This is a genomic window from Bacillus sp. JJ675 (assembly GCF_036963165.1).
GTDB classification, from domain to species: Bacteria; Bacillota; Bacilli; order Bacillales; family Bacillaceae; genus Bacillus; species Bacillus glycinifermentans.
In genome coordinates this window covers 1-43,049 of record NZ_JBALMR010000072.1, presented here as the reverse complement: position 1 = coordinate 43,049, position 43,049 = coordinate 1, and the positions used below count along the sequence as shown (strand labels likewise).

75 protein-coding genes and 2 pseudogenes are annotated in these 43,049 nt (G+C 43.3%); 5 read left to right on the top strand and 72 right to left on the bottom strand.

Annotation, left to right across the window (positions count from 1 at the left end; genetic code table 11):
• Nucleotide 1 precedes the first annotated feature (1 nt).
• The 72 genes and pseudogenes from rpsI to V7126_RS18100 all read right to left on the bottom strand — a co-directional run.
• Nucleotides 2-67 (bottom strand): annotated as a pseudogene (gene rpsI, locus V7126_RS18450) (30S ribosomal protein S9); the annotation flags it as partial.
• A gap of 122 nt (nucleotides 68-189) precedes the next feature.
• Entirely contained in the window at nucleotides 190-1,071 is an 882-nt protein-coding gene (locus V7126_RS18445) for an N-acetylmuramoyl-L-alanine amidase (RefSeq protein WP_216899712.1), read from the bottom strand.
• Nucleotides 1,072-1,117: 46 nt separating this feature from the next.
• Entirely contained in the window at nucleotides 1,118-1,528 is a 411-nt protein-coding gene (locus V7126_RS18440) for a phage holin family protein (RefSeq protein WP_216899710.1), read from the bottom strand.
• Nucleotides 1,529-1,583: 55 nt separating this feature from the next.
• Nucleotides 1,584-1,850, bottom strand: a complete 267-nt coding sequence (locus V7126_RS18435; RefSeq protein ID WP_216899708.1) for a hypothetical protein — start codon at nucleotides 1,848-1,850, stop codon at nucleotides 1,584-1,586.
• 13 nt (nucleotides 1,851-1,863) lie between these two features.
• Nucleotides 1,864-2,034, bottom strand: a complete 171-nt coding sequence (locus V7126_RS18430) for an XkdX family protein (protein WP_216899706.1) — start codon at nucleotides 2,032-2,034, stop codon at nucleotides 1,864-1,866.
• 14 nt (nucleotides 2,035-2,048) lie between these two features.
• Complete coding sequence (locus tag V7126_RS18425; RefSeq protein ID WP_161797077.1) at nucleotides 2,049-2,195, bottom strand: hypothetical protein; 147 nt, start codon at nucleotides 2,193-2,195, stop codon at nucleotides 2,049-2,051.
• Nucleotides 2,176-2,565, bottom strand: a complete 390-nt coding sequence (locus tag V7126_RS18420) for a hypothetical protein (RefSeq protein ID WP_046131990.1) — start codon at nucleotides 2,563-2,565, stop codon at nucleotides 2,176-2,178. Before V7126_RS18420 ends, V7126_RS18425 begins: the two co-directional genes overlap by 20 nt.
• 15 nt (nucleotides 2,566-2,580) lie before the next feature.
• Nucleotides 2,581-5,985: a prophage endopeptidase tail family protein gene (locus V7126_RS18415; RefSeq protein ID WP_046131989.1), complete on the bottom strand. Its 3,405-nt coding sequence runs from the start codon at nucleotides 5,983-5,985 to the stop codon at nucleotides 2,581-2,583.
• Between the two features lie 12 nt (nucleotides 5,986-5,997).
• Nucleotides 5,998-6,762: a distal tail protein Dit gene (locus tag V7126_RS18410; protein WP_046131988.1), complete on the bottom strand. Its 765-nt coding sequence runs from the start codon at nucleotides 6,760-6,762 to the stop codon at nucleotides 5,998-6,000.
• Nucleotides 6,759-11,616 (bottom strand): annotated as a pseudogene (locus V7126_RS18405) (hypothetical protein). Before V7126_RS18405 ends, V7126_RS18410 begins: the two are co-directional and overlap by 4 nt.
• A gap of 15 nt (nucleotides 11,617-11,631) precedes the next feature.
• Nucleotides 11,632-11,880, bottom strand: coding sequence for a hypothetical protein (locus tag V7126_RS18400; RefSeq protein WP_231947375.1), 249 nt, complete (start codon nucleotides 11,878-11,880; stop codon nucleotides 11,632-11,634).
• A 95-nt stretch (nucleotides 11,881-11,975) separates the two neighbouring features.
• Nucleotides 11,976-12,488 carry a tail assembly chaperone gene (locus V7126_RS18395; protein WP_046131985.1) on the bottom strand — a complete coding sequence of 171 codons (513 nt, stop codon included), beginning with the start codon at nucleotides 12,486-12,488 and terminating at the stop codon, nucleotides 11,976-11,978.
• Nucleotides 12,489-12,571: 83 nt separating this feature from the next.
• A complete protein-coding gene (locus V7126_RS18390) occupies nucleotides 12,572-12,898 on the bottom strand; it encodes a fibronectin type III domain-containing protein (protein WP_082094145.1) in 327 nt (108 codons plus the stop codon).
• Nucleotides 12,828-13,346 carry a phage major tail protein, TP901-1 family gene (locus V7126_RS18385; protein ID WP_052948546.1) on the bottom strand — a complete coding sequence of 173 codons (519 nt, stop codon included), beginning with the start codon at nucleotides 13,344-13,346 and terminating at the stop codon, nucleotides 12,828-12,830. The genes V7126_RS18390 and V7126_RS18385 overlap by 71 nt, the downstream gene beginning before the upstream one ends.
• A 13-nt stretch (nucleotides 13,347-13,359) precedes the next feature.
• A complete protein-coding gene (locus tag V7126_RS18380) occupies nucleotides 13,360-13,758 on the bottom strand; it encodes a DUF3168 domain-containing protein (protein WP_046131983.1) in 399 nt (132 codons plus the stop codon).
• A 15-nt stretch (nucleotides 13,759-13,773) separates the two neighbouring features.
• Nucleotides 13,774-14,193: an HK97-gp10 family putative phage morphogenesis protein gene (locus V7126_RS18375; RefSeq protein WP_046131982.1), complete on the bottom strand. Its 420-nt coding sequence runs from the start codon at nucleotides 14,191-14,193 to the stop codon at nucleotides 13,774-13,776.
• Nucleotides 14,180-14,530 carry a phage head closure protein gene (locus V7126_RS18370; protein WP_046132133.1) on the bottom strand — a complete coding sequence of 117 codons (351 nt, stop codon included), beginning with the start codon at nucleotides 14,528-14,530 and terminating at the stop codon, nucleotides 14,180-14,182. Before V7126_RS18370 ends, V7126_RS18375 begins: the two co-directional genes overlap by 14 nt.
• Nucleotides 14,530-14,838, bottom strand: coding sequence for a phage head-tail connector protein (locus V7126_RS18365; RefSeq protein WP_046131981.1), 309 nt, complete (start codon nucleotides 14,836-14,838; stop codon nucleotides 14,530-14,532). Before V7126_RS18365 ends, V7126_RS18370 begins: the two co-directional genes overlap by 1 nt.
• A gap of 12 nt (nucleotides 14,839-14,850) precedes the next feature.
• The gene (locus V7126_RS18360; RefSeq protein ID WP_046131980.1) at nucleotides 14,851-15,120 is read right to left on the bottom strand and encodes a hypothetical protein; all 270 of its coding nucleotides are present in this window, start codon (nucleotides 15,118-15,120) and stop codon (nucleotides 14,851-14,853) included.
• A 1-nt stretch (nucleotide 15,121) separates the two neighbouring features.
• Nucleotides 15,122-15,460: a hypothetical protein gene (locus tag V7126_RS18355; RefSeq protein WP_046131979.1), complete on the bottom strand. Its 339-nt coding sequence runs from the start codon at nucleotides 15,458-15,460 to the stop codon at nucleotides 15,122-15,124.
• 3 nt (nucleotides 15,461-15,463) lie between these two features.
• Nucleotides 15,464-16,384 (bottom strand): phage major capsid protein, encoded by a 921-nt coding sequence (locus tag V7126_RS18350; protein WP_046131978.1) that lies wholly within the window; start codon nucleotides 16,382-16,384, stop codon nucleotides 15,464-15,466.
• A 15-nt stretch (nucleotides 16,385-16,399) separates the two neighbouring features.
• Nucleotides 16,400-16,981, bottom strand: a complete 582-nt coding sequence (locus tag V7126_RS18345; protein WP_046131977.1) for a DUF4355 domain-containing protein — start codon at nucleotides 16,979-16,981, stop codon at nucleotides 16,400-16,402.
• A gap of 110 nt (nucleotides 16,982-17,091) precedes the next feature.
• Nucleotides 17,092-17,250 (bottom strand): hypothetical protein, encoded by a 159-nt coding sequence (locus V7126_RS18340; protein ID WP_157759343.1) that lies wholly within the window; start codon nucleotides 17,248-17,250, stop codon nucleotides 17,092-17,094.
• 1 nt (nucleotide 17,251) lies between these two features.
• The gene (locus tag V7126_RS18335) at nucleotides 17,252-17,377 is read right to left on the bottom strand and encodes a hypothetical protein (protein ID WP_269082051.1); all 126 of its coding nucleotides are present in this window, start codon (nucleotides 17,375-17,377) and stop codon (nucleotides 17,252-17,254) included.
• A gap of 1 nt (nucleotide 17,378) precedes the next feature.
• Nucleotides 17,379-17,702, bottom strand: a complete 324-nt coding sequence (locus tag V7126_RS18330) for a hypothetical protein (RefSeq protein WP_046131976.1) — start codon at nucleotides 17,700-17,702, stop codon at nucleotides 17,379-17,381.
• The gene (locus tag V7126_RS18325; RefSeq protein WP_164918166.1) at nucleotides 17,695-17,850 is read right to left on the bottom strand and encodes a hypothetical protein; all 156 of its coding nucleotides are present in this window, start codon (nucleotides 17,848-17,850) and stop codon (nucleotides 17,695-17,697) included. Before V7126_RS18325 ends, V7126_RS18330 begins: the two co-directional genes overlap by 8 nt.
• Before the next feature lies 1 nt (nucleotide 17,851).
• A complete protein-coding gene (locus V7126_RS18320; protein WP_046131975.1) occupies nucleotides 17,852-18,775 on the bottom strand; it encodes a phage minor head protein in 924 nt (307 codons plus the stop codon).
• A complete protein-coding gene (locus tag V7126_RS18315; protein ID WP_335498154.1) occupies nucleotides 18,762-20,156 on the bottom strand; it encodes a phage portal protein in 1,395 nt (464 codons plus the stop codon). Before V7126_RS18315 ends, V7126_RS18320 begins: the two co-directional genes overlap by 14 nt.
• Nucleotides 20,153-21,427 carry a PBSX family phage terminase large subunit gene (locus tag V7126_RS18310; protein ID WP_335498153.1) on the bottom strand — a complete coding sequence of 425 codons (1,275 nt, stop codon included), beginning with the start codon at nucleotides 21,425-21,427 and terminating at the stop codon, nucleotides 20,153-20,155. The genes V7126_RS18315 and V7126_RS18310 overlap by 4 nt, the downstream gene beginning before the upstream one ends.
• Entirely contained in the window at nucleotides 21,427-22,242 is an 816-nt protein-coding gene (locus V7126_RS18305; RefSeq protein ID WP_335498152.1) for a terminase small subunit, read from the bottom strand. Before V7126_RS18305 ends, V7126_RS18310 begins: the two co-directional genes overlap by 1 nt.
• A 192-nt stretch (nucleotides 22,243-22,434) precedes the next feature.
• Nucleotides 22,435-22,665: a hypothetical protein gene (locus V7126_RS18300; RefSeq protein ID WP_145643940.1), complete on the bottom strand. Its 231-nt coding sequence runs from the start codon at nucleotides 22,663-22,665 to the stop codon at nucleotides 22,435-22,437.
• Between the two features lie 817 nt (nucleotides 22,666-23,482).
• A complete protein-coding gene (locus V7126_RS18295) occupies nucleotides 23,483-23,938 on the bottom strand; it encodes a sigma factor-like helix-turn-helix DNA-binding protein (RefSeq protein ID WP_216899431.1) in 456 nt (151 codons plus the stop codon).
• A 2-nt stretch (nucleotides 23,939-23,940) separates the two neighbouring features.
• Nucleotides 23,941-24,141 carry a hypothetical protein gene (locus V7126_RS18290; RefSeq protein ID WP_216899386.1) on the bottom strand — a complete coding sequence of 67 codons (201 nt, stop codon included), beginning with the start codon at nucleotides 24,139-24,141 and terminating at the stop codon, nucleotides 23,941-23,943.
• A 12-nt stretch (nucleotides 24,142-24,153) separates the two neighbouring features.
• Nucleotides 24,154-24,282, bottom strand: a complete 129-nt coding sequence (locus V7126_RS18285; protein ID WP_011197862.1) for a hypothetical protein — start codon at nucleotides 24,280-24,282, stop codon at nucleotides 24,154-24,156.
• A 169-nt stretch (nucleotides 24,283-24,451) separates the two neighbouring features.
• Entirely contained in the window at nucleotides 24,452-24,817 is a 366-nt protein-coding gene (locus V7126_RS18280) for a hypothetical protein (protein ID WP_216899385.1), read from the bottom strand.
• Nucleotides 24,814-25,020, bottom strand: a complete 207-nt coding sequence (locus V7126_RS18275; RefSeq protein WP_216899383.1) for a hypothetical protein — start codon at nucleotides 25,018-25,020, stop codon at nucleotides 24,814-24,816. The genes V7126_RS18280 and V7126_RS18275 overlap by 4 nt, the downstream gene beginning before the upstream one ends.
• Nucleotides 25,021-25,040: 20 nt before the next feature.
• Complete coding sequence (locus tag V7126_RS18270) at nucleotides 25,041-25,280, bottom strand: hypothetical protein (RefSeq protein ID WP_216899381.1); 240 nt, start codon at nucleotides 25,278-25,280, stop codon at nucleotides 25,041-25,043.
• A 28-nt stretch (nucleotides 25,281-25,308) separates the two neighbouring features.
• Complete coding sequence (locus V7126_RS18265) at nucleotides 25,309-25,584, bottom strand: hypothetical protein (RefSeq protein ID WP_175077379.1); 276 nt, start codon at nucleotides 25,582-25,584, stop codon at nucleotides 25,309-25,311.
• 36 nt (nucleotides 25,585-25,620) lie between these two features.
• Nucleotides 25,621-25,824, bottom strand: a complete 204-nt coding sequence (locus V7126_RS18260; RefSeq protein WP_145930129.1) for a hypothetical protein — start codon at nucleotides 25,822-25,824, stop codon at nucleotides 25,621-25,623.
• A gap of 13 nt (nucleotides 25,825-25,837) precedes the next feature.
• Nucleotides 25,838-26,152: a hypothetical protein gene (locus V7126_RS18255; RefSeq protein WP_216899379.1), complete on the bottom strand. Its 315-nt coding sequence runs from the start codon at nucleotides 26,150-26,152 to the stop codon at nucleotides 25,838-25,840.
• 15 nt (nucleotides 26,153-26,167) lie between these two features.
• Nucleotides 26,168-26,323: a hypothetical protein gene (locus tag V7126_RS18250; RefSeq protein WP_216899377.1), complete on the bottom strand. Its 156-nt coding sequence runs from the start codon at nucleotides 26,321-26,323 to the stop codon at nucleotides 26,168-26,170.
• On the bottom strand, nucleotides 26,320-26,589 hold the full coding sequence (locus tag V7126_RS18245) for a hypothetical protein (protein WP_216899375.1): 270 nt from the start codon (nucleotides 26,587-26,589) through the stop codon (nucleotides 26,320-26,322). The genes V7126_RS18250 and V7126_RS18245 overlap by 4 nt, the downstream gene beginning before the upstream one ends.
• A 51-nt stretch (nucleotides 26,590-26,640) precedes the next feature.
• Nucleotides 26,641-26,871, bottom strand: coding sequence for a hypothetical protein (locus V7126_RS18240; protein WP_216899373.1), 231 nt, complete (start codon nucleotides 26,869-26,871; stop codon nucleotides 26,641-26,643).
• A complete protein-coding gene (locus V7126_RS18235; RefSeq protein WP_216899371.1) occupies nucleotides 26,855-27,238 on the bottom strand; it encodes a septum formation initiator family protein in 384 nt (127 codons plus the stop codon). Before V7126_RS18235 ends, V7126_RS18240 begins: the two co-directional genes overlap by 17 nt.
• 30 nt (nucleotides 27,239-27,268) lie before the next feature.
• Entirely contained in the window at nucleotides 27,269-27,445 is a 177-nt protein-coding gene (locus tag V7126_RS18230; protein ID WP_216899370.1) for a hypothetical protein, read from the bottom strand.
• A 12-nt stretch (nucleotides 27,446-27,457) separates the two neighbouring features.
• On the bottom strand, nucleotides 27,458-27,937 hold the full coding sequence (gene ssb / locus V7126_RS18225) for a single-stranded DNA-binding protein (RefSeq protein WP_216899369.1): 480 nt from the start codon (nucleotides 27,935-27,937) through the stop codon (nucleotides 27,458-27,460).
• A gap of 372 nt (nucleotides 27,938-28,309) precedes the next feature.
• Entirely contained in the window at nucleotides 28,310-28,516 is a 207-nt protein-coding gene (locus tag V7126_RS18220) for a hypothetical protein (RefSeq protein ID WP_216899368.1), read from the bottom strand.
• A complete protein-coding gene (locus tag V7126_RS18215) occupies nucleotides 28,495-28,917 on the bottom strand; it encodes a RusA family crossover junction endodeoxyribonuclease (RefSeq protein WP_216899367.1) in 423 nt (140 codons plus the stop codon). Before V7126_RS18215 ends, V7126_RS18220 begins: the two co-directional genes overlap by 22 nt.
• On the bottom strand, nucleotides 28,914-29,054 hold the full coding sequence (locus tag V7126_RS18210; RefSeq protein ID WP_175077390.1) for a hypothetical protein: 141 nt from the start codon (nucleotides 29,052-29,054) through the stop codon (nucleotides 28,914-28,916). The genes V7126_RS18215 and V7126_RS18210 overlap by 4 nt, the downstream gene beginning before the upstream one ends.
• Nucleotides 29,054-29,239 (bottom strand): hypothetical protein, encoded by a 186-nt coding sequence (locus V7126_RS18205; RefSeq protein WP_175077391.1) that lies wholly within the window; start codon nucleotides 29,237-29,239, stop codon nucleotides 29,054-29,056. Before V7126_RS18205 ends, V7126_RS18210 begins: the two co-directional genes overlap by 1 nt.
• 29 nt (nucleotides 29,240-29,268) lie before the next feature.
• Nucleotides 29,269-29,520, bottom strand: coding sequence for a hypothetical protein (locus V7126_RS18200; RefSeq protein WP_175077392.1), 252 nt, complete (start codon nucleotides 29,518-29,520; stop codon nucleotides 29,269-29,271).
• Nucleotides 29,508-29,714 carry a hypothetical protein gene (locus tag V7126_RS18195; RefSeq protein ID WP_254416543.1) on the bottom strand — a complete coding sequence of 69 codons (207 nt, stop codon included), beginning with the start codon at nucleotides 29,712-29,714 and terminating at the stop codon, nucleotides 29,508-29,510. The genes V7126_RS18200 and V7126_RS18195 overlap by 13 nt, the downstream gene beginning before the upstream one ends.
• The gene (locus tag V7126_RS18190) at nucleotides 29,711-29,902 is read right to left on the bottom strand and encodes a hypothetical protein (RefSeq protein WP_006640540.1); all 192 of its coding nucleotides are present in this window, start codon (nucleotides 29,900-29,902) and stop codon (nucleotides 29,711-29,713) included. The genes V7126_RS18195 and V7126_RS18190 overlap by 4 nt, the downstream gene beginning before the upstream one ends.
• Entirely contained in the window at nucleotides 29,899-30,087 is a 189-nt protein-coding gene (locus V7126_RS18185; protein ID WP_009330082.1) for a hypothetical protein, read from the bottom strand. The genes V7126_RS18190 and V7126_RS18185 overlap by 4 nt, the downstream gene beginning before the upstream one ends.
• Nucleotides 30,087-30,554, bottom strand: coding sequence for a YopX family protein (locus V7126_RS18180; protein ID WP_216899366.1), 468 nt, complete (start codon nucleotides 30,552-30,554; stop codon nucleotides 30,087-30,089). Before V7126_RS18180 ends, V7126_RS18185 begins: the two co-directional genes overlap by 1 nt.
• Before the next feature lie 94 nt (nucleotides 30,555-30,648).
• Nucleotides 30,649-30,858 (bottom strand): hypothetical protein, encoded by a 210-nt coding sequence (locus V7126_RS18175; protein WP_175077394.1) that lies wholly within the window; start codon nucleotides 30,856-30,858, stop codon nucleotides 30,649-30,651.
• An 85-nt stretch (nucleotides 30,859-30,943) separates the two neighbouring features.
• The gene (locus V7126_RS18170; RefSeq protein WP_216899363.1) at nucleotides 30,944-31,837 is read right to left on the bottom strand and encodes a DNA cytosine methyltransferase; all 894 of its coding nucleotides are present in this window, start codon (nucleotides 31,835-31,837) and stop codon (nucleotides 30,944-30,946) included.
• Nucleotides 31,834-32,139 (bottom strand): IDEAL domain-containing protein, encoded by a 306-nt coding sequence (locus V7126_RS18165; protein ID WP_335498125.1) that lies wholly within the window; start codon nucleotides 32,137-32,139, stop codon nucleotides 31,834-31,836. The genes V7126_RS18170 and V7126_RS18165 overlap by 4 nt, the downstream gene beginning before the upstream one ends.
• Complete coding sequence (locus tag V7126_RS18160) at nucleotides 32,117-32,335, bottom strand: hypothetical protein (protein ID WP_216899359.1); 219 nt, start codon at nucleotides 32,333-32,335, stop codon at nucleotides 32,117-32,119. The genes V7126_RS18165 and V7126_RS18160 overlap by 23 nt, the downstream gene beginning before the upstream one ends.
• Nucleotides 32,335-32,502, bottom strand: a complete 168-nt coding sequence (locus V7126_RS18155; protein WP_216899357.1) for a hypothetical protein — start codon at nucleotides 32,500-32,502, stop codon at nucleotides 32,335-32,337. The genes V7126_RS18160 and V7126_RS18155 overlap by 1 nt, the downstream gene beginning before the upstream one ends.
• A gap of 29 nt (nucleotides 32,503-32,531) precedes the next feature.
• Nucleotides 32,532-32,738: an XtrA/YqaO family protein gene (locus tag V7126_RS18150; protein WP_216899355.1), complete on the bottom strand. Its 207-nt coding sequence runs from the start codon at nucleotides 32,736-32,738 to the stop codon at nucleotides 32,532-32,534.
• Nucleotides 32,739-32,816: 78 nt separating this feature from the next.
• On the bottom strand, nucleotides 32,817-33,599 hold the full coding sequence (locus tag V7126_RS18145; RefSeq protein ID WP_216899353.1) for an ATP-binding protein: 783 nt from the start codon (nucleotides 33,597-33,599) through the stop codon (nucleotides 32,817-32,819).
• On the bottom strand, nucleotides 33,589-34,584 hold the full coding sequence (locus V7126_RS18140) for a hypothetical protein (RefSeq protein ID WP_216899351.1): 996 nt from the start codon (nucleotides 34,582-34,584) through the stop codon (nucleotides 33,589-33,591). The genes V7126_RS18145 and V7126_RS18140 overlap by 11 nt, the downstream gene beginning before the upstream one ends.
• A 236-nt stretch (nucleotides 34,585-34,820) precedes the next feature.
• Complete coding sequence (locus V7126_RS18135; RefSeq protein ID WP_216899349.1) at nucleotides 34,821-35,021, bottom strand: hypothetical protein; 201 nt, start codon at nucleotides 35,019-35,021, stop codon at nucleotides 34,821-34,823.
• Between the two features lie 287 nt (nucleotides 35,022-35,308).
• Nucleotides 35,309-35,380, bottom strand: a complete 72-nt coding sequence (locus V7126_RS24135; protein WP_438823809.1) for a DUF7667 family protein — start codon at nucleotides 35,378-35,380, stop codon at nucleotides 35,309-35,311.
• A gap of 161 nt (nucleotides 35,381-35,541) precedes the next feature.
• Nucleotides 35,542-36,174 (bottom strand): ERF family protein, encoded by a 633-nt coding sequence (locus tag V7126_RS18130; RefSeq protein ID WP_216899347.1) that lies wholly within the window; start codon nucleotides 36,172-36,174, stop codon nucleotides 35,542-35,544.
• Nucleotides 36,171-36,755: a host-nuclease inhibitor Gam family protein gene (locus V7126_RS18125; protein ID WP_216899345.1), complete on the bottom strand. Its 585-nt coding sequence runs from the start codon at nucleotides 36,753-36,755 to the stop codon at nucleotides 36,171-36,173. The genes V7126_RS18130 and V7126_RS18125 overlap by 4 nt, the downstream gene beginning before the upstream one ends.
• A gap of 556 nt (nucleotides 36,756-37,311) precedes the next feature.
• Complete coding sequence (locus tag V7126_RS18120; protein WP_216899343.1) at nucleotides 37,312-37,578, bottom strand: YqaH family protein; 267 nt, start codon at nucleotides 37,576-37,578, stop codon at nucleotides 37,312-37,314.
• 1 nt (nucleotide 37,579) lies between these two features.
• Nucleotides 37,580-38,143 (bottom strand): helix-turn-helix domain-containing protein, encoded by a 564-nt coding sequence (locus V7126_RS18115; protein WP_216899340.1) that lies wholly within the window; start codon nucleotides 38,141-38,143, stop codon nucleotides 37,580-37,582.
• A gap of 79 nt (nucleotides 38,144-38,222) precedes the next feature.
• A complete protein-coding gene (locus V7126_RS18110; RefSeq protein ID WP_216899338.1) occupies nucleotides 38,223-38,993 on the bottom strand; it encodes a phage antirepressor in 771 nt (256 codons plus the stop codon).
• On the bottom strand, nucleotides 38,994-39,320 hold the full coding sequence (locus V7126_RS18105) for a hypothetical protein (protein WP_011197842.1): 327 nt from the start codon (nucleotides 39,318-39,320) through the stop codon (nucleotides 38,994-38,996).
• Between the two features lie 12 nt (nucleotides 39,321-39,332).
• Nucleotides 39,333-39,575 (bottom strand): helix-turn-helix transcriptional regulator, encoded by a 243-nt coding sequence (locus V7126_RS18100; protein WP_216899336.1) that lies wholly within the window; start codon nucleotides 39,573-39,575, stop codon nucleotides 39,333-39,335.
• A 163-nt stretch (nucleotides 39,576-39,738) separates the two neighbouring features.
• Between V7126_RS18100 and V7126_RS18095 the strand changes: the two genes are divergently transcribed.
• From V7126_RS18095 to V7126_RS18075, 5 genes are all read left to right on the top strand, one after another.
• Nucleotides 39,739-40,104, top strand: a complete 366-nt coding sequence (locus V7126_RS18095) for a helix-turn-helix domain-containing protein (protein WP_216899334.1) — start codon at nucleotides 39,739-39,741, stop codon at nucleotides 40,102-40,104.
• Between the two features lie 54 nt (nucleotides 40,105-40,158).
• Nucleotides 40,159-40,425: a hypothetical protein gene (locus tag V7126_RS18090; protein WP_216899332.1), complete on the top strand. Its 267-nt coding sequence runs from the start codon at nucleotides 40,159-40,161 to the stop codon at nucleotides 40,423-40,425.
• Nucleotides 40,426-40,519: 94 nt separating this feature from the next.
• Nucleotides 40,520-41,167: a DUF4352 domain-containing protein gene (locus tag V7126_RS18085; protein WP_309245930.1), complete on the top strand. Its 648-nt coding sequence runs from the start codon at nucleotides 40,520-40,522 to the stop codon at nucleotides 41,165-41,167.
• Between the two features lie 113 nt (nucleotides 41,168-41,280).
• Nucleotides 41,281-41,760 (top strand): ImmA/IrrE family metallo-endopeptidase, encoded by a 480-nt coding sequence (locus V7126_RS18080; RefSeq protein ID WP_216899330.1) that lies wholly within the window; start codon nucleotides 41,281-41,283, stop codon nucleotides 41,758-41,760.
• 30 nt (nucleotides 41,761-41,790) lie between these two features.
• Nucleotides 41,791-42,930: a tyrosine-type recombinase/integrase gene (locus V7126_RS18075; protein ID WP_216899328.1), complete on the top strand. Its 1,140-nt coding sequence runs from the start codon at nucleotides 41,791-41,793 to the stop codon at nucleotides 42,928-42,930.
• Nucleotides 42,931-43,049: the final 119 nt, after the last annotated feature.

Here is a 43,049-nt window from a genome sequence, read left to right as displayed (position 1 = left end):
ATTAACGTTTTGAGAACTGAGGTGCACGGCGTGCGCCTTTAAGTCCGTATTTTTTACGCTCTTTTATGTCCTTAAAATCCACCGAAATTCGTCATAATCTCATCCATCTTTATTTCTCGTTTCATTCGATGATAAAATCTCAGGCAATCAGAGAAGATACTATAAAGAAGGTCAAAAAGTGGTCAAAACTCAATTTAAGAGGTCATCAAGTTTTGCCCGTGTCTTCGGCCCGTAAATTCCATCAGCAGATAGCCCGTTCATCATCTGGAACCGTTTGACCGCGTTCGCTGTCTTTGGCCCGTAATATCCGTCGATGCCGTTATTCTTCGCTCCTTTGTCCGGATAGAAGTATAGGGCAGCGCATGCCTCTTGAATCTGCCGGACAGCCGTTCCTTTCATCAGTGGGCTTTTCACCTTATAGATGCCGGTCGGCAGCGTGTACTTTTTAGATGCAGGCTTTTTGCTCTCCTTTTTCGGTTGGGATTTCTTCGGGGCTGACGCTGCTGGTTTTTTGCTCGATCCGCCGGACAACCCGAGATATTTCGCGACGCCGCGCGCGTGTGCTTCCGCTACCGCTTTGACAAATCCGGTATCTTTGAGCCTGTCCGCATCCTCCCGGCGATCAATGAACAGGTTTTCAGTTAGGACAGCAGGCATATGGGTTTCGCGGACTACCGCAAGGTTAGCCTGTTTTAAACCTCTATCCACGATCTGGCCGTATACTTTCATAGTTGCAAGGATTTCAGTGTGCAGCGCCTGCTGTAAGTCGAGCGTGTCACCAGCAGTCCCAGGATAACGGAAAGTTTCGAACCCGGTGCCGCCGCCGGCATTAATATGGAAGGAAACGAATACATCGGCGCCCCATTTATTCGCCATATCTGCCCGCTCTGACAGTTCGTAAAAGACATCAGTCGAACGGGTTAGCTTAACCTCCACGCTATTATAATTAGACTCTAAATAAGATTTTGCATGCTTAACCATCTGCAACACTACATCTTTTTCTTTCAGGCCGTTTGCGGCTGCTCCGGAATCTTTACCGCCGTGCCCTGCATCAAACCATACTTTTTTCATTCTTAATCAATCCTTTCTTATTAGAAAAGGCTGCCGGGCGGCAACCTCATTCGGATTTATTCTGTTGTTTTAAAACCTCGATAGCCTTTGTGATAGGCTCAGGTACATAGACGCCTATTTTGCCCGCGTTTTCTGTAATAGAGATCAATTCATTGATGCAGTAGAAGACAATGGTTACAGTCATGACTAAAAAGCCCATTTCGATTTTATTTTCAATAAGAAGTAAATCGATCATATGGGCAACCGCGACCATTACAAAAATAAAGACTTTGCGAGCAATGCCAATCATACCGGTACGGCTTTTCACCTCTCCATTTATACCAGCTGCAAACAATCCGCTAAAATAATCAACAATCACCAATACCGATAAAATTGTCAAAAGAACGCTCCACCCTCCAAAAAGAAATCCGATTCCTCCGCCAGCAATGGCGATTAAGCTTTTATAGAATGTTTCCAATTTACTTCCTCCTTTTCAAAATAAAAAAGCCGCTGATTAGCCGCTTTAAATTTACTTATTTAGTTGCTGATGCGCCCTCTTGCTGTGTATCTTCCGCCTGCGAGTTGCCTATGCGTTCTTCCTTCAGCTCTTTTTTAAGCTGTTCGTTTTCCTGCTCGAGGTTCTGCCTTCTCTGCCTTTCGTACATGTATAGGCTTCGAGCCTCCGCCAATCTGTCATGCGTATGGTTCATTTCATCTTTGTAAGCCGCTGCCTTTAATGCCTGTCTTTCAAACTGAACTTTTAATTCCTCATGCTGCTTTTTCAATTCTTCAAATGTCATTTTGTTTTCCTCCTTATACTTCGTCCGGGAATGCTTTGCCCCGTGGATTTGCCATGATTTCCGTGCGCTCTTCATCAGTAATCAGACCATTTTCGACATGGATGTAAAGCTCTTTTGTGGTGATACTTCCATTCAGCCAACAGTAATAAAAATGCCCGTAGTAACGACTTTTACCTTCGAACACATCTACCGCCCCCATCACGATTTTGTCCCTTCGAGTCTCAGGATTAAGTCATTGGCAAGACGCTGAGTGTATACCAACTGCTCCCGCAACATCTCTTTTTCTGTTTTTTGGCCGACTTTCTCTTTTGCTTCGATGTTTTGCTCATTTGGTACTAATTTCATTGGTGGCCTCCCACTTGTGAAAATTGAATATTTCTCCGGTTCGGCTGCCGTCGGGGTCTACCGTTATACTTAAAAGTGTATGGATAAGCCGCTTGTCACCGCTGTATCCCGGATAATACCCGTCTGGATCTACGTATGACCGGTTCAAAATATATTTCATTTCGTTTGTTGAAACATCTAACTCGACAAAAAGATCATATGCGACTTTTAATTGATCATCGGGGATTAAATCGAATGAAACAGCTTCAAATGAATAAACATCGTCATTATGTTTAAGGACACAGGCGGTTATGTTTATGCCTGCTTCCGATTCTGTTATTTCCATGCCTTCAAAGTACCACGCGGCCGGAATGTCTCTTCTTTCGATCATTTTGATAACACCTCATTAAGATACTTCATAGAAAACTAATAATCTTATGGTCATACTTCGTCCTGCGACACCGGAGGTCACACCGGTTCCTCTCACATACATTTTGAATCCGCTTGATGATTGATTTTCGATACCGACTGTCACAGCGTTGGAATACGCTCCATATGCTTGAGCGAAAACTGCAAAACAGTTTTCAATTTTGTTGTTTTCACCGTCTCCGGGAAATGTATAGTTTATGCTGTTATATGCGGTAGCGCCCCCATTTGATGGTAAAAAAACCGAAGTTTCAAACACATAAGCTCCGAGATTGCACTGCAATCCTCCGTATGTGTCTGTAAGGCTTCTTGAAAGACTTCCAAAAACGGCCGGATAAGGAGTCCATGTGTTATTGCCTCCTATCATCTTCGTTTTATCTGGCAAAATTAAATTAGGAGTATCAATATAAACCTGTTTGCCGGCTTTCAAACGCATCCCGCCGGATGCTACGACATCGAAATTTACAGGTTTGAATCGGAACCATGATTTATCGCCGCTAATAAGGGCCGATTTAACACCGTTTGGATCAAACGTGTCGTACGGTGTACTTCCTAATTCATCATATAAATTACGATCGCCTGTTGTAATAGCCATGATTTCGGTGACGTCGTCATTTGAAAAAATATCTTGAGTCATTCTAAACCGCGAGACTTTTTCAAAATCTCCGAAAAATCTATCTGGATTGTTTTGGATTTTGTCTTCTGAATAAATTTCTATTTGTGGTACACCGCTAGTTTGGTCTTCAGAAGGGGTTCCTCGTATCGAGAATTTCCCGTTACCGATTTGGATTGTGCTGTAAACCTCATTCAGATCACTTCCTGAACTATAATATTCGCCTGTTTCTTGTTCAAACATCCCGGCCGTGATTGTTAGCTTGTTATATTTCTTATCGGAGTCCCTTGTCCATTGATAAAAGGTTCCGTCCTGTATCCATGATTCGAAATCCTTGCTTTGTCCGGCAGCCTCGAACCGGGCACCGCGAATCAATGAACCTTCAATCGTAATCCCCTTGATTGTCCCGGCGTTGATCTTGTCGGCCGACAAGTTGGCGATTTTTGCGTTTGTGATGGCCCCGTCCTCGATCTGAGCCGTTCCAATGATCGCCGTTTCCAGATGCGCCCTTTTGATGGCTGCGTTTTGGATAGCCGCCGAACCTACGGCCGCTTCTGCAATCTTGGCCGACGTGATGGCCGCATCCGCGATTTTCGCCGATACAATGGCAGCATCCTGAACGTATTGGCTTGTGATTACGCCGTCCGTTAACTGCGTATCGTAAGGACTGAAACCGAACTCTTTCCGGACGTCCCCCCGCCGAATTTGGAGCTTTCTTAAAACAAATTCCGCAGAATCTCCATTATTTACAGTTCTGCCGCCGATGCCGAGCCGTCCATCGCTGAAAGTAGCCGGCGCCGTAAATACAACATCAAAACGGACAAATTCATCCGTTGGATAGCTTGAAATATCAGAAAGGTTGTTCGAAATATCGTATGATGCGCCGCTTTCTGTCAGTAATCGAATATAGGAAAAGTTTTTTGTCGTCAACCTCTTCAATTCGAATGAAAGAGTATATACTTGGTCTTTTGTAAGTGCTAATGTCGGACGTCCCCTCGTCGTAATCCCAAAATAAGAGTATGATGTCGAGTTCTTCGTCACAGTAACTTCATTGAATCCGTTTACTGCATAGTTAACGGACCGTTTTGCATTTACAGTATAAATATCAGGCGCGTTAAGGATAGAACCCGGCAGAATATTTGCGTCCTCAAAATCTCGTGAAATCTTGTCAGCTTTGACGGCTAAATCTGCTAATAAGTCGGCCGTGATCGATCCGAAAAGGATGTCATCAGTTAGAATCCTCCGTGTAACCCCTGTAAACTCTGGGGTGAATTCGCTCGGCGTTTTGTGTGTATTGATCGCTCGCAACCGGTAATACCAGACCTGGTCAACGCCGGGCGAATGTTCGCACTTGCTTCCTTTCCCCCAAAATATCCGGTTTTCAGGTAACGGTGTAAAGCCCTTAACCGGGGACGCGTAAACCTCATAGGCTGCGATATATGAGCTCGGGTTATAATCCCACGAAATTGAAACGCCTTGGAATAATGACTCGATTTTCACATTTGAAGGAACAGGGGGGACGGTGTCAGGGAAGCTTCCGTCTGTCACTTCGCCGCCGCTATCCCATTTCCCACGGTTTCGGTCTATTGTGTCTTGTATCTTTTGGATCCGATCATCCTTTTGAAGAACCGATAAAAATTGACCGATTTCTACCACGCAAGTGTTGTCTGGATCAGTGATGTCATATTCCATCGATATGATCCGCTGTTTTGTCTCTATGGGAATAGCGAAATTTCGATCTATGGCAGTAGTCGTATCCCCTAATTCAACATGTTCATGCTCATATCCGGGCACATTTTGAAGCAGTTGGACTGATAGTTCATAATTGACTTCAATCTTCGACGCTTCGGTTATCAAGTGGTTATATGTCGCTTTTAAAAGCTCTTTTGGATCAGTTATATCCTCGTTGCTGAATTGTCCTTCTCTGTGGATTCTTTCGCCGTTTTTGAGACGGCCAAATCGCTTTAAAAGATCCGGATCACCAACCCATTCCTGACCTAAAGGCTTGTCGACGGGATCACCTTCTGACTTTTTCCACTCTACCTCGGAGAAGTCAATAAAACGTGTGTAGCCGCCTGTCTCTTCGCCGTTCTCGTCGGTTGAAGGTATAGAAGCCCCATACCCCCATAAAGCCGTCAGAGGGTAGCTGATGACTGTACGGCTGATCTTTTCGGTATCCTTATCTATTTCAAAGCGTTTCCCGCTGTCTTTTCCGCGACGGGAAAGAATTTTCAAAACCCGCCGGGTGATCTTATTGCCTTCAAACTCAATATAGTCCTGAAGCTCACCGCCCCAGAGGTTTAAAACCTCGGAAATACATTCAAGGGCTGATTTCTTATAAAACGTGGTTGAGTTTGTCCCCAGCGCTGCTGTGACCTCCGCCTCCCACCTTGAACGGGAAAGCACACGATCCAAAACATATTGTGCTGTTTTTTCCGTTGGCCGGAAGTCTTTCACAAAGGTTTCAGCCAGTTCCATCATTGCAGCTTCACACGTTACAAGCGTGTTAATCTCTGCGTTTTCGTCTGCATCGTCCAGCTCTTTGATCACAAAAAGCTTGAGAAGGCCATCCTTATCCTTAAAAATAACTTGATTTTCTTCAACCAAATAACGAGCATCAGGATGCGAGGCGTCGGCCACAAAAGAAAAAGAAGAGCCTTTATTCAGCTCTTCTTTGTATTTCGCATCCCAAAACTTGCATGCCTCTTGTCCGTCGCTGGACAGTACCGTGAGGACTTCCTCATCAGGTGACAGAATATACATGTCAGCCATAAACGGACCTCCTTACAAAAAAGCAACATCAAACTTGATGCTGCTCTTGTGACTAAATTTCAATTTTATCGGCCTTTGAGGTGGTATGTTGAACCAGTCTGACTGTACTTGCAGTGCGGCCATGATTAAATTTCCGTTGCACGTCACTTTCCTTTTGGCCGAATCAATAACGAGAGTATCGCCAGCGATAAAGTTGTAGACTACTTTAATTGTTTTATAAATAGATTCATCATCATTTAAAAAAGACACTTCATAAGAAGTGCCTGCCTCCGTAAAAACACATTCAATTTTCGGCTCAATATCTGCATAACCCGGGTTAGTGAATGATTGTATACCCGGATCAAATACATATTGTTTTGGTTCTCCGTATTTTTTAGGATCAGGACAAATGAATGTCAGTGTAGCCGACTGAATGCCTCCCTGCTCTTCGTTCTCCGAAATACTTTCAAAGACGGCGTAATAGGTTCTATCTGGCTCATCATGAAATACAAGGGGCTTCGGTTCGTCTGTGTGTAAAATGTATGTCAATTCCTCTTGCTTCTTTTTCAATTCTTCTTCGCTGCTGAAGGCGAAAAGCACTTCAATAGTTATGACCCTTACAGGGACTCGGACTCCACGGAGGAAGCCGCCGGGACGATTTCCGATGGTGGCTGTGTTGACCTCTCGCCCCATTACGCCCCGGCCGCTAGTCGATTTCACATAAAAGAAGGGTGAAATATCGACCCCATCAAATGTAATTTTCCACTGGTTAGGAAGTAAATCCTGATAGTTGATCAATTAAATCTCACCCTCCTTGCGTTTGATCTTCTTTGCGCGTCAGTTACGGGCTTTTCTACTCCCTGTCCGACTTTTTTGCTGTCCATCTCGATTACTATTGTTCTATCTGGTAATTCGAGGTTTTTGATTTCGGAGCTCAATTCGTTTGAAACAGTACCAATATCACCACTTGAAATGGATGTGTCGTATGCGAGATTCAGGTCCTCTTGCTGAATATTTATTGCATCGCTGACGACATTCATCGCTTTTTGAACTGCACCAATACCGCTCTGAATTCCAACAGCGATACCGGCCGGCACCATCATTCCGACTTGGTCCCTCATTACCCTTGATGGAGAATGGATTTTCAGCTTTTTCTTGATTGTTTTTTCAATTGTGGCCGCAATGGCTTTCGCTTCTTTCTCGAGTTCCCCGGACATGTTTTTCATCCCAGAGATAATTCCCGCCATTGTGTTTGAACCGATAACCTTGCCGCTCTTTTTAAGCGAACCCAACTGCTTGACATTAACCGAAAGCTCGCCGATTTTGCGGAGATAGTCGTTTTTCAACAAATCTAATTCCTTGTTGGCAGCAGATCGCAACTCTCGTATTTTCTTTGCCGTTTCCTCTTTAAGCCCTGACAATTCTTCCGCCGCCTGCGAGCTTGCAAGAGCGTGTTTTTCTTTCCAGAGGCTTATATAGTTGTTTAGCTCAGAACTGGACATGCGGGAAATCGCATTGATCTGGTCAGCAGATCCCACGCCCATTTGTCTTAATTCATCTACAAACTCCTTCGGCGCTCTGCTTGCAAGGCTTGTAATGTCAGAATTAAAGGATTTGATTTTGTCCAGTTGCTTTTTAAGGTTGTCGGTTAGTTTTGTACCGGAAACCTTCTCGCTTGAAACATCGTCAAATAGACCGATCGCACTGTATATTGCATTTGCTCGGTCTTGCAATTCTTTCTTATAGGCATCGTTGGCCGCCTTGATGTCTGCGGTTAACTTGTCATTGATGCTCTTGAATTTGGAAAGGTACGCGTTATTCGCTGACAAAATGCCTTTGTTGATCTTGTCGGCAGCCTTTTTCTCGGCTTCCTTCTGCTTTTTGACTTTGTCGGCCATTGCCTTTTGTGCTTGATAGATTTCCCGCTGGACTTTGATTTGTTGATCTGATGTCAGCTTGTTCTTTTTCTTGATTTTTTCCAGTGTTTTGATATAGGTATTGCCGCTGATTTTACCTGTATCATATTTGGCTTCTGCTCGCTTAATCTGATCGGAAACCTTCTTCGTGTAAGCAAGTTTCGCCTTCGCTTCCTTGCGCTGCCGTTCTTTCCAAAGCTTTTTTTGTTTATCTGAGGCGCTTTTCGTAGCTTGGTAGATTTCTCTTTGAATCTTTCGATTTTGTTCGGCCGTCAGCTTATACTGTCGCTGAATTTTCTTCAGAGTCTTAATATAAGCATCGGCACCCATTTTTTTGGTATCGAATTTAACCTCAGCATTCTTGATTTTGTTACTTACTTTAATCTCTGCCGCTTTTTGTGCTGCTTTCGCTGCTCGGGCAGCAGAGGCTTTCACTTTTGACTGCGACTTATCGATACCTGCAGCCATACCTGTGCCAATGTGATAACCGACTTGATCACGCATGACCCGGGATGGAGAGTGAATGCCCAGAAGCTTTTTGATTGTTTTTGGAATTGAGTTTGTCAGATTCGAGAATGTTCTCGTCACAGCGCCCCACATGCCAGTGACACCATTTATTAGACCCTGCATAATGTCCCGACCGACTGAACCGAGGTTTATACCTTTAAAGAAAGACATAACGCCGTTCCAGATACTTTTAATTCGGTCTTTCGTTGCATTCATGATGCCTGAAGCAGCGCCTTTTAAAGCATTAAAACTATTCTTCCCGGTTGACGTCATGCCTTTCCAGATCCCTGTTACGCCCGATTTTACAGCGTTCCAGCCGCTGGAAAATAAACTCTTTTGCCCGTTTAGCCAACCAGAGAAAAAGGATTTCAAGCCACCCCAAACACTTTTACCGACAGATACAATACCCTTCCAAACAGATGAAACGGCAGTCTTTATAGCATTCCAAGCAGTTTTAAATACATTTTTCCAGAAATTTAACAGCGTTGAGAAAAAGCTTTTCAGCCCGTTCCACACGCTTTTTCCTGTCGAAACTATACCTTTCCATACAGAAGAAAGAACCGTTTTGATTCCATTCCAGACCGTTGAAAAAATCTTCTTCTGAGCATTTAGCCAACCCGAAAAGAAGGATTTCAAACCGTTCCAGATCGATTTTCCAGTATTCACAATTCCGTTCCAAATTGACGAAGCAAAGCCTTTAATTGCATTCCAGACGGTCGTGAAAACTGTTTTGTATAGGTTGAACTGAGCTTTGAAGAAAGACGACAGGCCGCCCCAAATCGATTTTGCAGTCGATACAATCCCATTCCAAACGGTAGAGAAAAAGGACGTGATAGCATTCCATGTTGCTGTCGCGGCCGCCTTTATTCCTTCCCATGCTCCTTTTAGCCATTCAGAAATCACACCCCAAATTTGAAGGGTGAACTGTTTCACTTTGTCCCAGTTTGCAATGATAAGCGCAACTAACCCAACGACCGCCGTCGTGATCCAGCCAACAGGACCCATCGCCATAACCCAAGCCGCGGCCATTCTTGCAGCCTGAGCCAATGCTTGAGCCGCTAATACAACAAGCTGCTTCCCAAACAAGATCATTTGTTGGATGCCATTCATCAAAAAAGAAGTGAATGAACTGATCTTTGCCGCCGTCCAGGCCGCTGCCATCTGTGCAGCTTGCGTTAACGATTGAGCTGCCATGACAGTCATTTGAGTGATCCAAAGAGCCATTTGTCTAATGCCGGTTTGGAGCATGGTGATAAATGAAGAGATTTTCATAATGGTCCAAGCTGTGGCTGTACGTGTTGCTTGGGCGATTGATTGCGCCGCCATTAGTGCCATGTTTTTGATCCATAGCCCCATCTGGATAATGCCGTTTTTTAACGACGTTATCAGCGCTGAAATCTTCATTGCAGTCCAAGAGGCGGCCATTTTCACAGCATTTGCAGTAGACGACGCTGCCGCCGCCNNCCTCTATGGTTGCTCCTTTTAATTGAGTGATAAGCCCAGCTAACTTTATGCCTGCCGCAGTATTTCTGAAGTTTATCAGATAACTTGCTGCAACCTTGAAATCTTTCAATCCATTTGTCACAGCACTAACGGCGACCATTGCAGGAACAATAGCTCTTAACGCCCCCACTAATGAAATAGCAACCGCAATAAACTGTCCTATCGCTGGATTTGCTTGCATTGCCGCATTTGTAAACTTTAAAAACCCGTTTACAGTTTGCAGAATGGTTTGGCCTAAAGGAGCCATACCAACAAGCAGGTTGATAATAGTTTTTGATATTTCTCCCAATGTGCTCCATACTGTAGGTCCATTGGTTCTAATATAGTCAATGAATGCTTGGAATTCCTTTGTTTTGGTGACGCTTCCCGCCCACTCATTGAATCGTTTTGTCATTTCGACAAGGGATGTCATCATGTCCTGAGACATCGGCGCAAAGCCAGCGAAAAGCTTCGTCAAGCCTCCTGATAAGTTTCTGATAATCTGCAATAATTTAGGGCCGTTCGTTTTCGTATACTCCACAAATGATTGGAATTTCTTTGACGAACCTAAATTTGCTGACCATTTCACCCATGAAGCAGTCGCTTTTTCCATGCTTGCAGCCATATCATTACCCAGTGGACCAAAAGCCACGATTAAATTCATCACAGTACGCAGGACATTGCCGGCAATTTTGCCGAATGTAACAAAGGCTTGACCCGCGTTTTTATTCATGAAATCTATGAAACGCCTCATATCCGCATCTTTAAATGCGGCATTCATACTTTTCGCTAATTCAAGGCCGCCATTTGCCACGCTTTTAAACATGGGTCTTAAACTATTTAGAACGCCTTTGAACGTCGTCAGCGAGCTCGTGAAGGTCTTTAATATAGGCTTCTGAACAGAATTTGATATTTCCGTCCAGTTGGCCTTGAAATCTTCCAAAGTCGCAAGCGCCTTCTTCTCTTCTTTTCCTAAAGACTGCTGTATGACTTTGATCTTCTCCATAATTTTTGCGCGTTCTTTTGCGTCAGTTGTTTCGTCTAACTTCTGTTGAAGCTTATTTAAGTCATCTGAGGCCTTAAAAACACCTTTAAGAGAAGATACTGCCACAGCGCCAAAGGCAACCGCGCCGGTTCCTGCGGTCGAAAATGCGCTCGCAAGCCCCATAACCCCGCCTGACGCCGCGCCGAGCATCGGCCCCAGTGATCCAATAGCGCCAGTAATACTGGCAAGCGCCGGAGAAATCGCAGGCAATATGGATGTAAAAGCACCTGCGAGTGAATGGCTTATGACAGTTGAAACGGAGTTAGTGATTTTGGCCAGGCGATTCATGTTATTTTCAAAACGGTCAATTCTCGCTTCGATTTTGATCCATACTCTCTTAGGCAAAGATCTGGTTTCTGCTTGTGCACCAGCAACTGCCCGGGTTAAATCCGAAGTATCTCCGTTAATATTGGTGGTTACCCGGTTGGGCAATGATCCAAGCTCAGTCCTTGCCGTTGTAATGGCTCTATTTAAATTGTCAGAGTCAGCGTCTAAATCTACTCGGGTTCGTTCATGCCGATGGATAAAACGATCAATCTGCTGTTCCGCTTCCCTGACTCTTGCTTGAAAGCTTGCAATCTCTGCTTCAATCTCAACAGTTTGGTGGTCAGTCATACGGCGCATCATATCATTGACACGTTCCATGCTCCTGTTGAATTTTCTCGTCTCAGCCTCAATGATTGCAGTCAGCCTTTCGATCATACCCTCACCCCTTTTCTACAATTGTTTTCCAAAATGAGCGCGAATGGCATCGTTAAAACGCTGAACAGCTTTGGCTTTAGAACCCAGCTCATTAACGTTTGATGATCGCCAGTTGTTTGCGTCACCTGTGATGTCTCGCTCAAGCTCACGCTTTGCTTTTCTCGCATCAAACATTTTTGATTCTTTTGGGCGTTTTTCATTGAGCGCATAACGGTGAAACATTGCATTTCTCGCCATGCGCTCCCATTGATCGATTTCTTTCAATTTCGCCCCTTTTATGAGCAACTTGTATTCTTTGGGTGTCCAAGACATGATTAAGTCGATGTCATGGACATTTAGCCAACGAGCTGCATTGACAATTACTTGGTCGTAGTCGATCCCGTTTTCTCGTTGTATGCTTCTTTCATCATTTCGAGCATCTCCTTGTTGGCTTCGTCCTCTTCCAGACGTTTCGCTTCCATTTCTGGCGTCTCGTTCGGACTCACTTTCTTCGGTTGCGCCATCTTCTCGATCATCTTCCAGTGCTGACGGATCTTTCCTTTGAAAAAACCCGCGGAATCCAACGTCTTGAATGCTTCTTTGATCAATTCATCTGCTGCATTACCTGTTTCATCTTCATTGATAATCTTGGCGAGCGCTTCCTCGATTTGTTCAACAGAAGGCTTTCCTTTTTTGAGGTAAGCAAGTGCACAATCCCAAAATGCAGATAAGTAAGCCGCGTCATCATTTAATAGGCTTAGATAGATTGATAATGTTCCTCCAGACTTGTCACCGTTCTTGTCTTCTTTTGCATATTTTTCGTTTGCTGTTCTGTCAAAAGCAAAGTCACAACGTGCAGCATAATCTTTTCCGTCAATTGTTAAGTAAGCCATGTATAAAACCTCCAGATTGTTTTTAAATTCAAAAGAGCCCGGCTATTGCCCGGGCTCTCATGATCTTATTTTCAAAGTGAATATTAGGCCTCTACCGGTTTCGTCCTTGTTTCAATTTCAGTCATAGGCGATTCGCCGGCAGAATTAACAGCAGATACGTTAACAGTCAGTTTAGTATCTGGCGCAATTCCCGTAAGCGTGCATTTTGGTTCTGTCACTTCTTTGTAGAACACTTTTTCAGATCCCCTGTACACTTTGTATGAAGTCGCCCCATCTACCGCCGTCCAATCCACGGTCACGCTGTCAGTCGTAGCCGTGAACGATAGATTTTGGGGCGCATTAGGGTGTAGTTTTGCCTTCTTCCCCAAACTGCATGAATTTTTTTGCGCCCGCAGAAGATCTGATCTCATCAAGGAGACTTTGAGGTAATGGAGCTAATTCACCCTTGAACGTTTTTCCCAGAACAGGAAGAGTCGTTGAAACCTCAATAAAGCCGTCCTGCGGCGCGCTTTTCTCCAAGCTCTCAATAATCGCATGCCCATATTCAGATGTATGCTTTTGATTTTCATTCAAGTTTAGATTTACCTTCCAGACCTGAATTGCTTCCTCGTTATCATAAGCCTTTTCGATCGCGTCCTGTCCGGGGTCGGTAACGGCTGCATAATATGTCAGCTCAATGTTTTCCGATTTCGGACCATAGCCAACGATCCGGCCGGATTTTGTCGTCTCGTCGACTGTATCCTGCTCTTTCGTGTGGTTACCTTCCGTTTGGAAAGCGATGAAAAGCCCTTCTGTTCCAGTGGCATTCATCGGTTGGACAAAGTAAACCTCATCTTTACCATTCAATAAATCTGGCATATTTTTCATCCTTTCAGTTGTTTATTGTGTAGCGCATTCTGAGAATGCCGTGCTTTGTGTAGCCGTCTATGTCGGTGATCACCTGCATTCCGCTCATCTCAGAACGGCATAAAGAAAAGCCCTCTATTTCTAGGGGCTCTTTCGTTAATGCTTGCAGCATCAAATCAAGGATTTGCATAGCTTCTTTTTTGCCGTTGTAGTCGCTCCAGCAGTGTAAAACGACATTGATAATCTCGCCTTTTGACGTTTTTGTCTCAAACGGCGAAACGTCATCGTCGCCAGTTGTTACATATGGCTTTTTCTGATCTTTCGAGACTGCATCAAGCACACCAGTGACGCGTGCATTCAGCTCTTTATCAGTTGAAAGCCTTTTGAATATAGCTGTCTGCAACGGCCACATGGCTGACCGCATAATAACAGCCCCTTTCTATCGCATTTGACTTACAAAATAGCGCATACCTTCGTCAACTGCCGGGTTCCAGAATGGCTGCGCGCGCATCCCCCGGGTGAAAACCCACTGATTGAGCTTGGTATCGTAATACACCCACGGTGTTTTTCTGCCGTTCCCGTCTTCAGCATAGATGCCGGTTCCGTATTCGACATAAATCGCGTAACTCGCTCCGACAGATATTACCGCTGTCAGGCCGCCGTCTTTATAGTCGATCTCGATAGAGTTTTTCAGGTTACCGCCGTCTATCATAGCTGTCGGGGCGTTTAAAACAGCATGACTATAAATCAGCTCGGCTGTATCAGTAACAATCTGCTTAACGTCATCGATAACACGGTTTCTGAACTCATCTGTAGCCCTTCGCATCTGCCTAACCCATCTGCCGCTAACCTTCGCCATTGTCTTCAAGCACCCCCGAAACCTCGCATTTGAGGTTCATGATCTCGTGCATGCCGCCCTGATCGATCGGCGCCGACTTGAAAATGAGTATTTTATTTTCATAGATGATCCTCATTGTTTTATCAATATCGGTGCGATATGGGTAATACACATTGCAGTCAACAGGATTCTGCAACTGCTGCGCTTGGTAAAATTCCCGAGAGCTCACCCCGCAAACGAAACCGTTGATTGTGATGAAATCAACATACTTTTCCTCGTATCCACCCCCACCATCCGGCACTTTCTCAAGCTTCTGAACAGTGAACGTGTGTGGGAATTCATCATATTCGTAAATCATCATTTAACCCTCAAAATCCTATAGGGTTTCAAGTGACGCATAACGGTTTCCGGCAGCTCCGTCTGGAAAGAGTAAGACACATCACCCATGCTGCGACCACTTAAATTCGAGGGCGACATATTAAACTCGATCGCTTTTGCGACAAACAGCTTCACGCCCCCCGGCAGCTTTTCCTCGCCATTAACAAGAAACTTGTTGTTGCAGTAATCCCTCGCGAATTCAATAAAAAGGGGAATAACCTCTTTCAAATAAGCGTCATGCCTATCTGTGGTTATCCCCAACATGGTTTTGATAGTCTGGACATCCATAAAGAGGACCTCCTATTCTTCGCCTAAAACGACTTTGATCAGGTCTTCTTTTTTGGCGCTTGAATCAAATTCAAACCCCTGTTGCTCTAAAAAGGCTATAATGTCGCTTTTGTTGACTTTGTTCAGCTGTTCTTTGGTCATATCGAATAAATCAACAGGCACAGCCGCCTCCTGAACAGCTTCTCCGGTATCTTCGACCCTTTTAAAGCCAAAAGGCGCATAGACCACTCTATACGCCTTCTCTGTCACATCTATCGTTTTAGATCCGTTTGTGATCTTCAAATTAAGAACCTCCCGAGCCTTCCAGCGCTTTAAGACGGTTTTCAATGTCCATGAATTTGGCCGTTACATCATCACCCATTTTGTCCAATGTGACCGCCTTGGCTTGAATGTGATTATTCTGCACACTGCCGTTTCCGATGTTACGACTATTTACAGACCCATCACCGATATTTCGGTTCCTGACCTGCCCTTCCCCGATCATTTCAGACGTGATACTGTCGGGACCCGGCGCTGATCCGGGCAGACCAGATACTTTTGCGCCTGATTTGATTTCCAGTTCGCCACCGATAACCCACTTATCGCCGCCGCTTGTCTTGTAGTTTTTCGATGTGAAACTCATCTATTACGCCCCCGCTTCTGCTTCTGGTGTAAGAGCCGCAAATGCTTCGTCAGAGAGTGTCATAAATCCGACTTGCTGAGTCACGCGGAGAGCAAACATGTCACGTTCAAACAAGTTGATAGGTTTACCGTCTTCATCAACAACCGTTGTTAATGTTGCATCTTGAGAAATATGGTATTCCATTCCTTGAGGTATTCCATAACGGGTATAATCCCAATCGGCTGCCAGTAGATGTGCTTTTGTATAATCCCAAGACTTAGAATCAACAAATCCGATTGGCAGACCTAAAGCCTCAGCAGGCGCCCCATTTTTCGGGTCGTTGAAAATAGGATTGCCATTACCATCCTTAGCGCCACGCAATTTTGATTTAAAACGCCGTGTTGTGGTAAATCCGTTGACGTCTTTGTCGGCTTCCTCAGTAAGTGCCATCACTGCGTTTAACTCATCGTAAAGGTTGCCTAGAGAATTCAAAACAACGGTGTTTCCTGCTGCTTGTGCTTTTTCGAATACAGAAGTACCTTTTCCGAAAGGCGATTCAATGCCAAAAAGTGCCGCTTGGTCGAATTTAATAGCGAACGCTTCCGCGATTGCTGGCCGCATTTGAGTAAAAAAGTCTTTAACGGTGTAATTCAAAAACTCTTTTGTTACTGGGACAATGACCCCAAGCTTTTTTGAGGTCATTTTAGCTTCTAACCATGTAGCTTTGGACGTCTTGATTCTTTCACCTTCACCAACCCAGTAAGCTCCGGGACCAGACGCAAGGTAAGTGAATGTCTTCTCGGTTTTAGTCATTTCCTCATATTTTGCTAGTTTTGTGACAGCTGATTGTGTCATAAAGTCTTTTAAAACTAATGTTCCTTGATCAGATGGTACTTTCCCTTTGACTGCATCCTGCATCAATACGTTATTTGGATCAAAACTCATCTTCTGTTATCCCCCTTATTTTCTGATACTTGCTTCCGCAGCAAGCGAACCAATATCTAAATTTCCACCTTGACCAGAACCACCGCCGCCCGGCTCCACGGTCCGGCCGTTCTCTTTGAATTTGTTTTCGACTGCTTGTTGAACAGCAGCATGGTATCTTTCTTCAAGAGTGCTAAGGTTGCTCTTCGTCGTTTCTTCGTCATCCCCAAGGAAATAAGCGACAAGATCAGTCGGCAATCCCTTTTCAGATGCGTAAGAAATCGCCGTATTCATAAGCTTTTCGCGCTTAGCTTCTTTCTGCTGCTTCTCGAGCTCTTGCTCAAGCTTCCGAATGCGCTTTTGTTCCTCGGTTTCTTCTGGGTACAGCTCTTTTACTTTGGCATTCACAAGTTCATCGAGATTGTTTGCTTTCCATGTTTCAAGGCTTTTTGTGAAGTGTTGATCCAATTTAGGCCGGATCAGTTTTTGCCCCTCATCTGTTTCCAGAAAACCTTTCACCTTGTCGGCTGACACGGCCGAAAGTTCTTCCAGATATGCCTTTACGTCTGTATTTTCTTTATTGTCATTGAGAAATTGTTTGACTTCTTCTAAATTCACTTTGATTTCCTCCTTTGCCCTCTACAGTGCGCGCCTGTTATGAGTGCATAAAAAATAAGCCTTTTAACGTCATGCTCAGGACAAAATAAAAAGCCGCTACGTGGCGACTGTTACTTTTCGTGTATAAAAAGCGATCGTTTCAACTCTCGATAAATTTCGTCATATCCTTCGTTGTCTCCAAACCTAGCAGCGACATCCTGCATTTCTATTAATCGCTTAATTCGTTTGTTTTCTTCGTCATCCAAATATAAAACATCTTTCACCGACATGTTATTTGTCCCCCTCCCCGAATAGCTCGTTTTCAGTTTCGCTCTCAATTCTTTCGAGCAAGTTCACGAGTTTCCCCATTGCGTCTACAGCTTTTTCGCGCCAGTTGATTCCGTTGTCATCACCCATGTTATTCGCCCTCTTCCGTATGATCTTCATCTGTAGTGTCTTCTGTCATTTCTTCAGGCGATTCTGCCGCTACCTTGTCAGCTTCGATCTTCGCTTCGAGTGCTGCTAAAAATTCGGCGTCAACGTCAATTTCATCAACGACAAATGTTACTGTAGCTTCGTTAAACTCTCCGACTCTCATAGAAAGCTTTAAATCAGTTAAATGCGTCGGTTCGTGGCCGTCTATTAAAACATCATAGTCCGAGAATACAAGCCCTACATTTTCCGGTCTCTCTTCTTTCCTTTTCCGCGCTTCTTCCGTCAATTTGATCTCTAATTTAGCCATTTAAGAACACCCTTTCATATTCGGATTCACTCACAACGAAAATGCCCGCTAATGACCCGTCGACCGTAACAGCAACATGAACCATCCCGTTATGCTCGCAAATGACTTCTGAACACAATTCAACCGTCAAAAAATCGTATTTTCCCATGTCATTTCCCTTTCTTCTCAATGGATTTGTACCACTCTTCATACGTTTGATATGGGATAGTCTCGCCTGCCCCCGCACCGTCTTTTCTTGCTCGTCTCGTATCTGGCAAAACGCCATTTACTTTGAACGCGATTGTGCAACGACAGTTTATATCATCCTTGGGGTTGTGCATTTGTCCGGGCGCCGGCCCGACACCGCCGTAAATCGATTTGAACAATCCGGTCGGTTTAACCGTCTTCCCGTCGAGTTTCCTGTGCCCGGCTCTTGTCTTCAGGTCAAGTGTGGCATTCCACATTTTTTCGAGTTTGCTCTTTTTTGAGGCCTTCTCAGCGCTTTTGAGCCTTCCCAAGACTTGTACCCTATGAACCTCCGTTCTCGCCACGTCACGAGCCTTTCTGCGGGCAAATTCGGTGTTTTTCTCAATGCGTTTCGCTATCTTCGAATAATCCTCGCCCGCCTGTATACCGTGTGCAATAGAGATTTGTATTTGACGGACGTAATCATCCCGATGCCGCTTGTATATTGCGGAAAGCGTCAATTCTGCTATCGGGTTAAGAATGGCCTGCCGGATCACCTCGGTTGTCGGTATACTGAAGCCCAGGTTAACTGCGGCTTCCATTTCATAGAGGTAAGCAGAGCGCATATAGTTCTCAAGGAATTGTTTTGCGGCTAACGCTTCGACAATCGTCAGGATTGTTTTGAATGCCTTTGAGGATTCCTCTGTCATACGCTCCATTTCTTTCTTAAGCCGGTTGTATTTATTTAAATCAGCCATAGTCAGTTGCCCGTTTGTGCTGTATTTCGCATATAAAAGGGCAATCTGCTGATTGATTTCTTTAAGGCGCTCAGCGAAAACGACATCAATCTTTTTCGCGTCCTCGGTGATCATGTCATCAAGGTACTTGTCAATATCATTCTGGTTCATCTTCGTCACCGCCATCGTCCTGATCTGTGTCGATGTCAGTCAACGGCGGCATGCTGTTTCTGTATTCCTCTTCCTCTTCTTTCATTTTCTCGAGCTCGTATTGAACGTCATCCACAAATGACAGTAAAGAAAGCCGTGTTTCTTCGCTGACAAGTCCTTTCAGGCTTGCTGTGATTTGAGCCTCTTCGAGGATATTCACCGGCAGGTTGCGTTTGAATCCGAACCATACTTTTAGATAGTCATCTTCGCTGGCCTTGCCCTTCGTTCCCCATGCAGAAAAAAGGATTTTAAACTGATACCGAAGGGCTGCTGTCATTTTACGTTCCATCGTGATGCACTTATTTTCAAGCGCCATCAGTTTGTACTTCATAGCGACACCCGAGACATTGCCGCCGAATGATTCGTCTGTAAAATTGACGGACTTAGCAAAACGAAGGATATTTTCTTCCAGCCGGTTTAAATGGTTCTCGATTATGGCGTCGTTGATGTCCTTCGTGAGATAGCTGACATCGTCACTCTCTTCCAACAGCTGTAGAATCCCGGTTTCTTTCAGCTTTTCCATGGTTTCGTCGTCTACGCCTAAACCTTTCAGAACGAGATATGCTAAACGGTACTGCTCGATCTCGTTGCTGGCGTCAGATAACGTGCGGTCATAAGCATCAATAAGAGACAATACCTTCTCGGCATCGCCTTTTAACTCCTTATTGTTAGCTAACCCAAACAGTGGGCAACCTTTAAACATATGGGGCTGCTTGTGGTCTTCTTTAAACACTGCACTGTCCTTCGTGCTGTAAAAATGAATCGTTGTGTCATCGTAAAACTCCGCTTTTTGCTGTCCGTCACATGTCTCGTAATATCGCAAAGCATATTCGGGTTCATGGATATTTCCGTCAGTGAGAAAAACCACTTCCCAAGGATCGATGTTTTTGATCCTTTCTTCCCCTTCCTTATCCACGTAAGCAAGACGGGCGCCGTATCCGCAAATAGAGGCCATTTTCCCCCACTCGCTGTCCTCGTCAGGAACGTGGTTTCTCAAATTAAAGTCCTCGATCAGCCGCTTTAAAGAATCCTTTTTATCATCAACCTCATATGCGATTGGATGGCCGAATAGATAGCCGACCTTGGTATCGACAATATCGGAATCAAAAGAGTTATTCAGTTTGTTGTTTACTTTATGGTCAATCCGCTTAATGCGCCCGGTTTCAAAATCTTCATAGTCGATCGCTTTCCGTTGAAGAATCGGCACGCCGTCCGGCTCTGCCTTGTATCGATCGTATAATTTTTTCATCCGGTCATGGTCCTGTTTATGCTCTTGGATAATCTGAGAAATTAAGTCCCCTGATATGCCGCTTTTTCTGATTTGATCTAAGAATTTTATCAATCTCTAAACCTCCTTGTTACCCCATGCCCTTTAAGGTTTGATACCTCATAATCATCCAAGCCGTACCAAATGGCCGAGAATGTATGAGGATCGATGTTGAATTCGTCCTCGATGATGTTCCCGTCTTTGTCGACTGCGAAAGTAAGGTCCTTCAGCTCCCTAATGACATCGGGGCATTGATCGGAGCAAATAATTTTCTTGAATCGTTTTACTTTCTTGGTGTATTGCAACCGCGAGCCTTGAAACTTCTTTGCGGCCTTCATGAGAAAGCCTTGCTGCCGAAAGAATCGAATTGTTTTAGGCTCCGCGCTGTCCGCCTTGATCAAAACGCGTTTAAGGTCTTTCAAGTCTTCTGCCGTTTTGTCGTCGGTCGTGTCGTTTTTGTAATACTGCCAGTAGATGTACAAAATCTTTTCTTTATGGTCGATCGCCATACGTACCAAGGCGTTATACGAATCCACGAAACCGAAGTCCATGCCATTTTTTAAAATCGGCCTGTCGATAGCCCTAATTGCTTTCATAACCTCTTCATGCCCCATCACTTCGAACTGTGGCAGGACAAGCTTTCCGTTAACGCCAAAACGACCTTTTCGGGCAATGCGGTAAAGGTCTGGATCGTGGGTTTTCAGATCTTCCAGCTGCTCGATGTAGCTTTCGGGCAAAAATAAATTATCATCGGCTGTGGAGTGATGATAATAGGTGTTGTTTTTTATGATGGTTTTCTTTTTGTAAAGCTCTTCGTCGTCCAAGACAAAGAACTGATTTACTTCATCTTTGAAAAAGTGTTTATACGACCAGTTCCCTTTGCTGACAGGGTTCGTGGACAGAATCATGTGTAATTTTAAAGTCGGATGCCGCAAGCGCCCCAGCAGCTCTTTAAACCCGTCATATTTGACTTCTGAGCACTCTTCAACCCATACAATTGATACATTATTGATCGATTTTAGTTTTGCCGGCTTGTCCATCCCTTTAAAAATGATCTTGCTGCCGTTCGGAAATCGTATTTGCATCGGTGAGCTTACGCACCGGATTTTATGGTCAAGCCCTAAGTCTGTGATGATCTCTTCAAGCAGAGAAAAGGTTGAATCCCTGTGTGTGTCATAAACTTCTCTGACGACTAAGGCTGTCCGCTTTTCTTGCAGCAGTTTCAGAATCAGTTTGAGAGCAACATGATAGCTTTTTGATGATCCGTAGCCACCGACAAGAAAATAAAACTTCTGCGACCAATCAAAAAGAAAGTCCCTGAAACGGGGGTTCACTTCTTTTTCCATCATCGCTCACCTTTATCCTTGATGATAATTTCAAATGTTGAGTCGTTTTCGTCGTCGTTCAGTCGCTCGATTTCGGCTTTTGTCTTATCGATGCGCCCTTTCGTTAGTTCGGTTTCGGCTTTCATTTTCTCGAGCTGTAGCTTTTTGCGGTCGTTTTCTGAAAGTAGATCAGTGTATTTCGCCAAGAACTCAAGGGCTTTCATCTTATCGGCCAGTTTAACGGAAACACCGTCTTTACCGTTTTTCACTTCTGTAATAATTGTGCCGTCTACTTCTGCCGACTCTTTGAAATCAACATAATTGACTTCTTTCGTAATAGGGTTTCCTTCCTCGTCTTCCGTCGGTATTTCCCTTTTCCCGAACGTTGCAAAGTCCGTTATATCAGCGAATGCAATATCGATGTACTTTTGCAAGACTGCTTGAGCATCCAAGAAAACACCCTGCTGTTGCTCCGCCTTCAATCTTTCAATTTCTTTTTTTACGTAAGGCTTCGCAAGGGTTTTATGGCCTTCCGTCTTCGCTGATAGATAGCTGCAACCATAAGCCTTCTGATATGCCTTTGTCGCATTGAAATACTTAATATAATAAAGACAGAACATCTTCTGCTTTTCAGTTAAATCGTCAGATTCGATAATAGGCTGAGGGGTTGCAACCTCTTTAACTCTGGTTGCATCCTTTTTCGTCGGTCCACGCGCCCAACCTTCCCGGCTCTTCCTGCTCTTCAAAGTACCGATTTTAACATTATGCTTTTCGGCCAGTGCCTTCAATGTCAGATCAGTTGTTTCATATTCCTTTTTGATTTTCTCCCAATCCATTTACATGACACCGCCTCCCTCACTTGTTTTTCACGCACCGCCCAAAAGGACAGACGTATTTATTCCCGGCCCATGTCCCCCATACGCATCCATGACACTTGTGAGTTTTTCGGGCCGATTCTCTCGCTTTCTCGCGTTCTTCTTCTCGTTTGTCCTGTAAGTATTGTCGTAGAATCATAATCATTACCGCCTTTATGGTCTCGGGACAAATTCATCCTCGTCTATAGCTTCCTGAATGGCGCTTTTCCCGATCTCAGCCATTCCAATGGCATCAACCGGCGATAATGCGTCATATATTGTCCGAACTGTTCCATCTCTCATCTTGAAAGTCGCCGCATATCCGTCGATCTCTCCGAAATTTTCCTCGATCCATCTGATCAGTCCGTTGTTAGGCCCCGGATACACTCTTGTAACCTTTCCCATAGTTTCCGCCCCTCCCATATTCGCTCTGAGCCGCGCCCGTACTGGCAGACAGTTGCCGCCCTCTTCCAGACGCGTGTCACAACAAACATAAAAAGCGACCTGCATCGCGCAAGCCGCTTTCCCATAACTATTGCCGCCCGTGATAAGGCTGTGACGGGTTCACCCTACAAAGTAGTTAGTAGCAAAGGCCTTATCGGCAATATGTCCGTCCGGGCTAACCCCGAACCCTAAAACCCGATGACGCCGTACGTACTTCGGGATTCTCCTTCTGCACATGGCAGATGAGCTCATAATAGCGAATTCATAGCGAATTGCGGACCTTGATCCGACCTATACTCATATCCGCTCGCGACACCCTAGCCATGCGCCGCCACCCCTGCATGAAACACCTTATGCGCTTCAAGAATACTTTTCTACGCATGGTAGATAGTCTGTGGACACCCTAACCCACATCTTCAAGTGCCCTGCTCCGCCCCACAATTATTACCTATCCCACCGACCCAATGGCCTCTAAAGTGGTTCCATTTGGCTATTCAATAGCCGGGCGTAAGTTCCCTTTTGATATGCGGGCAAGGATTTGCACCTTGCATGATCGGCATTTCACCACAACGGGCAGCAGCTTACCTGACTTCCCCTTTAACGGTTCCCATGGGTTTTAAAACCTCGCCGAGTCGTATCCGATCTTATGCCTAAGCGTCTACCTATTCCGCCACCGCATAAAAAAAGCGCCCCCGCTCATTAGCAGTGACGCTCTTTCTCACTTTATTTTGTGAAGTGGTAAAACTGGGGAACCTGCCTCCCCGTCCTGCCTTCCATTTTACACGACGGATTTTTCCGGATTCAACAACTGCACAATGCGGCAATTTTGGCACAACTGGTTGATGATCTCGTCTTTCATTCGCCGTACGGTTTCCCGAGATATTCCAAGATGGAGACCGATGGCTCGATAGCTCATTCCTTCCGTCATGCAATCATAAATCACTTTGTGCTGCTCCCCTTCGATCTTTCTTGCTGCCGCCTCAATCGCGTATACGCGTTCCTCGAAGTATTCTAGACGCTTGTAGAGACGTTCCTCTCTCATGTCCATATCCCTCAGCTCGGCCTGACTCTTCCCGGGGCTTCCCTTTGGCATGGCTGCCTCCAAACCGTATTGAGCAACACCCCAGCTCCGCATAGGGATGTCGGAACCGTAAAGCACCCTTTGCAATCTCTGAACCTCTTTTGCCATCCAGTGATAACTACTGATCAGTTTTTCAATCTCTTTTTTATACATGATCAATTCCCACCCTTTCTATTTTGGCTAAAGAGCTTTCGGTAAATCGCTTTTGATATGATCGGTACAAATGTAATAAGGAAATAGATCCACATCACTTCATGAATGGTTCTGACGTTAATCTTTAATACAAATACCAAAAACCAAAATGCCACCAAGGAAATCGTTAAATTAATACACCAGATTGTTTCTTGCTTGTTCATTCATACGCCCCCTTATCGTTGTCTGAATGCCCCGCCTTTGGCTCTTTTATAGATAGGCCTGTTTGTATCCATCAGGTTCCTTAAATCCCGTTCAGTGAGCTTTTCCTGCTTTTTCCGCGTGTTCTTTTTGGTCTTTTTCATGTTTTCAGCCTCCTTTTGACACCCTAGTGATCGCGGGGTGTGACTGAAAAGTTGCGAAAATAAAAAACGGACACCAAACAAACAGCGTAAAAGCTGTAAGTTCAGTGTCCGCAGGCTTTCCATCTAGGACGATTATTTTGTTTTCATCTGCTTTTATTATACCAAAATTTTAGGATTGAGAGATAATCTGAACAGCCGCCATATTAATAATATTTTGGGTATCATTACCGCCGGCTTCCGCATACTTCGGCTGTTTCGTAGATTTAGTATTTAGCCAAGAAGAGACTATATCCGTATTACAAGGGTAAGGAAAAATTAATACTTCATAATCCCATTCATTTTCCCTACAAAGTTCCTCGACTTTCTGCTTGGCGACAGCCGCCTCAATTAACGTATCAAATGTTATCGGTTCAAACCCACTAGGGTAACCGTCGGAACTAAAAGCAGTTGATAAAAGGCCTGACTCTCCATCAAATTCTATAACAAATTCCAACCAACCCCGATGATTAATAAGTAACGTATATTGTTCATTCATACAACTTTCTCTCCTTCAATAAATCTGTATATATGAACTCGAAATGCTTTATCTTCGTCCGGCTGACCATATTCATCAAAAGGCCTTTGTACCCGCGTTTGTTCAATATCCACCACAAAACCTAAATGCCAAGCGTGCTTTGCGTGTTCGATCGCTTTTTGACTGCTGTTTGAATAAACTGTCTTGACGTGTTCCTTTTTCATTTCGCTTCCTCCTTATACCACTATATCTTGAAATGCCTAGAAAGTACCTGCTGCCCGATTTGAAAGAACTTCTTCCGTTGCTTATCGTCTAACTTGCTCAGAGACCTAGCTATCGGTTCACAGTGTTTTAAAGATTTATAGAAATTTTCCAACTGCTCGGTGCTCATTTTTTCAAAAGTCACTTTATTCCCTGAGGCCTTTCGAAAACCTTCTAATTTTTCGAGTAGCTGTTTTCTTTTTCCATCCGTTGCTTCAGACATCCCTCATTCTCCTTCCCGGCTCCGGCCGCTAATCTCCTTCTACAAACTTAATTTCATAACAATCTGTATCTGCTCCATTTTTGAAATAATCATTCATGTTTTCGAGAAGACATTCATAGCTGCAAAAATCCAAATATCTAATGCTGTCTATACTGTCATTTCCCCATCTACTATGGTGCGTTGTGACTTTATAGTAATCCTTTGAACGATCTTTTGTGTCGATGGTTTTCCCGCATGTATCACATACCACTTCCACCAATACACTTTCCGTTTTTGTGACTTCTTTTTCTTCGTATTTCCTCAATTTTCTTCATCCTTCCCGGCTCCGGCCGCTTGTTCGTTACATACATAGCATAGTTACTGTAACAACTTTCTTTTTTCCCTTTTTACGATAATGCTCATAGTAATTAAGGTAATCTGATTCTTGGCCGATCTTTCTATAACCTTGCATTCTCAAATTATGTGTAGTTTTTCTAAATTCCTTCCAATCTTCGTCATTCCATTCAGCTATTACAAAATCACCTTTAACCACATTTAGATGCATCGTCGCCCCTCCTTTATCTTGAGTCTTGCTCAGCCACATGCAGAAACATCGCCGACGCCATCGGAGAAGCGACCAACAGCATCACAATAAGCTGCTTGATGCTCTCCAGATACAAATACCCGAATGATGCTAAAGAAAGCGCGCTGACCAGAAAGCAGATCGTCCCGATAAACATTTTTCTTATATCCGTTGCGATCACAAGCGCAACCGTGAATATGGCAACAGTCGCTATCTCTCCGATCTCCGGCCTGTATACCCACAAATACCCGATCCAGAATACACCGCCTAAAGCCACCAGAATTCCCTTGATAACGTTTAAACTTGTCACCCCTTACCATCCCCCTCAAAGCGTGATGAACGCCACTATAGAGCTAATCATTGAAGATATGCACACTGCCGCCATAATATCCCGTAGCTTGTTGTCTTCTTTCTCTCCTATGACTCCGATAAACGATAAGATCATGATGAGCAGCAGGATGATTTTGAATGCTGTGATCATTTCGCTAACCTCCCATCAATCAATAGAAACTCATTTGATCTTTTTTCGAATTCATCCACCATTCTTGTAAGGTGAATATCCGGATTTTCTTGCCCAACAACATCCCCGAATTTCCCAAGAGCACATTTCCGATCAACTTCCGTAACGTTTTCATTGAAACTCTCATCAACTTCGAACCAATCTTTCGAATATATCTCAATAGCTGTTTTCTCATCCTCTGCCGCAATCAACGCATAATATGGTGCAACAACTTCAAAGTATTTCATGAATAGTCCCCCTTTTTATTGATTACAAATTCGATTTCCGCGTCTATCAATTCATGTTTGTTGTTCTTTCAAGCCTTCCCTGCGTTTTTCTTCCCATTCCTCCCGGGTAAATTTACGGCCGCTCGGTGTCCTGTCTGATTTTATGCCGTTTCTTTGCTTCCAGGCGCTTAAAGTGCGCCCGGAAACCAGTAATTCCTCTTGTGCTATTTCTTCATCGCTCATATGCTTACTCAATGTTTTATATTGCTCAGGCGTAAAGCCGATTTCATCGAGGATTCCCATTTTGATCACCCTTTCCCTCTACAGCGAAACGTTTCATAAAATCATTAAACACATCCGATATATGTCGATCTTTAAATTCACGACCATTTAGGCAAAATTGAGCAATGAACTCATATCTTACTTTTAATTTTTCAATTTCTCCCTTTAATCGTTCATTTTCCGCCTGTAGTCGCTTATTTTCCGCTTGTATTTTTTCGATAAAGTCACATGCCTTATCGATACTCTCGGTAACGTAATCGAAATACTTCATCACGCCAAATCCTCCGCCTGCTCCCGCTGCCAACTCCAATCTTTCACATACTGTTCGGACGGCACTATCGGATATTTCTTGATATACGCCAGCCGCTGTTCCTCCGTCATCTTCCAAACCACTACTTCCCCATGCTTGCTTGAATTTCTATTTGAAGTCATAACCGTTTCCCCCTCCAGTTTTGTAAAGAACGCCGTGCCATCTGCTGAACGGCACTTCCCTTTTTACATCCTGTTTGCTTAAGCCTTCCTCGAAAACCTGAATGACCTGCAACTCTTCCTGGTCGTAATTCGTGGCCGACCACTGAACAACGCGCCTTGTCATGCTGCAGCCTCCTTAGAAGGGGAGATCTTCATCTGAAATATCAATCGGCTTACCCTCATTGGCAAACGGATCATCAGGAAAGCTGTTCCCCTGCTGACCGCTGCTCTGGTTCCGCCCTGCGCCGCCCTGCTGCCTGCTATCAGCCTGACCGCCGCCCTTTGGATCGAGAAATTGCACAGATTCGACGTTTACCTCCGTCACAAACACTCTGCGGCCGCTCTGATCGTCATAACTTCGCGTTTGAAGGCGCCCGTCTACGCCTGCCATTGATCCCTTTTTCAGAAACTTGGCAATATTTTCAGCGTTTCTCCAAGCGACACAGTTGATAAAGTCCGCTTCCGTTTCTCCGTTCTGGTTTTTAAATGTCCGATTGACTGCCAATGTAAAGCTGACTACCGATTTGATATTCCCGGTTTCAACTTTGCCACTCCCGACATATCTTAGTTCCGGGTCTCTTGTTAACCTTCCACATAAAACAACTCGATTTATCATGTTTTATATCTCCCTTCCGGTAAAAAACACTCTTAAGCGCCTTTTTAACCACCATATTTCGAATTCTCTCTCACTTCTGTTTAACTTGTTCAAATGAAAATGTTTGAAAAGGTATTTCGCGCCGACAATATTTAATATTTCATCCATGATCGGAACGATATATAGTCGTTTTGATAAAACATTGAGAGGCTTCCAATTGGGCAGCTCATCCCAATTTTCCGGTTTTGCTCCCAATCTGTAATCCCATTTCCAAGAATTCAAATTATAATGTATTTCTGCAAGTTCTTTTTTGCTGAATTCCCGCAAATTCCGCATTTCCTTTTCCCCTTTCGTCTATTTCCGACAGGAATCGACATTCTCAGCCGAAATTTTTCACCCGCGCTTCTCAAGCGCAGCCCTTACCTTTTCCAAATCATGTTCCTCGCCGTCGATCTCGACATACTCCAAATCTTCGTTTATGAAGCCGTAGCGACGTTTTAACTCTATGAGGCTATCTAAACCCCTCCAAAGGGTGTCATGCCCTACAGTGCGCCCGTATTGGTTCTTATAACGGATGATCAGGCGCTTAGATTTTCCCATTCTGCCAACCCCATTATTTGAACCTCGATCCCGGGTTCTTTTCCGTAAACTTTGGCTCCTATGACCATGAAAACTTGGTTATCATCATGCCACGCTGTTTTATTCAGAGAGTCGAAAACACCTTTTACTAGATTGTCTATGTCCGGCTTTTTGATGTGTACCGTTGAAACGGCCTCCTGTTGCTTTTTCTTTGACCAACTTTTTGGAATCGGCATCGAGAAAAGCACCTTTACTACAGTAGGGCCGGTATAAAGCTGCTGTCCTTTCATCTGCTTCTGTGCGTGCAGCTTGATGAAATCCTTATAAGCTAAATACCGCTGTGCGTTTTTATTCACGAATTTCCCACGCCCGGTCATCCGAACGGCTCCCATTGGTGTAATGGGTATGTTAAGAGTGATCATTTTTCTGTTCCCCCTATCCTGACGATTACCGTAAAGGGCAGGAACGTAAATCTAATAAGTTTCATGCCGCCGACCGAATGTATTTCAAAACCGATATTCCAATTCAAGAGTACGAATCCCCAAAATATTCGTGGCATCACTCCGCCGCCTCCTCGTCATCTTCACCGAAAGCCATTTCAATCGATTTTTCAAAGGGATGCACTAACCTTATTTCATGAAATAAACCACTTTCTTCAAAAGCAGATCGTCCTGCTTCATATGCTTCTTCTGGAGAATTAAACTTCTCCATCAAGATTCCATCTAAATAAATACCGAACTTCATTTCTAAATTCCTTTCCCGGCTCCGGCCGTTTATACTTTACCTTCAAGTAGTTTCAAAATGTCATCTATGTCTTTTTCCTCGATGTAATGACGCTTTGCCCTTTGGCATATGAATTTGATTTCCTGCATGATTTTCACACATTCTTTAAAAAGTCGATGGTCGTGGGATACCTTCTCGCTCTCCGTCATCACTTTTTCAGCCTGTTCAATAAGCCATTCCATATCGTCACGCTCGATCTCATCTTCATAGAATCGCTCTTTGATTTCGCTTAATTTGTCCATTTTCTCACCTTCCCGGTTTCCGCCGCCTCCCTTGGTCTGTAAATTAAAGACGGTTCAATTCTACCGGGTGCATAATCAATGTTATATTCCCCACAATAAGGACAGCATTCCGGCTCCTTTTCTCTTTCTAATAAAAGCAACTCGCCGCATTCCCGACATTTGAACTCATACATAACTAGATTTCTTCCCATCATTCCGCCGCCTCCTTATTGATCCGGTTACTCCTTCTATCTGCAAACATCATCATTTGATACTCCTGCAACTGCTTTTCAACAGTTTCCACAGGCACTAAAGGAAAAGCAGTCTTTTCCCACAAAATAAAATCGCACTGCTTATCATTTGCATCAGGGAAATACTTTCTCACTAAGTCAATCCACGTCATTCCGCCGCCTCCACTTCGCATTTGGCACCTTTGAAAACAGTTTCGTAATGTTCGTTTGTATAATGCCCTCTCAATTCCCGGTCGACTTCAAGTGTGACCTCGCCGACATTACCAAACTTCTTTTCTAAATTGTTTTTAATTATTTGTTTCACTTCTTCAGGTGATAAAGTCACTTGCATTTTCATTATTTCGCCGCCTCCAATAGACCGGGATTTTCAAAGACTGTTCCAAGATATTCCGAATCTGGCCCGCAATCGGCAAGAGACTCAGAAGGCCCGTTAATATATTCACCGTAAAATGCAGCTAAATCGTTGTCGTAAACAACCTTAAATATTCTCCCCAAAACGTCTTTTCGAATGTCTCCCTCCCAAATCTCCCGGCCGGTTTCGTCCTTCAATCCGGTGTATTGCATAAGGTAAAAAGGCTCATCATCTGGGTTTTGGAATAGCCCTGCTGTTCTGCCGTTAGATGATTTCGCGAAATCCACACGACCGATCCAAACAAATGGGCTATCAAATTCCGGTTCAAACTCATTTTTATACTCTTCATCAACTGTTCCATGTGTATAGCCATCTCTATCTTGTGAAATTTCTTTAACCCTAAACATGTGCTGATATTTGTTGCTCCATGCTCTGAATTTAATCTCTCTCATCCGTTCTACCTCCCGTCATCTTGTAACCATTGTTCGATCTGTTTTTCCCTGTATCCGGCCTGTCGCAGGATCGACAGCAGCGCTTTGACTTCTTTCATTTCGCCGATCCCCACGCTCGCAAAATTGCATCTCTCAAACCCGGTGGCCGTGTTTCCGTCACCGATCTAACCGGGATACCCACGATATAAGTCGTGTTTGTTTCTTGGATCAATTCGCGGTCGTTTTCCTTAACCATTTCTTGAATAAACACCTTTTTGAATAGTCCGCCGTACTGTGAATTGACTTCTTTTTTGATGATTCTCATATCAAATCCCACCATTCGAACACTTTTTTCTGTTCCTTCTTTTTCCGCCCGATCAGCCGGACGATGAGTCTCTTGATCTTTTTCATTAGTTCTTTACCTCCTGCTCCATGATCGCTTTAAATATTGGGTAAATCTGCTGTGGCACCACCGCATTTCCTAATCCTTTAATTCTGTCCACCCGATTGGGAATCCCATGAGCCACTCGACCCACGTTGGGTTCAGGTGTCCACCGTTGCCTGCCGTCATCTGTTTCCGTTCCTCTTCGGTAATGACTCCTTTTTCCTGAAGATCGATCATCGTTTGAAATGATCCAGTGCCGCCGCACATCCCCTTGGTTCTCGGCGTCGGCCATAGTTTTGTGACAGCAGTGTGCAGGTTTTGACATGATGGATTCATGGCTTTCTTTTCGTTGTAACTCTTGCTGTTTGGATTGTTGAACCGCTTCCGGCTGTCTCTCGTATTCCAAGCGTCTGACGCTGTCGGAGTAGGCAACAACGAATGTTCGATCTCTTCGATGTTTGGCGTCGACGGCACAAGCCGGTATAATAAACGATTGCCCTTTGTAACCTGCACTTTCCAGGTCAAATAACGTGCGGTCGAGTTCCATGTTTGCGAAGTTAGCAACGTTTTCACCAACGACCCAAGTGGGCTTGAGCTCTTTGATGATCCTAAACATTTCTGGCCAGAGGTCGCGGTCATCTTCCTTGCCTTTTCGCTTCCCGGCAATACTGTAAGGCTGGCAAGGGAATCCTCCTGAAATAATGTCAACTGTTCCACCTGGTTCGATCACTCCTTTTTCTTCTAAAAGCTGTCTATTCAAGGTGCATACATCGTCAAAGATGGGGACACCAGGAAAGTTTTTTTGTAGTACCTTCTGACAGAATGGCTCCCGCTCGCAGAATGCCACCGTTTCTATGCCGGCCCATTCAGCAGCAAGCGCGATCCCTCCTATTCCCGCAAACAACTCAATGCTTTTCAATCCGCTACCTCCTGAATGCGTTTTAATTCGCTTGTAAGCTCTTTAAACCAGTTCTGGTCTTTTGTATCTAGTGCGATGTTTATCATCGTTCTGAGGCTTTCCTGCGTGTATTCTGGCGTATCCTCGCATGGTGTTAAGTCCGCCATTCTCTGGCCCAGATATAATTTTTTGTCTTCGGCTCTGACATCTGCATAATTTCCGTTCATTTCAAGGATGTACCCTTTAAGAATTGTTTTTTGATTGCGCCTGTAGAAATTTGAGGGAGAGAACTTCACCCAGTCACCCACATTTAGCCTTGTCACCGTAAATGCTCCCCTTTCGCTCTTTGAGTATCCCGCGTTCGCATTGATCGACAATCAACAAGAATACTTCCAGCGCCGGGCGTTTGAGGGCAGCCGCTGTTTCTTCGATAGAAACGCCCGCCTTCCAGTCCTCTTTCACTCGCTTTACTTCGTCTTCCGTCCAACCAAACTCACACTTAGAAAGCATGATGTACATTACGCGCTCCGCTCCCGCTGCTGCCATTCTGCTATTTTCGCCTCGAGCATCCGAACAGTATCAGTTAAATCCTTTTTCTCGATCTTGCAATTCGGGCAGGCGTGGAAAGCTACCACGCTGGAGTTTTTCACCCTGACAACCTTCTGACCGTTGCACAAATTACACATGTCGCACCCTCCTTATCTATGTTTTTGGGCTATTTAATTTTGTGCCCTATTTCTCTATCAACTCGGGAAAAATATCCCCTAGCCGTTTGAATAATTGTTTTTCCATGCTCCGGGGCATCCATGATATGCGCCGTCCCCTCGTTTCCATCCAAAACTATGACGCGAACTTTTCCCGGCTCAATCGTCCCAGTAAAGGTGAAATCCTTATTGACTTCAATCGTTTCTGGCTGCTTCACTCTGACCGCCCCCAGTGTGCTATAATAGAATTACCCACAGTTCATAAAGCATCGGAGCCTTACGGTTTCGGTGTTTTTTCATTCATAAAGCAATTGCAGCAATTCCTCATTTTCTTGTTTCGCGATCTTACTTCTGACTTTTTCGTCTGGCATTTTGACAGGGAAAGCAAGCTTTTCGACCCTGCTGCTGATCCTGCCGCCCGGATACTTCAAATCCAGTTCGTCAATGGCTAAGTTACTTGTGATGATGGTCGGCTTTTTGTTCTGGAGCCTGTAGTCCAGAATGCGAGTAAACGTTTCTTCTACCCAATCCGTCGCTTTTTCTACTCCGATATCATCCAAGATCGCCAGATCGGCCGTTTTTGCCGCTTCGATAATGTCGGAACTCTTAACCTTCGAATCTGCTTCAAAGGTCTTTTTGATCTCTCCAATCAGATCGGCAGTTGAGGAATAAATGATTTTCAATGGATCGTCCTGTTTGTCGTGCATCTTGGTGATGGCCTTCATGATGCTTGCAGCTAACCGCGTTTTACCGCTCCCCTTTTCATGGCTGTAAAAATACAACCCCTTCCCCTGCTCGCGCATCTGCTCGAATTTCAATACATAGTTTTTTGAAATCCGCTTTGCGTTAGCCGCGCGCTCCTTCGATTCGTCCTTTTCATAAACATCTATTTCAAAGGAATTTAAAGTTACATTTTTAAACTCTTCCGGAAGCCGGGCGCTCAACAGCTTTTTTTCTAAGGTTTTGACAGCCTTGCACGGGCATTCTTTCATGAATTCCTTGTTTTCCTGGTGGTCTTTAATCCAGATCAGGCCGGAGCCGTCGCATTGCTTGTAAATGCAGTTTTCCTCAGAAATCACAGTAAGTGTCTCGAATCGTTCCGGATAAGCCCTTTTCCCTTGCAAGTGCTTCGAGTCTCTCAACCTCTTTGCTAGTCCCGGATTCGATTTCTCCAACTGCTTTAGGGTATCTTCTAAACTGTTCATCTTTCCGCTTACCTCCCTGATTCATCAATATCATGAGACCCTGCCGCGCTTTGTGATCGTCTGTATTTCTAAGGATGCCAAGAGTGTATTTTTCGTTTCGATCGCTGTATTTCTCGACATGTGTCCACATTGCGTAATGCAGTTGATCGACACTGTACTTGCTCATTTTTTCAAGATGAGTCATTAAGACGTTGGCCGAGATTTTACCTGTTGATCGAGTAAGCCGGAGGCAATCAAGATATTGAACTAAGATGCTTTTTTTAATCCCTACTGGGAGAGTCCCTTTTTGAATTGTCAATTCTGTTATTTTTTCAATCTCTTCTAAACTTGAAAGATTTATAGATTTAAGACCAACCGATTCCAGTTCATTTTGAAATGCATCTGTTTTACTGATGTCCTGTTTTTCACTTTCATCCGGTTTATTGTTAGTCTCTGTAGTAGTCTCTGTGTAGTCTCTGGTATTGCTCTGCCCATTTTGGGCAGTCCCATGTGCCCATTTTGGGCAGTCCGACTGCTCATTTTGGGCAGTCCCTCTGCCCATTTTGGGCAGACGGTCGTAATCAATCGAATACCATTTTGTTTTGTCAGCCTTCATCTTGTTGAAATTTCCTGTAATCAATAACCCAGATTCCTCAAGTCTTGCCACAGTGCGTCTTAGTGTGTTTTTAGACCAAAACGGAAACTGTTCCAACCACTCGTCATAGGTGTTATAAATCCACTTCCGACCGTCTCTTTTTTTACCTGATGACTTTAACCAGTAATGGACTTGTTGAAGAACGATCGCTTCGTTTAATCCGATTTCTTTCGCTAAAGAAGGAATGACAATCAAGGGATATTCGTCTAATAGCAAACCGTTCAATGCCTCTGCCTCCTTTTCTCCGTCCGTCTCTTGATGATCTGTTAATCTCTCTTTGGCTTTTCTCCGGTTATTTTCTCGTAGTCGTCGTAGGCCAATTCCTTATACATAGGGTGTAATCTTCTGATTGACCACAAGCACAGGCTTTTTAATTCCTTGTTTTCGGCCATAAGTTTTTTGTATGCCGTCATTAACTGTTCTTTGCTCCATGGAATGTTCATTTCCTCGTCCCTTTCCGTTTAAAAGTATTGATAGTTGGTGATGACGACTGAATCTAAATCGTAGTATCCTTCAATTTCTAACTCCATTTGTTTAATGTCATTAGGAGATATCAAATGTTTGTTTTTAACTGAAACTATTACTCTTGCGTCTGCTTTTTCTTCACCTTTCCGAAACTTATAACTGACAAGAAAATGTCTTCTCATACCTCGTCTTATCAATCCTGATCCCTCCCGCCTCGTTTAACATTGATATAATTAAAACAGCCTCTACACGCTCTGTTTGGGTGATTGTGACAAAACCACCTTTTCATTACTTTGTCTTGCACTTCTTCTGATTCTTTAAGCAATTCATTAGCGATGGGAGTATAAAAGTCTGTGGTTATAGCGCAATCGTGACAAGGCTTCTCAAGTAGTTCTAATTCCGGATCGTTCATAAACCTATTCCAATAGTTTTCCTTCGGTTTATTTGTTTTGATGTGCAAACTAATCACCTCAACTCAGAATTTTCAATGGAAATCAGCATATAATTCCTCGATCTGGTTGCATATCTCATGTTGCCAATCAGTATCATTTGTCATCGATCATATTTATCTTGGTTGATCTTTGAACCTCCCTCAAAATTCACCTGAGTGAAGCAACTTGTGTCATTACCGTCCTCATCGTGTGCCATTCTTGCTGCTGCAAGTATTCGATAACAAAACCTTGGTTCTAACATCTGGGGTTCCCCTTTCAAAGTGTTTTACGCTGACTCTTTCTCAGCTGTAGCAATCCAAGTTTTCAAAGTCGTCAAACGTTCATCGGCTTTTCCTTTCGGTAATTTGTTCAAATCTGTAATTTTTAAGGCTGTCATAACAGCATCAAAAGTTCCTTTTCCGCGCAGTTCAATGAATCTATCTGCTAACACTTGAAATTCATCTTTTTGCTCCTGTGTAATCATTTCAGGCGGCTTTGTTGCCTCCACTTTTTGCTGGAAGGCGTCCGGGTCATCCTGATCAGTAGGAACATTAAATTGTTTCAACAAGAAATACTTTTCCGCATAAGTCAGGGCCTTACCGACACCCTTTTCCCCACCGATATCGATGCCTTGTGCATAGAAAGTTGTCGTTATTGTTTCTTCCGGCTTTTCTGCATTAACCCATTTGTATTCGATGTCTAGTTCCGTAAAGTATGTGGTACGGTTCCCGTTTTTCTCCGCTGTGACCTTTTTGTCTATGATTGCCGGAATTAGTAGTAATCCAAGTTCGTCTATTTTTTCCCGGATCGCTCCAACGACCTGACTTGATCCGGTATAATTGTATTGATGACCTTGGTTTGCTTTTTTCAAGTAAGGAACGGCTTTCCTAACCTCGATCAGCTTTTGATATATGTTCATTTGTCATCCACCTCAACCGTGAATTTATCTTCCCTGTCAACCACCGTGACGCCTGGGATGATCTCGCCTTCATCATCAATCAGTTTGTCGCCGAACACCGTGCATTTATTTTTGATAGAAGCCCAATCTACATCTTGTTTAATCCTGACGAATCCTTTAGATTCGGCGTATTTCATCAGCTCTTTTTCATCGCGCTGGTACTCTGGCTGCTGCTTTATTAATTTGATTGTCCCGTACGGCAACCGCAGCATCTTTTTAGGCTTTTTGCCGCTTTCTCGCTGTTTCCTGACTTCCTCACGCATATATCGTTCAAGTCGATGTTTGTAGAAGTTTTCTCGCTCGACATACTCCTTATTTGCATCCTCGCGCCATAACTTGATCTTTTCCATTTCCATTAAGAGCCTATCTATTTGCTTGTCGGCCACCGCATCTATTTCAGCCTGCTTTCTTTTGTAATAAGCGATGCGCCGCTGCGCTTCTGTTGCCGTTTCCAGATCATGAACCTCAAATATTTCCGGTTCCTCCGTGTTCCCAGGCATCTGAGCAAGCAGTTCTTTTTTGATTTCTTCGATTTCAGCCATCGTTCAATCACCTTCCATATTGTTTTTTAGGTGGAAGACTGATATAATTTGTAATTGGAAAGTTTATCTACGCCTTTCCACCAGCCGCTAATTCAATTGGTATTTGATCTCGTTTGAACCTTTTTACAGGTTCTTTTTTTATGCCTCGTCATCTTCGTTGTCTTCCTCGTCTTCGTACCGCAAATACTCTTTTGGGTAGCCGAAACGGTTAATTTCTGTGATCATTGGGTGCTCGATGTTCATTTGAATCCACTCCTTTGCTGGACATTACTTGTTTGACCAAATTCAAAATAAACTTGTTCTCTTTGGTGATTTCCTCATGGAGAAGTTGTACAGCTCCCTTGATTTCTTGTTCTGAATAGCCCATAGATTTCGCATTCTGCAAAATGTAAGATGCCAACTTGAATTTTTTATGATTCATTTAAACGGCTCCTTTTTTCTCTGAACTTTTTAAACCGCTGATCCCATACAAGATGTAATTCAGGATAGTTTCGGATTCTCGCGCACCAGGCACGCACTTCTAATGCTGTGGTTGGCTTGTGAATGAAATGGATCATCAATGAACCCTCCTTACCGGCTTAACATCTAATCCCCTTTTCGCGAACTTGGAAGCTATTTCGTGCAGTTGTACAATTTGTTCAGGGTGTTCCATCTTCTTTAGTTCTTTGCTGTGTTGGGCGATTGATTCCGCTAATTCTCTGCATCCGTCAAAATCCCCGTCCTTAATCGCCGCAGTCAATAATTCAGACGCCATAAATTGCATTGAGTCAAACAGTCTTTGCGCCTTTTCGCGGTCGCTTTTTAGAAAATGATTGATATTCACTTTAAACCGCCTGCCTTTCTTCATTTCTCGACATTGCTACATGATCCAAAATCGCTTTCCGTGTCCATCGGTCGGCCAATTCCTGAATTTTAAGGCCGTGATTACGGGCTAATGAGTAGATAAGCGTCTTGTTAGCCGCAATCAGATCGAAAATCTGTTTAATCTCATTCATCGGCAGTTCAGCAGATCGCCCCGGACGGTCACGGGCTATCCATCTACTCAGGCTTTTCAGTGATAGCAGCGCTTCCTCAAGTTGATGCTCCATGTTGATCACCGCTGTGCTGGCGCTTTCGTTTAATGCTGGATCAATCGGCGCCGATGCTGTCGGATGCAGTCGGAAAAGGTAATGTACAAGGTCGATGTGTTCGTATGCTTCGCAGATTTCAAACCACTTTATGCAAAACTGCGGTGTCAGTCTGACAAGCCCCTTTTCAACATTTGATATTGACTTTTGATCGTACTTTCCTAGCAATTTGCCTATCTGCGACTGCGAGAGTCCGTATTTTTTTCTAACTTCACGCATTACTGCGGGTAAATTGTCGAGATTATATGGATTGTTCTCCATACGTTCGCCCCCTGATTTACTGGTTTTTTTCTGATAAAATTTTTAAATGAAGAGAAAAGATTCTATGATGTCTATTGACTTACGCCGATTGTGAGGACACAAACTTGTTCACGAAATAAATTTGCCCTTTTCCTGTCACTTTTGGCGTGCGTGTGGTTCTGATTGAGCCGTCACTGTTTACAATGGTGCTTTTCTTGATTTCGAACAGCCCCATGTCCATGCTGCGTTGAGTCGGAAGGTTTAACGATTCACCTTTCTTTCGAATCAAATATCCGTTCTCGCGCAGCCATCTGAATAATCTGTTTTGGCCGATCTTCACGCCGTTTTGTTGCAGGATTTTCGCTAATTCACCAACCAAGATTGATGATTCTGACGTTTCAACCGCATCCGCAAACAGCGCTTTAGGCTTCATGACCTCGATTTGTTTACTTTGCTCTTTCATGGTGTGCAAAGTGACTTTGAAAAGCTGTTTCGTTTGTTCGTCAGCCTGCGGCAGATACGTTTGTATGAATAGATCGTCATTTGCTACATAGCCGCCTGTTTTTCTGATTGTTGGGATGACTTCGTGAGTGATCCATCTTTTGAACTGTTTGGCCTCTGGTTTACGGCTACCGAGGATCAGTGAATATAGGCCGGGTTCATTAACGATCGTTTTATTGGGGTTTCCAATACCCTCATTTAAAATGACAGTATTCTTTTCATCTTCATCCAAACGGCTCAATGCCTGACTCGGGTTGCCGATTTCGAGGACATCGCAGACATCCTTTGCAACAAACCAAGGTTCACCGTTCTTAACGACTGTTCTGACCTGTTGATCTTGATAATTGAAGACTTTTTGCAGTTGATCCATTTAACTCACGCCTTTCTGAAAATAGTTTGTGTTTTCTTCAACCCAGGTTGAATTTTGTTTGATCCATTCAAAAACGAGATCACGTGGGTATCTGGCTTGAATTGTTTTTAATTTCGGGAAAGACTCGATACCTGTCAGCCTTGTCACCGCTGCCGATTTGATTTGAAAAATCTCTTGCAAATGAGTGTTTTTTAATATTGGAGGATAAGTGTATTTTTTTGCGCCGTCCTCCACGCCTTGCTGATAAGCTTTTTCGCAAAGCGCTTTAACAATTTCGAAAACCGTTTCGTTCGGCAAGTTATCAAGTGAGATACCGAGATTAGCCAAAGTGACCGCCTCCTATGCTGTGTTGGATTTTTGATCATGAAAATTCTTCGATTCGTATATTTTGTTTTCAAAAAAATTTTGAATTGGTTCGTCTAAAACTTCTGCAATGTCTTTCAGTAACTCAACATGTATTTTTCTGCGCCCTAATTCATATCCGTTATACGTGGCTGTATGAATTCCTAGACATTTTGCAACAAATTTTTGTGTTATGCCTTTTGATTGTCGGATCATTCTTAAATTTTCATTCACTCTCACGATCATCACCTCCATTATACGTTTCGAAGAACTCTTTAATCACATGATAATTCTTCGATTCGTATATGTCAACAATAAAATATACTTTTTGTTAATTTTTTTTACTCAATATGAAGAATAATGTACAATTTGAAGAAAGAAACAACTTAATGGAGGAATAATTATGGCTCTCGGAGCAAGGATAAGAGCTTTAAGGGAAAAGGAAAATCTAACTCAAAAAGCTTTAGCTGAAAAATTAAATATACCTCACCAAAATCTTTCTAATTATGAACGGGGTTTCAGACAACCTGATTATGAAACCTTAATTAAGATAGCAGATTTTTTTGAGGTTTCCACTGATTATTTACTTCGTGGTGTCGATCCGAAAGTTAAAGATAAAATTTTTGAGGATGAAGCAAAGAAGATTCTAACCGATCCAAAAACATTCCTTGCCGCCCGTGACGGAGAAGTTACACAGGAAATTTTAGATGCTGCCCTCGAAATCATTACGGAGCAACTAAAAGAAGGGCGCAAAAAAAAATCCGATTAAACAAAAGTATTGCAAGTCCAGTCACACACTTATAATAAAATGGGGGTGTTTTATATGGAAAACAAAGGGTTTGAATTGATTTTGAAAGAGATTCAGGCCATTAATAACCGTCTATCTGATCTCGAAAAAAATGTCGCGACTAAAGATGACATCAAAGCATTAAGTGAGAAAATCGATTCTCAGCATGTCGAAAACATCAATTCGGATAACCTTCTACTTGATGAAATCAGCTCCCTTAAAGAAGGCGTCATCTTCGTTAATCGAAAAGTGGCCGATGCAGAATTCGAAATTCATACATTAAAAGCCCGCAAACAACAGTAAGACTATTGTCAAAACTGGTAAAATCCTGTTGAAATGTTATGTGTTTTAGCCTATTATAAAAGACATACATATATATGAACTGGGGGAACTGAACGTGGGAAAAGAAAAAACAAAAAAGCCAATTTATAAGAAATGGTGGTTTTGGTTAATCATCGTTATCATCCTCGGTGCAGCCGCAACAAATGGTGGAAATTCAGAGCAAGCTTCATCAACAAACAAAGAAAAATCCACTGAGAATAAAACGACTGAAACAAAACAAGATACGAAGAAAGAAGAAAAGAAAGAAGAGAAAAAGGAAGAACCGAAGAAAGAAGAGACAAACCCTAAAATCGGCGACGATGTGAAAGTTGGCGATATGAATTATAAAGTCAATGGAAAGAAAACAGCCGATCAGGTTGGACCTTCTGCCTTACCTCAAAAGGCTAGTGATAAATATCTAGTCATTGACGTCACGTTAAAAAACAATGGCAATGATAAAGTAACCGTCGATGCTTCATTCTTCAAGCTTAAACGTGGCGAAAAGACTTATGAAGCTGATTCCGCCGCAAGCATGTCAGCAAACCAAAGCGAGGACGGCAATATTGACAATAGCTTTTTCCTTCAAAACTTGAATCCTGATTCTAAAATCAGTGGAAAAGTAGTATTTGATGTAGCTCCGGAAGTTGCTAACGCAAAAGACCTACAATTACAAGTGCAGACTGGTGCATGGGGAACGGAAACCGGAATCATCGATTTAAAATAATTGATAGCCTCTCAATGAGGCTTTTCTTTCACACGAAAAATAGAACGTATGTTCTTTGTTTTTTTAAAAAAGTATCATCTCAATTTGATAAATGGGCTTAGGAGGCGTTCTTCTTGGTGTATACAAAAAGTCATTTGGAGGATTGGATTGAAAACTTTTACAGAAAAATAAACATCACCTCACCCGAACAAATTAATTTCGAGCGCATAGCCGAGACCTTGGGCATCAGACTTTATTTCAAATCAGGCCCGAGTTTTTCCTTTAAATACAATGATGTGTATACGATTTTTTTAGATAACCGGAAAAGCCGCTGTGAGCAGTGGGACGACTTCGCACACGAATTGTGCCACCTCTTCAGACATGAAGGAGATAAAAAAACAATGCCTAAATTTTGGTCAGATTATCAGGAAAGACAAGCAAATTACTTCTCATATCACTTTTGCATCCCTACTTTTATGCTTCATGGAATGAAAATTACACACGACCATTTTTTTAATGCGCACCTCATTGCCAAAACTTTTAAAGTAACTGAACCATTTGCGAAGGTACGTCTTAATATGTACTTTAACAAAATTCGACTTATTATTTGTTAAAAGATCCTTTAAATCAGAAAGGGGGATAATATGGCTTCATTCCAGCAATACAAGACAAAGTCAGGATATAAATGGCTTTTTAAAATGGGTGTAGGGATCGACCCTAAAACCGGAGATAGAAAAACGACGACCCGCCGGGGTTTCAAGACAAAAAAAGAAGCTGTCGCCGCCGCTGCTGAATTTCAAAAGGTAATCGATAGTAATGCTCTTATTCGAAAAGACTTAACTTTTGAAGATGTGTTCAAGGAATGGTGGGCTGTACATTCTAAAACAATAAAGCGAAGCACCAGATACTCCAAATTATCGAAATTCAACAAGCATATCCTGCCGCTATTCGGCAAATTGAAAATAAAAAACATCACAAAAGCGTATTGCCAAAAAGCAATAAACCGAATAGCCCAAGAAATTAATTCCGCTCAAGATGTGAAAATTCAAGCTAACCTTGTGTTTAAATACGCTCTAAGAATGGATTACATCTCAACGAATCCGATGGCTTATGTTGTTATCCCGAAAAAAGAAGAAAATTTTTTATCGGATGAAGAAGAGAAACGGAACTTTTGGGAAAAAGACGAGATCAAAATTTTTCTTGATAAAGCGCACTCACAACTCACACAGCAAGATTATGTTATGTTTTACGTTCTTATTTTTACTGGCATGCGTAAAGGGGAACTTCTGGCCTTGGAATGGAAAGACGTTGATATAAAAGAAAGAACAATAAATATTAAACAAACATTGTTTTTTGAAGACGGAAAAGAAGTTATCCAAACAGCCAAAAAATATCATTCAAAACGAATCATCACAATTGATGAACAAACCGCTCAAATACTTAAGAAATGGCGCACGCAGCAAAAGGAAATGCTCTTGTCTAATGGAATCACCACAGAAGCCAAATACGTCCTCATACGGGACGATATGCGCCCTCTGAGGCTTGCATATCCAAATGATATTTTAAACCGTATAATAGCTAAAAATAAGCTTCACAGGATCACGATTCATGGATTCAGACATTCGCACGCTTCCATTCTTTTTGAGGCAGGTGCATCCCTTAAAGAAGTACAAGCCCGTTTGGGCCATAAAGAAATACAAACGACTATGAACATCTATACACATGTCACGAAAACCGCAAAAGAAAAAACGGCCGAAACATTTAAAAAGTACATGGAATTATAAGAAATTCAATTAAACGTGGTCAAAATGTGGTCAAAACTCAATTTTAAGCAAAAAACAAGCCCTCTTCCGAGCGACCGGATGAGGGCTTGAACGTTGATATATTAACGTTTTGAGAACTG

What these genes read in the sequence shown, in the direction of transcription:
- V7126_RS18445 (WP_216899712.1), bottom strand. Translation starts at nt 1,071, where the DNA reads ATGAAAAAAGTATGGTTTGATGCAGGGCACGGCGGTAAAGATTCCGGA.
- V7126_RS18435 (WP_216899708.1), bottom strand. Translation starts at nt 1,850, where the DNA reads ATGACATTTGAAGAATTGAAAAAGCAGCATGAGGAATTAAAAGTTCAG.
- V7126_RS18425 (WP_161797077.1), bottom strand. Translation starts at nt 2,195, where the DNA reads ATGAAATTAGTACCAAATGAGCAAAACATCGAAGCAAAAGAGAAAGTC.
- V7126_RS18420 (WP_046131990.1), bottom strand. Translation starts at nt 2,565, where the DNA reads ATGATCGAAAGAAGAGACATTCCGGCCGCGTGGTACTTTGAAGGCATG.
- V7126_RS18415 (WP_046131989.1), bottom strand. Translation starts at nt 5,985, where the DNA reads ATGGCTGACATGTATATTCTGTCACCTGATGAGGAAGTCCTCACGGTA.
- V7126_RS18395 (WP_046131985.1), bottom strand. Translation starts at nt 12,488, where the DNA reads ATGGCTTACTTAACAATTGACGGAAAAGATTATGCTGCACGTTGTGAC.
- V7126_RS18390 (WP_082094145.1), bottom strand. Translation starts at nt 12,898, where the DNA reads ATGAGATCAGATCTTCTGCGGGCGCAAAAAAATTCATGCAGTTTGGGG.
- V7126_RS18385 (WP_052948546.1), bottom strand. Translation starts at nt 13,346, where the DNA reads ATGCCAGATTTATTGAATGGTAAAGATGAGGTTTACTTTGTCCAACCG.
- V7126_RS18380 (WP_046131983.1), bottom strand. Translation starts at nt 13,758, where the DNA reads ATGCGGTCAGCCATGTGGCCGTTGCAGACAGCTATATTCAAAAGGCTT.
- V7126_RS18375 (WP_046131982.1), bottom strand. Translation starts at nt 14,193, where the DNA reads ATGGCGAAGGTTAGCGGCAGATGGGTTAGGCAGATGCGAAGGGCTACA.
- V7126_RS18370 (WP_046132133.1), bottom strand. Translation starts at nt 14,530, where the DNA reads ATGATTTACGAATATGATGAATTCCCACACACGTTCACTGTTCAGAAG.
- V7126_RS18365 (WP_046131981.1), bottom strand. Translation starts at nt 14,838, where the DNA reads ATGGATGTCCAGACTATCAAAACCATGTTGGGGATAACCACAGATAGG.
- V7126_RS18355 (WP_046131979.1), bottom strand. Translation starts at nt 15,460, where the DNA reads ATGAGTTTCACATCGAAAAACTACAAGACAAGCGGCGGCGATAAGTGG.
- V7126_RS18350 (WP_046131978.1), bottom strand. Translation starts at nt 16,384, where the DNA reads ATGAGTTTTGATCCAAATAACGTATTGATGCAGGATGCAGTCAAAGGG.
- V7126_RS18340 (WP_157759343.1), bottom strand. Translation starts at nt 17,250, where the DNA reads ATGTCGGTGAAAGATGTTTTATATTTGGATGACGAAGAAAACAAACGA.
- V7126_RS18335 (WP_269082051.1), bottom strand. Translation starts at nt 17,377, where the DNA reads ATGGGTGATGACAACGGAATCAACTGGCGCGAAAAAGCTGTAGACGCA.
- V7126_RS18330 (WP_046131976.1), bottom strand. Translation starts at nt 17,702, where the DNA reads ATGGCTAAATTAGAGATCAAATTGACGGAAGAAGCGCGGAAAAGGAAA.
- V7126_RS18325 (WP_164918166.1), bottom strand. Translation starts at nt 17,850, where the DNA reads ATGGGAAAATACGATTTTTTGACGGTTGAATTGTGTTCAGAAGTCATT.
- V7126_RS18320 (WP_046131975.1), bottom strand. Translation starts at nt 18,775, where the DNA reads ATGAACCAGAATGATATTGACAAGTACCTTGATGACATGATCACCGAG.
- V7126_RS18310 (WP_335498153.1), bottom strand. Translation starts at nt 21,427, where the DNA reads ATGGAAAAAGAAGTGAACCCCCGTTTCAGGGACTTTCTTTTTGATTGG.
- V7126_RS18305 (WP_335498152.1), bottom strand. Translation starts at nt 22,242, where the DNA reads ATGGATTGGGAGAAAATCAAAAAGGAATATGAAACAACTGATCTGACA.
- V7126_RS18300 (WP_145643940.1), bottom strand. Translation starts at nt 22,665, where the DNA reads ATGGGAAAGGTTACAAGAGTGTATCCGGGGCCTAACAACGGACTGATC.
- V7126_RS18295 (WP_216899431.1), bottom strand. Translation starts at nt 23,938, where the DNA reads ATGTATAAAAAAGAGATTGAAAAACTGATCAGTAGTTATCACTGGATG.
- V7126_RS18290 (WP_216899386.1), bottom strand. Translation starts at nt 24,141, where the DNA reads ATGAACAAGCAAGAAACAATCTGGTGTATTAATTTAACGATTTCCTTG.
- V7126_RS18285 (WP_011197862.1), bottom strand. Translation starts at nt 24,282, where the DNA reads ATGAAAAAGACCAAAAAGAACACGCGGAAAAAGCAGGAAAAGCTCACT.
- V7126_RS18280 (WP_216899385.1), bottom strand. Translation starts at nt 24,817, where the DNA reads ATGAATGAACAATATACGTTACTTATTAATCATCGGGGTTGGTTGGAA.
- V7126_RS18275 (WP_216899383.1), bottom strand. Translation starts at nt 25,020, where the DNA reads ATGAAAAAGGAACACGTCAAGACAGTTTATTCAAACAGCAGTCAAAAA.
- V7126_RS18270 (WP_216899381.1), bottom strand. Translation starts at nt 25,280, where the DNA reads ATGTCTGAAGCAACGGATGGAAAAAGAAAACAGCTACTCGAAAAATTA.
- V7126_RS18260 (WP_145930129.1), bottom strand. Translation starts at nt 25,824, where the DNA reads ATGCATCTAAATGTGGTTAAAGGTGATTTTGTAATAGCTGAATGGAAT.
- V7126_RS18250 (WP_216899377.1), bottom strand. Translation starts at nt 26,323, where the DNA reads ATGATCACAGCATTCAAAATCATCCTGCTGCTCATCATGATCTTATCG.
- V7126_RS18245 (WP_216899375.1), bottom strand. Translation starts at nt 26,589, where the DNA reads ATGAAATACTTTGAAGTTGTTGCACCATATTATGCGTTGATTGCGGCA.
- V7126_RS18240 (WP_216899373.1), bottom strand. Translation starts at nt 26,871, where the DNA reads ATGGGAATCCTCGATGAAATCGGCTTTACGCCTGAGCAATATAAAACA.
- V7126_RS18230 (WP_216899370.1), bottom strand. Translation starts at nt 27,445, where the DNA reads ATGACAAGGCGCGTTGTTCAGTGGTCGGCCACGAATTACGACCAGGAA.
- ssb (WP_216899369.1), bottom strand. Translation starts at nt 27,937, where the DNA reads ATGATAAATCGAGTTGTTTTATGTGGAAGGTTAACAAGAGACCCGGAA.
- V7126_RS18220 (WP_216899368.1), bottom strand. Translation starts at nt 28,516, where the DNA reads ATGGGAAAATCTAAGCGCCTGATCATCCGTTATAAGAACCAATACGGG.
- V7126_RS18215 (WP_216899367.1), bottom strand. Translation starts at nt 28,917, where the DNA reads ATGATCACTCTTAACATACCCATTACACCAATGGGAGCCGTTCGGATG.
- V7126_RS18210 (WP_175077390.1), bottom strand. Translation starts at nt 29,054, where the DNA reads ATGCCACGAATATTTTGGGGATTCGTACTCTTGAATTGGAATATCGGT.
- V7126_RS18205 (WP_175077391.1), bottom strand. Translation starts at nt 29,239, where the DNA reads ATGAAGTTCGGTATTTATTTAGATGGAATCTTGATGGAGAAGTTTAAT.
- V7126_RS18200 (WP_175077392.1), bottom strand. Translation starts at nt 29,520, where the DNA reads ATGGACAAATTAAGCGAAATCAAAGAGCGATTCTATGAAGATGAGATC.
- V7126_RS18195 (WP_254416543.1), bottom strand. Translation starts at nt 29,714, where the DNA reads ATGATGGGAAGAAATCTAGTTATGTATGAGTTCAAATGTCGGGAATGC.
- V7126_RS18190 (WP_006640540.1), bottom strand. Translation starts at nt 29,902, where the DNA reads ATGACGTGGATTGACTTAGTGAGAAAGTATTTCCCTGATGCAAATGAT.
- V7126_RS18185 (WP_009330082.1), bottom strand. Translation starts at nt 30,087, where the DNA reads ATGAAAATGCAAGTGACTTTATCACCTGAAGAAGTGAAACAAATAATT.
- V7126_RS18180 (WP_216899366.1), bottom strand. Translation starts at nt 30,554, where the DNA reads ATGAGAGAGATTAAATTCAGAGCATGGAGCAACAAATATCAGCACATG.
- V7126_RS18175 (WP_175077394.1), bottom strand. Translation starts at nt 30,858, where the DNA reads ATGAGAATCATCAAAAAAGAAGTCAATTCACAGTACGGCGGACTATTC.
- V7126_RS18160 (WP_216899359.1), bottom strand. Translation starts at nt 32,335, where the DNA reads ATGTACATCATGCTTTCTAAGTGTGAGTTTGGTTGGACGGAAGACGAA.
- V7126_RS18155 (WP_216899357.1), bottom strand. Translation starts at nt 32,502, where the DNA reads ATGTGTAATTTGTGCAACGGTCAGAAGGTTGTCAGGGTGAAAAACTCC.
- V7126_RS18130 (WP_216899347.1), bottom strand. Translation starts at nt 36,174, where the DNA reads ATGAACATATATCAAAAGCTGATCGAGGTTAGGAAAGCCGTTCCTTAC.
- V7126_RS18125 (WP_216899345.1), bottom strand. Translation starts at nt 36,755, where the DNA reads ATGGCTGAAATCGAAGAAATCAAAAAAGAACTGCTTGCTCAGATGCCT.
- V7126_RS18115 (WP_216899340.1), bottom strand. Translation starts at nt 38,143, where the DNA reads ATGGAGAACAATCCATATAATCTCGACAATTTACCCGCAGTAATGCGT.
- V7126_RS18110 (WP_216899338.1), bottom strand. Translation starts at nt 38,993, where the DNA reads ATGGATCAACTGCAAAAAGTCTTCAATTATCAAGATCAACAGGTCAGA.
- V7126_RS18095 (WP_216899334.1), top strand. Translation starts at nt 39,739, where the DNA reads ATGGCTCTCGGAGCAAGGATAAGAGCTTTAAGGGAAAAGGAAAATCTA.
- V7126_RS18090 (WP_216899332.1), top strand. Translation starts at nt 40,159, where the DNA reads ATGGAAAACAAAGGGTTTGAATTGATTTTGAAAGAGATTCAGGCCATT.
- V7126_RS18075 (WP_216899328.1), top strand. Translation starts at nt 41,791, where the DNA reads ATGGCTTCATTCCAGCAATACAAGACAAAGTCAGGATATAAATGGCTT.